Here is a 57,671-nt window from a genome sequence, read left to right as displayed (position 1 = left end):
ATTACGTAGCTTTGATAACGAAAGTTCATGAATCATGCTGATGATGTAATTTTTTATCACGACATAAACAAATTAAATAGTTGTGATGGAACATCACGTCATTGGGATACAATAAAAAACCAAATGAAAATAGAAACAGAAACATTATTGAAGCCAAATGGATATAATTTGAATGGTTTTACGATTGAAGAAATAGGGGACGACCATATCAGTACAGGAGTAGAGACACCAATGAAAGATGATGCGTTTGAAATATCTGATATAGAAAAAAAAGAGCGTATTGCGCAATTATTTGCAGAAATTATGGATGTAATGGGCTTAGATTTAACTGATGATTCATTGAAAGGAACGCCTAAACGTGTTGCAAAAATGTATATTGATGAAATTTTTTCTGGATTAAATCCCAAAAATAAACCTAAAGTAGCATTATTTGATAATAAGTATCAGTATAATCAAATGCTTGTAGAAAAAAATATTACTTTCTATTCTAATTGCGAACATCATTTTGTTCCTATAATTGGCAAAGCCCACGTGGCATATATTTCCTCTGGTAAGGTAATTGGTTTATCTAAACTTAATAGAATTGTACAGTATTTCGCAAAACGTCCTCAAGTACAGGAAAGATTAACAAATCAGATAGCTTTAGAGCTTAAAAAGATTTTAGGAACAGAAGACATAGCTGTTATCATAGACGCAAAACACCTTTGTGTTTCTTCGCGAGGAATTAAAGATGACACGTCTGCAACGGTGACTTCATATTACGGGGGAGTTTTTAATACACCTGATAAAATCACAGAACTGCAAAATTATATAAATAGTTAGTCTGTAAATTTACTACAAAACATTTTTCATATTTTATGCACTATACTAAACAAGAGATTGAGGAAATGGATCGTGTAAAACGACTCAAAATGATAAATGCCGTTTCTGGTATCAAACCAGCTAATCTTATAGGAACTATAGATGATCAAGGTAAAACAAACGTAGCCATTTTTAGTTCGGTAGTGCATCTAGGAAGTGATCCGGCACTTTTGGGATTTATTATGAGACCAGTGGGTGATGTTCCTAGGCACACTTATGAAAACATCAAGGAAAATAGGCAGTACACTATCAATCACATACATCGTTTTTTTGTTAAAAATGCACATTATACTTCTACCAAACTAGATAGAAATGATTCAGAGTTTAAGCATTGCGGTCTTACAGAGGAATATATTTCTGACTTTCGCGCCCCCTTTGTAAAAGAGAGTAGTTTAAAACTAGGGTTAGAATTTGTAGAAGAAATACATATTAGACGTAACGGAACTATTTTAATAATAGGAGAAATTAACCATCTGATATTGCCAAATCATATAGTTAAAGAAAATTTAGAATTGGATCTAAGTATAAATGAAACGGTGGGTATCTCTGGATTAAATTCATATTACGCTCTAGAGAAAATAGCAGAATACCCATATGCAAGAGCGCACGAAATGCCTGACTTTTCGTCAAAATGAGTTTTGTTATTCTAAGATTACTGTTTGATTTTGGATTAGTAATTTTGATATGGTTGGTGCAACTCATTATGTACCCGGGCTTCAGTTATTATCAGAAAGAGAACCTAATGAACTGGCATCAATCCTATACAAAACGTATTGCGGTGGTTGTTATGCCTCTAATGGTAGGACAGTTGGTACTAAGTATCATTCGATTTTATGAGGTCTTTAATGTAAATCATGGTATTGACGCAATATTAGTAGTGGCGGTTTGGATATCAACATTCCTGCAGTTTGTTCCGATCCATAATCGTATATCCAAAGGAGAAATTGCTAGTAAGCTTTTAATTAAACTCGTACGCCTAAATTGGTTGAGAACATCACTCTGGACAATAATCTTTCTATGGAATTTATATCTGATTGTGATATAAAAAGGATAATATCCATTTGGTAAGTCTATAACGTTTATATCTTGTTAAAATAGGATCTTTAGAATAATTTTGTTTAATTATTTTGTAAATTTATTAAACATTTTAAAATGAAAAAATCAAATCTTCCTGTAAAAGTTTGTGTGGTATGTAATAGACCGTTTTCTTGGAGAAAAAAATGGGAAAAGGTATGGGATGAAGTAAAATATTGTAGTAATAGATGTAGGAATAATAGACAGAAGGTAAATAGCTAAAATAAGTAAAATTAATTGTAAAAAAATATGCAGAGTACAGCATTAGTATGGTTTAGAAATGATTTACGAATGACAGATAATCATTCACTACATCAAGCTACATTCAAAAATGATAGAGTGATCGCTGTATTCTTTTTTGACCCAAGATTGTTTGAAAAGGATAGATTTGGATTTAAAAAAACTGAGAGGTTTAGGGCAAAATTTTTAATAGAAAGCATTACCGAATTAAAAGAGAATCTTCAAAAACTTAATATCTCACTCCTGGTTTACCACGATAAACCTGAAGGGGTGCTGCCTAAACTGATAGATAATTATAAAATTAATAATATATATCTTCAAAAAGAATGGACTGAAGAAGAGTTTTCTGTTTTAGAAAAAACAAAAGAAGCAACCAGTAAGTTGAATCTAAATTGGTTCGAAATGTATGACCAGTTTATGTTTCATCCAGATGATATACCCTTTAATTTTGAAGAAATTCCACAAGTATTTACGAATTTCAGGAAGAAGTGTGAAAAATTAGCAGCGGTACGACCAGAGGTTAATGCTAAGAAAATGTTTTCAGAAAACTTAATCACCAATTCAACCCAAGTTCCGACGCTTTCTGATCTTTATTTCGAGAGTTTTGAGATGGACTCAAGGACGGCCTTTCCTTTTAGGGGAGGAGAAAACCAAGCATTGCAAAGAGTCAACGATTATTTTTGGAATACAAAAAGACTATCTTATTACAAAAAAACCAGAAACGGTTTAGTTGGAGAAAATTATAGTTCCAAATTCTCTGCCTGGTTAGCGAATGGATGTATTTCTCCTCGTACAATTTATCATAAATTGAAAGCGTATGAAAAACAGATTGAAAAAAATCAAAGTACCTATTGGTTATTTTTTGAGTTGATATGGAGAGACTTTTTTAAATATGTTTCTTTGAAGCACGGTAGTAATCTGTTTAAGCTAAGAGGAATTCTAAAAAAGGATTATGCTTGGTCCTATGACGATGAAAAAATCAAAGATTGGACTATGGGAGAAACCAATGAGCCTTTTGTAAATGCCAATATGATAGAACTCAAAAATACGGGTTGGATGAGTAATCGGGGAAGACAAAATGTAGCTTCCTATTTTTCAAAAGAGTTAGAGCTGGATTGGAGGATTGGGGCAGCCTATTTTGAGTCACTGTTGATTGACTACGATGTTCATAGTAATTACGGAAACTGGCAATATGTGGCAGGAGTAGGAAATGACCCCAGAGACAGAAAATTTAATATAAGAATGCAGGCAGAACGATATGACCCAAATCAAAAGTTTCAAAACCTTTGGCTGCAACCAACATTATTTTAAGGTATGATATTACGATTAATACTTGGTGATCAACTAAATCATAAGCATTCTTGGTACGAGAATAATCAAGAAGATATTCTATACTTTTTGGCAGAAATGCGCCAGGAAACTGATTATACCACACATCATATACAAAAAGTTGTAGGTTTTTTTCAGAGTATGAGAAACTTTGCTTCGTGGCTTGATAAAAAAGAAAGTAAAGTTTTATACTATACTTTGGATCATAAGGATAATCAACAGGATTTGGTCGCAAATCTTGAAAAATTAATCGAAGAGCATAAAATAACAAAATTTGAATACCAATTTCCTGACGAATATAGACTGGATAAGCAATTAAAAGATTTTTGTAAACAATTATCCATAGATTCAGAATCTTTTGATACCGAACATTTTCTTACCTCGAGAACCGATCTAGCAGAATTCTATGAAGGTAAAAAGCAAATGACTATGGAATATTTTTATCGCCATATGCGAAAAAAATATGACATTATGATGGTCAATGACTCTGATCCTGAAGGAGGGAAGTGGAACTATGATAAAAGCAACCGCAATAAATGGAAAGGAGAACACGAGATACCACACGAGCGCGGTTTTCGAAAGGATGTATCCGACATCGTAAATATGATCAAAGAACACGGAGTTAAAACCATTGGAAATATTGAAGCAACCAATTTCAGCTGGCCAACCTCTAGAGAAGACAGTCTTTCAGTTCTTAATTACTTCTGCAAAAATTTATTGGTGTACTTTGGAGATTATCAGGATGCTATGCATACCGACGAAAATTTCCTCTTTCACAGTCGACTTTCTTTTGCTATGAATAGTAAGATGCTTCATCCTATGGAGGTCATAGAATCTGTAATTAATTACTGGCGAGAACATAAGGAAAATATTGATATTTCTCAGGTAGAAGGTTTTGTGCGTCAGATTCTGGGCTGGAGAGAATATATGCGAGGTATTTATTGGAAAGAAATGCCAGGATATCGCAGAAGTAACAAATTGGATAATCAAAATTCACTACCGGATTTTTACTGGACTGCAGACACCAAAATGAATTGCTTACACCATTCTATTAAACAAAGTCTTGACGATTCTTATGCACATCATATCCAGCGATTGATGATCACAGGTAATTATGCCCTACTAACGATGACACATCCTGATGAGGTGTGTGATTGGTATCTGGGGGTTTATATCGATGCTATCGAATGGGTGGAGATTACTAATACCAGAGGGATGAGTCAATTTGCAGATGGAGGTATTGTGGCTACGAAACCTTACGTTTCCAGCGGAAGCTATATTAATAAAATGAGCAACTACTGTAAGAATTGTCATTATAAAGTTTCTAAAAAAACCGAAGAAGATGCCTGTCCTTTTAATTCCTTATACTGGAATTTTCTAGACGAAAAACAAGAATATTTTAAGGATAATCAACGCATGAGTATGATGATGAGTATGTTGAATAAAAAAGATAGAGACGATTTGGAAGCTCTAAAAAAAAGAGCAAATGATATTATAAAGAACCCCCATGAATATTAGTAAAGAACATATCAATATTGTTTGGTTTAAACGTGATTTAAGGTTACAAGATAATGAGGCTATTCATAATGCTATATCCACAAATACTCCTACGTTGTTGTTGTATGTTTTTGAAAACTCTTTGCAAAAAGATAAACATTATAGTGAGCGCCATTGGAATTTTATAAAACAGTCACTATTCGATCTTAATACGCAATTGATACCCTACAATACAAGAGTTTTGTGTGTGTCTTCAGAAGTTATTCATACTATTGGGACATTACAACAATTTTGGAAAATCGATCAGGTATTCTCGCATCGAGAAACTGGTATTAGAATTACCTACGAGCGAGATAAGGCGTTCTCCAGATTTTGTAAAAACAACTTGATACAGTGGGTTGAAAATGATAATAATGGTATACATAGAGGTCTTAAAAACAGAGAGAGCTGGAGAGAAGATTGTGAGCATTATATGAATCAACCTCAATTTGAATTTAAACCAAAATCAGATAGTTTTATATCAATTGAGAAAATAGCTGAGTTAGAGAAAGTGTTTAAAATCGTTGACCTTTATACAGTACCCAACAAAAACTTTCAACAAGGAGGGACAACCAAGGGATATGAATATTTATCCTCATTCTTTAACGGACGCTATGTAAACTATAGTTTTCATATCTCCAAGCCCGAACTTTCTCGTAAAGGATGTAGTAGATTATCTCCATATTTAGCTTGGGGAAATCTTTCTATTAGACAAGTTTGGCAGTACGCTATAAAACGGAGAGAATCATCAGATAACAAAAAACAAATTGATGCATTTACTTCCCGTTTACAGTGGCAGGTTCATTTTGTTCAAAAGTTTGAGATGGAGGATATCATGGAGTTTGAAAGCATTAACAGTGGTTATAGAAAACTCAAGAAGCAAATTTCTGAAGCATATAAAATTGCTTGGAAAGAAGGTAAAACAGGTTATCCGTTGGTAGATGCTTGCATGAGATGTTTAAAAGAGACCGGATATATCAATTTTAGAATGAGGGCTCTTGTAGTTTCGTTTTTTACTCATAATCTTTGGCAACCTTGGCAGGAAGCCAGCGCGCATTTATCTAGCATGTTTTTAGATTTTGAACCCGGAATTCATTTTCCGCAGTTGCAGATGCAAGCAGGAGAGACAGGAATCAATACCTTAAGGATATACAATCCAGTTAAAAATAGTATAGAACATGATCCTGAGGGAATTTTTATTAAAAAATGGGTGCCAGAATTAAGAAACGTTCCGATTGCGTATATCCATGAACCTCATAAAATGCCTCCATTAGAACAACAGTTTAACAACTTCGAAATAGGAAAAGACTATCCTTTCCCTATTGTAGATATGAATACTACCAGAAAAAAAGCAAGTGATACGTTGTGGCAAATGAAAGAAGATGCTCTTGTTAAAAAAGAGAGTTATAGAATTTTGAAAAAGCATACGCTTCCAAACAGAAAAATATAAATTGAAATGCAAAAGGAATTAACAATAAGGGATATAGATAGAATAATAGAAATGGCGTGGGAAGATCGTACGCCCTTTGATGCGATTTTAATGCAATTTGGCCTTAAAGAACAGGAAGTTATTAGCCTGATGCGTAAGGAAATGAAACCGTCAAGTTTTAGAATGTGGCGTAAAAGAGTGCAGGGTCGTAAAACAAAACATCTTAAAAAACGTATTTTTGAAGAAGGAAGATTTAAATGTTCCAGGCAAAAGCAGATAACGCATAACAAAATTTCAAAAAGATAAAAGATGAGTGGAAAAAAACCCGATCAGGTAGTTTATAATGAAGAAGAAGAACGTTATGATGCAGCGTTAAAACCTTATGCAACTGATGTAGGTGCGCCCAAGATAACAATTCCGGATACGGTGGCTTGGAAAAACACAAACGTGCACAAAGTTAATAAGCAAGTAAAAGCCAAATATGACGAACTCAAAGCGCAATATGATGTTTTGATGGAGCAATTTGAATATAATAATCTGGTGTATAACGCTAAATTTACTTTTGAACCTATTGTGGGAGAAACTTATCATTTATACCGTGATGCTAAGCAAGAACCATTTTTATCGATCATAGCTCCAATAGAATGTAGTTTTGATCATTTAGGAACATTTCGATTAAATGCAGATAAAATGTGGGAACAACTCTAGGCTTTATTGGAATAATACAGTGAATCAATTATTCATTTGTCTCACTTCTTTGGTAATTCAAAAAAATATAATAAATGTAGCCCCTGAAAATTACGTCTTTAGTAATAAGCACGTTTTTTTATTTTATTCCTAAACTTTAAACGATGTTTGAGTTTTTACATAAAAAAACGCTCCAACCATCGGTTGAAGCGTTTTACTTGCGGAGAAAGAGGGATTCGAACCCCCGGAGGTGTGACCCTCAACAGTTTTCAAGACTGCCGCATTCGACCACTCTGCCATTTCTCCAGTGTTTAGTCTCATCAGATATTTCCTGAATGCGGGTGCAAATATAACAACCTTTTTTAATTCTAAGAAAGTTTTTGGAAATATTTTATGTAAAATTTTTAAGAAAACATTCGCAAAATGATCTCCTCCTAAATCTGTATATTGCATGTGTTATAAAAAGAAATCAATGAGAAACATTTTAATTGCAATAGGTGTATCTATTCTGTATTCTTGTGGTAGTTCCCAAAATTCATCCAATACCGGAAGTTCTGGTTCTTCAAAGGCAAAAGAAGATAAATTAGATGTCGCTTACTACGCCGAGACCATAACATCCAAGGAGCTTAAAAATTACTTATATACTTTTGCAGGAGACGATTTTGAAGGGAGAGATACAGGAGAACCCGGGCAAAAAAAAGCTGCAGAGTTTTTAAAAGAACAATATCAAAAAATGAATATTCCTTCCCCAATGGGAGGAGATAACTACTACCAAGAAATACCCGAAAGTTATTTTAGAGGAGGAATTAAATCTTCAGAAAATGTACTGGCCTACATAAAAGGTAGCGAAAAACCGGATGAGGTTGTTGTTTTATCTGCGCATTATGATCACGTTGGTGTAGATAGTAAAGGCAATATTTATAACGGTGCAGATGATGATGGATCAGGAACAGTAAGTCTTTTGGAAATAGCAGAGGCTTTTGCAATGGCAGCCAAGAATGGTCAAGGACCTAAAAGATCTGTATTGTTTTTGCACGTAACCGGTGAAGAAAAGGGGTTGTATGGGTCTAAGTATTATACTGAAAATCCTGTTTTTTCTTTAGAGAATACGATAACCAATTTAAACATAGATATGATTGGTCGAATAGATCAAGATCATCAAACGGAAGACAAGAATAATTATGTGTATTTAATAGGCAGTGATAGATTAAGTACCGAATTACATAATCTAAGTGAGGAAGTAAATGAGAAATACACACAATTACATTTGGATTATACTTATAATGCAAAGGATGACCCTAATCGCTTTTATTATCGAAGTGATCACTATAATTTTGCGAAGAACAACATTCCTATTATTTTTTATTTTAATGGGGTACACGAGGATTATCACGAACCAACAGACACACCTGATAAGATTGAGTATGATCTGATGACAAAAAGAGCCAAGTTAATTTTTTATACCGCCTGGGAAGTAGCAAACAGAGAAAAAAGATTAGTTGTAGATGGTATAGGAAAAGAATAAGACCATTCTAAAAAATAGTTAAACGAAAAAGACTCTGTAACTACAGAGTCTTTTTTTTGTAAAGGGTGGAAGATCGGTCTCGAACCGACGACCTCCTGAACCACAATCAGGCGCTCTAACCAACTGAGCTACAACCACCATTTAATTTCGGCTGCAAAAATAAGCTATTTCTTCTATTTACAAAAGAAAAAATTAAATTAAATTAAATCAAAAATTGAATCCACCGCAGGATAACGCTCTACAGTATATCCTTCTGCGTATTCGACACCTATAATTCTTCCTAGATCTGCTGCTCGATACCGAACACTTTCTATAAAATTCTTACTGGATATTGGTGTTGATGGAGCCTTACTGTTACTGTCGTAAAACTGTGATTTATAAGCCATTACGCTTTCCATTTTTTTATCCATATATCCGCTAATGTCCACAACAAAATCAGGTTTCAGGATTTCCCATTGAATATAATGGTATACTTTTTTAGGTCTCCATGCCTCTTGTGTATTACTGTCAACCGAAGTTTCTATTTTTCGAAGACCAGATAAGAAGCAGGCATCGCTCGCTAACTTACTTCCTTTTCCGTGATCTATATGTCGATCTTTAACCGCATTACAAAGTACTATTTCTGGTTTAAATTTTCTTATGACCTTAATGATTTCAAGCTGGTGCGACTCATCATTAATAAAGAAACCATCTTTAAATCCAAGATTTTCTCTTATAGATATCCCCAGAATATCAGCTGCATCTCTTGCTTCCTGATCTCTTAATTCAGGAGTGCCTCTAGTTCCTAATTCTCCACGGGTTAAATCAAGGATTCCTACTTTTTTACCATGGTTAACTTCTTTTGCTAAGGTTCCGGAGCAACTTAATTCTACATCATCAGGATGAGCTCCGATTGCCAGTATATCTAATTTCAGATTAGTGTTCAAGTTCTAATATTTTAATTTTTTGTAATGCTTGTTCAATATCCTCGATTAAATCTTCACTTTCTTCAATACCAACACTAAATCTAAGTAGTCCATCTCCAATTCCTTGGTGTTTTCTTTCTTCTTCTGTGAGTAAGGCGTGAGAGGTAAGTGTTGGAGACAAAATAGTACTCTCGACACCCGCTAAACTCATAGAACTTTTTATTAGTCTAAGTTCCTTTTGAAATTTACTGGCGTCCAAACCTTCCTTCAATTCAAATGACAACATACCTCCAAATCCTTTCATTTGCTTCTTAGCTAATTCATAATCGGGATGTGATTTTAGTCCTGGATAATAAACAGCTTTGATATCAGTATGTTTATCCAGCCATTTTGCCATTTTTTTAGCATTTTTATTTTGCTGTTTCACTCTTAATCCTAACGTTTTAATGCTTCGTTCTAACATCCAAACAGTGAAATCGCTTAAGCTACCTCCCAGATTTTTTGCTAATTGAAATATTTGTTCTATATATACTTCTGAAGATACTACAGCACCTGCCAAAATATCACTATGGCCTCCTAGATATTTTGTGGCAGAATGTATCACAATGTCTATACCTAATTCTATAGGGTTTTGATTTACGGGAGAAGCAAAGGTGTTATCAATCATCGTAATAATCCCTTTCGCTTTTGCTAAATCTGAAATGGCTTTTATATCCGTAATTGTCAATAAAGGATTAGAAGGAGTCTCGATATAAATTACTTTAGTGTTTTCTTTGATTTTATCTTCAAATCCGCGAGCATCTTGAGAATCTACAAACGAATATTCTATACCGTATTTGCTGAACTCTTCGTTGACCAAATTAGCAGTTCCGCCATAAAGTGTTCGCTGTAGTACAATGTGATCTCCCTTTCTTAGAAAAGCTAGAAGAGCAGTGCTTATAGCAGCCATTCCACTTCCAAAAATTAGAGAAGCTTCGCCTTTTTCCAGCCGCGCTATTTTTTTGCATAATGCTTCTTGGTTAGGAGTATTAAAGTAACGGGGATATCTCTTAATGTCTACATCTTCAAACGCATATGATGTGGATAAGTAAATGGGTGATATGGCTCCTTTAAATTGGGTGTCTTCAATTTCCCCAATATGAGTACAAATGGTGTTAAAACCGATCTTTTTTGAGTTCATGTTCGTGTATTAAGCTAGAATTTGTGCTCTAAAATAATATATTCACGATTAAATAAGATGCGCTTTAACAGAATAATTGTGAGACCAGAATGGACTCTGGGTATTAATTTATGTATTTTACTTTAGAAATATTCTTCATAATCGTTTGAAAAAACTGCTGCGTATCGTATGGTTTGATAATTACATCGTTCATTCCTACAGATAATGCTTGATCTCTAATTTCTCCTTCCTCAACTGCAGTTAATGCAATAATGGGTATATGAGTATTAAAAGTTCTAATAACAGTAGTTGCATCAAGGCCATTCATTTCTGGCATATTGATATCCATAAGAATTAAATCAAAATCTTCGCTTTTTACCATGTCTATAGCATCCATTCCATTACTGGCCAAATTACAAGTGTATCCTTTTTTCTTTAGAATATTCTGGGTAACAATTTGATTGATTTTATTGTCATCCACTATAAGAATGTTAAAATTAGTGGTACCGATACTAATGTTTTCTCCGGTTTTAGAAGAAATATCTTGTTCTTTGATAGCTTTTTCATAGCTCAGGTCAAAAGTGAATTCTGAACCAATGCTTTCTTCGCTATTAATATAAATCTCACTTTTGTGCAGATGAATAAGTTTTTTTACAATAGCTAATCCAAGTCCGGTACCTTCATACTCTTGATTCTGATTTTTTACCTGAGCAAAATTGTCAAAAATTGTCTCCTGCTTACTTTTCGGAATACCAATGCCATCATCTTTTACAATAAAACGTAATTTGTAATGATGATCTTGATAATCAAGGCATTTTACTTTGATCCAAATATTTCCATTATTAGTGAATTTTAGGGCATTACCAATTAGATTAATTAGTATTTGTGATAACCTTACAGAATCACCAAGTAAAGTTGTTTTGACAGCTGGATCTATGTCAATATGTACGGTATTGTTATTGTTTTTTTGTTTGGAATGCAGTGAATTTACTATACCTTCTATAAGTGATCTTAGGTCAAATGAAACCTTTTCTAGTTTCACTTCATTCGTTTCAATTTTACTAAGTTGTAATACGTCATTGATCAGTGCAAGTAAATAATCTCCTGAGAATTTTAAAGATTCTAGGTATTCATTTTTCTTTTTCTCTTCAGGATTTTCCATAAGAAGAGAAGTAAGACCTATTACTCCATATAACGGTGTCCTTAATTCGTGACTAACCGTAGATATAAATTGAGATTTTAGTGTAGAAACCTGTTCTGTAGTTTCTTTGGCATTCACTAATTCTTTGTTTTTCTCAATAAGATCATTATTTAATTTCTTCTTTTGTAGATTATTTTTATACGAACTGATTAAGAACGCTAATGAGATTAATATCAAAACAACACCAAGAATGATGCTAATCTGCCATTTGATTTCTTTAGAATAGTTTTCATCATCTTTTTTATTGGCTTGTTCTACTTGATCCTGCATTTGATCCACCTTAAATTCTATAATCGCTCGTTGTAGATCAATTTCTTTCTTTAGATCTTCCGACATAGAGAGGTTTTCATAGTGTTTTTCTAAGAATGGAGCAGCTTGTTCAAACTCTTTTTGAGCTTTAAAAATTTTATATTTGGTATTATAAGAGGTCGCTAGTTCCGAATGATATCTGGAAACAAGACTTTTTTTATTATCCGGGTTATCAATTTCTGCCTGGGCGACTGAAATTGCATTTTCTACGTGTTCATCGGCTCTTTCATATCTTCTTACGCTTAAAAAATATTTTCCAAGTAGATTGCTTAATCTGGTTTTTTGGGGACTTGCTATATTCATATCCTCACCAATTAACGCTCTTACCTTGGTCAGATATTCATCGCTGGTTTTATAGTCATTATTATTAATGTAGTATTCGGCAAGATTTAATAAAGGGTTGACCATGTGCAAGGTGTCCTTTATCTCCCTAGCTATTTCATGTCCCTTCTTATAATGATCAATACCTTTATACTTAGTGGAATCGCTACGAATGTATAGATTACCCAAATTGTTGTAAAGTTTGGCTTTTAAATAAATTGTTTTAGAGCTTGAGGCGTAGGTTTTTGCTGTAGTGTAATTGGTTATTGCTTCACTCTCCTGTCCGTTTAATTCATGAACTCTGGCAATGATATCGTGAATTTTTGCCAGATTTTTTTCATCGTCGTTATATTTTGCAGTTTTATAAGCAATCTGAGCCTTTTCTAAGGCCTCTTCATATTTGTATTCTTCCAGAAGAATTTCGGCTTGCTCAATATGTGATTGAATACTACTTCCATCTAACGGAGTCTGAGCCATTGTGTTTAATGCAATAAATACAATTAGCAATGTAACTATTTGATTAAGAAAGTTTCTCAACATTAATTTTTAGTCATTGGTTAAAGCGAAAATACAAAAATACCTCGTACAAAGTGTAAATCATCGTGTAAAAAGGACTATTAATCCGTAATTTATGTAAGGTTTTTTCTTTTTTTGTAAGATTTTTTGATAAAACGTGAAGGAAATTAAGTCCATTAGGAAAAACTATGAACGCATAGAAAATTAAAATTACTGCTATTCCGGAGTTCAATTATGAGATGTATATTTGCCACTTGAAAAATTATTAATCACAGAAAAAAACAAAAAATGGCATTTGTAGGTAAAAAATTTCCAAATCTTGATGTTGATGCGATGAATGATATGGGCGATACTTTTAAGCTCAACGTATTAGAAGAGGCTAGAAATAACAATAAAAAAGTTTTACTTTTTTGGTATCCAAAAGATTTCACTTTTGTATGTCCAACAGAATTACACGCTTTTCAAGAAGCTTTAGCAGAGTTTGAAAAAAGAAATACAATCGTAATTGGTGCTTCTTGTGATACTCCTGAAGTTCATTTTGCGTGGTTAAACACCTCAAAAGACAACGGTGGTATTGAAGGAGTTACTTATCCAATACTAGCGGATTCAAATCGTAATCTTTCCAGTACATTAGGGATATTGGATATCACCAACGAGACATATAATGAAGAAACAGGCATAGTAACCGTAGAAGGAGATAATGTAACTTATAGAGCTACTTATTTAATCGATGAAGAAGGAACTGTTTTTCACGAAGGTATAAACCATATGCCAGTGGGAAGAAATGTTGCTGAGTTTTTGAGATTAATTGATGCGTATGCACATGTTCAAAAAAACGGAGAAGTATGTCCAGCTAACTGGGAAGAAGGAAAAGATGCAATGTCTGCTAACAGAGACGGAGTAGCTTCTTACTTAGCCTCTCACTAAAAAAATTTAAAATCATCCTTTTATAAGCTTCTCAGGATGTCTAATCGTGAGAAGCTTATTTTTAACTATTTAAATTGTAAACAATGGTTCAAGAGTTACATACGGATAACTTAGCTGATGTGGTAAACGAAAACACTACAGTAATAGTTCAGTATTCTGCAACCTGGTGCGGTAATTGCAGAATTATGAAGCCAAAATTTAAAAAACTGGCATCAGAAAATGATAATACTGTTTTTATAATAGTAGACGCTGAAAAATATCCCGAATCAAGAAAAATGGCAACAGTAGATAACCTTCCTACTTTTGCAACCTTTAAAAATGGAACTTTTGTAAATCAGGTTCAAACAAATAAATTTGACGTTTTAAAAGAATTAGTCGATGAAGTTACCAATAATTAAACACCTTACATCTTTCGTTGAAGAAAATGACGAAGACTTTCTGGTAGAAACCATTGAAACGTTGGAAGCGTTAACCGAAGTTCCTTCATTAAAAGATGAAGAGTTAGATGTCATAGGAGAGTTAATCTCCAATATGTACGGTGCGATAGAGGTTCATAAAATGATCAAAACTGGTACTCCTAAAAAAGAAGCTCTAAATAGTTTTATGCAAAGAGTTATGGGATCTATCGATACATAAACGATGTTAAAATAGAATTAAAAAAATGCCGTTTTCATTATAATGAAAACAGCATTTTTTTAATAAAGCTTTTAGTTTTTAATGAATTTTATGATTCCCTTTTGATCTTTAAAGCTTGCAAAGTAAACGCCCCTTGATAACTTAGAAATATCAATTTTAGTAGTATTGTCTAAGATGTTTATACTGATCATTCTTTGTCCGACTAGGTTATAAATATGTAAAATTTCTTCTTTTGCAAATTTACCTTCTAAGGTGACCGTATTTGATGCAGGAATAGGATGTAAGATGGCACCTGAAGTAATCACGAAATCATCTACACTTAAAACAGCATCTACTGTAAGTTGAAATGTACAATCAGCGGTAGTTCCATCGGTCGCTGTTAATGTGATGGTGTGAACACCTTCCGATACTGTTGTGCCCGGAGATGGATTTTGCGAAATAGTTGCGTTACATCCTGTACTTACTGCATTCGCCATTCCTGTGTAATCTGGAACTGTATAGGTAGATGATCCGAGATCTGTACCGGTTGTTTGATCTTCGGGACAATTTATAGTCAATGGAATAGCTGGTAAGTTATATCCGGTTGCTGTAAACTCAGTAGTAAATACATCTATATCTGCACAACTATATCCCATATCGATGGCGGCTTGTCTTACTGCAATTGCTGCATTTTCCTGATTAGTAGAACTGTTGGTCATTCCCAGTCCTTCTAGAAAGGCTTTATCTGTCTTTTCACGTCCTATGATATCAAAAATCCGCATCAAGCTTGTAGACCAAATTTGTCCATTCGCGTGGGCAAACCCTGAAATAAGATCATTGGGATACTGGGCATTATAATCTGTTGTTCTGCCACCCCAAAATGTATTATGACCATCCCATCCGAATACAAAATGATAAGAAGCGTCAGAGGATTGCCATTGCCCTAAACTGCGTTTGTAGGATTGCGCCCAATAATCGCCACATCCTTCACTTAAAGCTTCTACCTGAGATAGAGAACCGTTAGTGATCCAGTCATGTAATCCGTGACCTAATTCATGAAGAATAACATCTGCATCTTCCCCATCGTCGACACCACCTTCTCCAAAATTTAACTGACCTCCGCCATAAGACGACTGATCTGCACCGTTCCATGCACTTGGATCAAACTCTACAACACCTCCGTTAAATGTAGAGACCAATGAAATACCTAAAGTTTCATTAATATACCTAAGACTTTTATCAAGATGATAGTAACAATTAACCGCTTCAAAAGCATCATCATTTCTGTTGAAATTGAAATCAGGAGAATTCTGAGTGAATAAACCTTTAGTTGGAGCTTCAATATCTTTTATCTCAGCATACGGACCTTTTAAAGTATAGATTCCTCCTGTAAAATCTAAATCTTTTAATATCACAGAAGATCTGGCAGCATCTAATTGAGGATTAGTTGCGTCATTGTTATCTGCATAAGAACCTCCATATGTTTGCCCAGTAGCTGATAACGGGTCAGGATCAAAGATCATACCCGTTCCATCTACCAAGAAAGAAACTGCAGTATTCTCTTTAGAGGAATTGTTTTTTGATTCTCGAATTGGATTTTTCGATTTATTACGATTAATTTTTGGTTTTAGATTAGGGTTTCTTTTTATAGAGACATCTTCAGCTTTGAGTACTTCTCCGGTTTGCGCATCAATAATGACTTCCCAATATCCAACTGGCAAAGTGGCACTAATTTTATTTACGTATACTAGTCGAGTGTCCCCCTGTTTATTGTAAACATATAATTTAGATTCTTCTCTAGAAAAATTTCCTTGTGCATTGATATGTGTTTTTGCCATATCCAATGCCGAGGTTTTAAATACTGATGGTGTAGTATTGATCTTTGCCACTTTAGAATCATAATTATTTGCCACATGAGTTACTTTGTTCTTTTTAGAAACGTGCACTGTAATTTCTGTGTCATACACAGGAACTCCGCTTATGGTTTGCTGATAGCGCAAAGTATGACCTGATAAACTACTTCTAGAGGCTCGTAACAAAAAGTTTTCCTCGGTAGTAACTTTTAGTTGACTCTGGTTGTTTTTTATCCATTCTCGTGCGATCTGATCGGGAGTTTTTTGTGCACATACATTTATGCATAGACCCAAAAAAAATACTTTGGTTAATAGTTGTAAGTTTCTCATAATTTAATAAAGTAAGTTTTAATTAAAACATTTGAGATTAGAAAAGCCCTAAAAATTTTTTTATTTCTTTTGATATGTGTAAAATTGAGGAAGAAAATACAAAGGTATTTTTATCATTTACTAAAACTTACTATTATGGCTACAATAACACTAGGCGGAAACTCAATACACACAAGCGGAGAATTACCAAAGGTCGGAGAGAAAGCACCGGATTTTGAATTAGTAAATACTGATTTATCGGTTTCAAAACTATCAGATTATAAAGGCTCTAGAGTTGTTCTTAATATTTTTCCTTCGATAGATACGGGAGTCTGTGCGGCATCTGTTAGACAGTTCAATAAAGAAGCTAGCGATTTAGAAAATACCAAAGTACTTTGTATATCCAGAGATTTACCATTTGCTCAAGCTAGGTTTTGTGGAGCAGAAGGTTTAGAAAACGTGGTGAACCATTCAGATTTTAGAGATGGAAAGTTCGGAAAAGATTATGGTTTGGAAATTATAGATGGCCCGATGAAAGGGCTCCATTCGCGGGCGGTAGTTGTAGTTGATGAAGAAGGTGCTATCATTCATACAGAACAAGTACCGGAAATCGCGCAAGAACCTAACTATGCTGATGCTATAAAGACGTTGGTTTAATTGTATGAGTAAAATCTCAAAGTTTATTATTGGAAGATTACGAGGTTGTGGGTTTGCGCTCAAGGGTGCATTATTATTACTTAAAACCGAACCCAGTATACAGGTTCAGGCTGTCATAGCAATCATTATGACAGCCTTGGGTTTTTATTTAAATATCACAGCAACAGAATGGATTTTACAAACTTTTGCGATTGGTCTGGTCATGAGTATAGAAGGGCTGAATACAACGATAGAAGCAATTGCTGATTTTATTCACCCAGATTTTCATAATAAAATTGGTTTTATCAAAGATATAGCAGCCGGAGCCGTTTTTATTGCCGCTATAACTGCGGTTGTTATTGGTTGTATTATATATCTGCCTTATCTATTTTAGAAAATTTTTTTGGCATTTCTACGTTCCATTATAGATATTCGTATTTTTGCGATAACACACCCAAAAAATGGTAAAAAAAAAGGTAACAACAAAAAGGAAAACTGCTAAAAAACCAAAAACTCCTTTAAAAGAAAGATGGAAGTTATCAAGACAACAAAAAGTTGTTTTAGGTAGTTTTTTGTTTTTTTTAGGGATTGCATTATTCTTTGCATTTGTATCTTTTTTCTTTAATTGGAAAATTGATCAAAGTGAAATTTCCGAGTTTCCTAATCGAACAGCTTCTGCTAAGAATTGGTTGAGCATATCCGGAGCAAAGGTTAGTGATTTCTTTATATTTAGAGGTTTTGGCATATCTGCATTGATTCTTCCGGTTTTGATTTCCTTAACAGGGGTATATTTGTTTTTTGACTTAAATAGAAGAAAACTTGCAGGATTCTGGTTTTGGGGAACCCTAGTAATGTTATGGATCTCAGTAATTTTTGGATTTGTACAAAAAGGAAGCGGATTGCTTGCCGGAGTTATTGGATATGAGGTGAATGACTTTATGCAGGATTATATTGGATTTATTGGTACTGTTTTAGTACTGGCATTTTTTGCTATAGTGTATATAGTGGTCCGTTTAAGATATACGCCTGAAAAAATTTCAGCTTCTCTAAAAAAGACACAAACAGAGATTACAAAAGATTATCAGGCAGCAAAAAAGATAAATGGAACAAAGAGTGTTGTAAGCCAAAAAGACGAAGTAATAGATAAAGAAACTTTATCTTCTGGTGATACCATGGATCTTTCAGTTAATCCAGTCACAGAGAAGGTTATTGATAAGACTTCGCTTACTAACTCCAAAGAAACACCTAAAACTTCAAGAACTACCGTAAATGAATTTTATGGAAATCCTGAGAATCAATCCGGTGAGATCCCTGAAAAATTGATTATAAAATCCGAAGATAATCCGGAGGATATCGCAATGGAAGTAGAAACGGTGGTAGAGGAAGAGGAAGTGGAGAATCTAAGTGCTAAATTGGTAAAAGATTTTGGTGAGTTTGATCCGAAGTTAGAATTAGGTAATTATAAGTTTCCAACTATTGACTTATTGAAAGATTACTCGGTTCAAAATGGAGGAATCACCATTGATCAGGGAGAACTAGAAGAGAACAAGAATCGGATTGTGGAAACACTTAAAAATTATAAGATAGAGATTGCCCAGATTAAGGCAACCGTAGGACCCACAGTTACCTTGTATGAAATCGTTCCTGAAGCGGGGATCCGTATTTCTAAAATTAAAAATCTCGAAGATGATATTGCATTATCATTAGCCGCGTTGGGTATTAGAATTATTGCACCTATTCCTGGTAAAGGTACTATTGGTATCGAAGTGCCTAATAAGAAATCAACGATTGTTTCTATGCGCTCAGCAATTGCCTCTTCAAAGTTTCAGGGTGCCGAAATGGAATTGCCTTTATCTTTAGGTAAAACTATTTCGAATGAAACTTTTGTAGTTGATTTAGCTAAAATGCCTCACCTGTTGATGGCAGGAGCAACGGGACAAGGTAAATCTGTAGGACTTAATGCAATACTTACATCATTATTGTATAAAAAACATCCCGCTGAAGTAAAGTTCGTTTTAGTAGATCCCAAGAAAGTAGAATTGACGCTGTTCAATAAAATAGAACGTCATTATTTGGCCAAACTGCCAGATACCGAAGAGGCTATTATTACCGATAATAATAAAGTAATTAATACCCTCAATTCTCTATGTATAGAGATGGATACCCGATATGACTTGTTGAAAAATGCAATGGTCCGTAATATCAAAGAATATAATGCAAAATTTAGGGCTAGAAAGCTTAATCCGGAGAATGGTCACAAATTTCTACCATACATAGTACTTGTTGTAGATGAGTTTGCGGATCTGATTATGACTGCGGGTAAAGAAGTAGAGACGCCTATTGCCAGGTTAGCGCAGTTAGCTCGGGCAATTGGGATACATTTAATCATTGCAACTCAGCGACCTTCTGTAAATGTGATCACCGGAATGATTAAGGCCAATTTCCCGGCCAGAATTGCATTTAGGGTGACTTCTAAAATAGATTCTCGTACAATTCTTGATACTGGTGGTGCCGATCAGTTAATTGGTAGGGGAGATATGTTATATACACAAGGAAACGATTTAGTAAGGATACAGTGTGCTTTTGTAGATACTCCTGAAGTAGAGAGGATTACGGATTATATCGGAAGCCAAAAAGCCTATCCTGATGCTTATATGTTACCAGAGTATTCTGGAGAAGAAAGTGGCACAAGTCTTGATATAGATATAAATGATAGAGATAAGCTTTTTAATGAGGCAGCAGAAGTTATTGTCACAGCGCAACAAGGTTCTGCGTCTTTATTACAAAGAAAATTAAAATTAGGTTATAATCGAGCCGGAAGATTGATTGATCAATTAGAAGCAGCCGGTATTGTAGGACCTTTTGAAGGAAGTAAAGCTCGACAAGTTTTAGTGACAGATTTGGTAGCCTTGAAACAGTTATTAGATGCCGAATAGAGATTTACGAAAAATAAATTTAATATTTAGAAATATATAGATGATAAAGAGATTATTATTTTTAGTGGTTGCATTAATTATTACCAAAACTCAAGCACAAGATGCAAAACCACTTTTGGATGAAGTGTCAGCAAAGGTGAGAAGTTATGATAATATCGTAATCGGGTTCAAATACGCCCTGAATAACCCTGCAGAAAATGTGTCTCAGGAAACTAGGGGGGATGTAACCTTATTAGGAGATAAATATGTATTGAACCTGATGGGAACTGAGCAAATGTATGATGGAAAAAAATTACACATTATTATACCAGAAGATGAAGAAATTAATATTTCATCTCAAAGCCCGGAGGATGAGGCGAGTGTTACCCCATCCAAAATGCTTACATTTTATGAAGATGGATATACATCTAAAATGGATATTGTACAAAATGTGCAAGGAAGAAAAATTCAGTTTGTAAAATTAACTCCTATTGATTCTAATAGTGATTTAAAAGAGATTTTATTAGGAATTGATAAACAAACAAAGCATATTTATAAGCTGATTCTAATGCAAAATAACGGAACCAACATTACCATTACAGTCAATAGTTTTAAAACAAATCAACCGCTTTCTAATACGTTGTTTGTTTTTGACGAATCAAAGTACAGTAATTATTACATTAATCGTTTAGATTAGTCATAATATTGAAGCATTAAATTATAGTTTATACACATCCCGAAGATTTCGGGATTTATTTTAGTAGCAAATAGGTGAAAATACTTGACAGATATATTCTAACGACTTTTTTAAAGACGTTTTTTCCACTTTTCATTATCATCATGTTTATTCTGTTATTGCAGACCATTTGGCTGTTTATATCAGAGTTAGCAGGAAAAGATTTGGATTTTTCAGTAATAATAAAGTTTCTAACTTATGCTACGCCTAGGTTAATACCGATGGTATTGCCACTCACAATTTTACTTACCTCGATAATGATCTTTGGTAATTTTGCAGAAAATTATGAGTTTGCAGCAATGAAATCCTCAGGGATATCATTACAACGGGCTATGAGAACATTATCAGTTTTCATGTTTTTTTTAGGGATTGGGGCGTTTTTCTTTTCAAATACTGTGATTCCGAATTCAGAACGAAAGTTTGTGAACCTTAGAAAAAATATTGTAAAGGTCAAACCTGCGATGGTCATTACTCCCAATCAGTTTAATGATTTGGGAGATATCAATATACGCGTCTCTGAAAAATATGGCGATAATGATCAATTTATCAAAGATGTAATTATCCATAAAAAGGAAGCCAGGGCAGGAAATTTTACTGTAATTAAAGCTACCGATGGAGAATTACAGGGCAGTATAGATTCTGATCTGATCACACTGGTACTCAACGATGGAAATTATTACACAGAGGTTCAGCAAAAATCTCCTAAACAAAGAAAAAAATTACCTTTTGCCAAAACGTATTTTAAGCAATATGTGCTTAATATCGATTTATCATCATTAGATAACGTAGATATGGATGCACAGCAGTATAGCAAAGGGTTTAATATGCTTAACGTTAATGGGCTAAGAAATGAAATAGATACCTTATCAATACAGGTAAACGATGAGGTAAGGGCCGCAGAGGATGACGTAAACAGAAGAAACGGTTTTAGCGAATTAAACCGAAATTTAAAAATTGACACGCTCAAAAAAGCAACTACTGATACTTTAGACCTAATTAATGATCGTTTTAGTGTAAAGCAAAAATCACAGATATACAATTTAGCCTTTTCTAATGTAGATGGCGTTATCAGAAGAATACAAAGTGCTAAAAGAAACCTGGAAGTTAAAAAAAGGGCGCTTAATAAATACGAAATGTCATTGCATGACAAATATGCCTTGGGTATTGCCTGTGTACTATTATTTTTTGTCGGTGCTCCATTAGGTGCTATCATCAGAAAAGGAGGTTTAGGATTACCAATTGTTATCGGAGTGGTATTATTTCTTACTTATCATTTTATAGGAATTTTTGCTAAAAATGGGGCAGAAGAGGGAGGAATTCCTCCGTTTGTAGGGTCTTGGTTATCTACCTTTATTATATTTCCGTTAAGCATCTTTCTAACCTATAGAGCAACCAGGGATCGAGGATTTGTAAGTTTTGATATCTTGGTGCAACCGATACGAGACTTTTTTGAGAAGAAATCCAATAAGATTAAAAAACGAGAAGATCAATACGCTTCTAAGGAAGACCAAAAGTTGGATATCGTTCTTGATGAGAATACCATTATTGCCGCAGAAAAACATAAAGATAACTTTCAGGAATATTCATCTCTGACAATTACACTTTTTATAATATTAGTCTTAGTTAATGTAGTGATAGCTTTAGTGTCAAGAGATTCGGTAGATAATAAAGTGATGTTATTGCTTTTTAATGGTATAGGAATTATTGCATACTTGATATTCTCTCTAAAATCTTATTTTAATCTTAAGAATTTTTACAAGCACTTAATAGGAATTATTGATAGACCGTCTTTACTATTGTTTCACGTATTGGGTATTCTGCTATATCCATTAGTATATTTTTCATATAAGAAAAGAGTAAAGAGAGATTTGAATAAAATCAGATAATTCTGGATACTTTTCCATTTACGCATTATATAAATTACCTTTGTTGTTAAAATAAGAATTGCATTGCTATGTCACAGGTTACGGAGACTAAAAATAAAATCAAGTTAAATACCATACAAGAAGCTATCGAGGATATTCGCCAGGGAAAAGTGATTATCGTAGTGGATGATGAGGATAGAGAAAATGAGGGAGATTTTTTGGCAGCAGCCGAAAAGGTAACTCCGGAGATGATTAATTTTATGGCAACTCATGGCCGTGGATTGATTTGTACTCCGATAACCGAACAACGTTGCGAAGACCTGAAATTAAACATGATGGTCGACAACAATACGGATCCAATGGAAACTGCTTTTACGATTTCTGTGGATCTAAAAGGTAACGGAGTCACCACAGGTATCTCTGCAAGTGATCGTGCAAAAACCGTACTATCTTTAATTGATCCTGAAACAAAACCGAACGAGTTGGCGCGACCAGGACATATTTTTCCGTTAAAAGCAAAAGAAGGTGGTGTGTTAAGACGTACCGGACATACTGAAGCGGCTATTGATTTTGCAAGATTAGCAGGATTACAACCGGCGGGTGTGATCGTCGAAATTATGAATGAAGATGGTACGATGGCCAGACTTCCTCAATTGGTAGAAGTTGCTAAAAAGAATGATCTTAAATTGGTTTCCATAGAAGATCTGGTAGCGTATCGTATGCAACATGATTCTTTAATCGAAAAGAAAGAAGATTTTGACATTGTCACCCGATTTGGGAAATATAGATTAAGAGCATATAAACAGACCACAAATAATCAAATCCATATTGCCTTAACCAAAGGAAGTTGGGCAGATAATGAACCTGTGTTAACTCGAATCAATTCGACCTTGTTTAATAATGATATATTAGGAACCCTAACAAACAATGCTGATGAACGATTAGATGCGATGTTTACCTGTATCAATAACGAAGGAAAAGGTGCCATTGTGTTTATTAATCAAGAAAGCCAGTCTTTTAATTTATTAAATAGACTAAAAGCTTTGAATGAAGCTCAAAACGGTAAGGATATTGCAAAAGCTCCAAAAATAGCAATGGATACCAAAGATTTTGGAATTGGTGCACAGATCCTACATGATCTTAATATTCACAAACTAAGATTAGTATCAAATACCGTACAACAAAAGAGAGTAGGGATGATAGGATATGGATTAGAAATCGTGGAGTATGTTAATTATTAGTGTTTTCTACAAAACACTTTGTAGTGCTATAATCATTTTTGCAGCTCTTTCTTTTACTTCAGCTTCCGACCAACCTACTTTGATTAGACAGGATATAGTTCGCCCCATCCAGGCGTCACTGGTATCAAAAGATCTATTGTTTTTTTGTAAACCGGCTTGTTGTTCTGCAGAAAGTCTATTTAAAGATTTTGGTGCTAATAAATGTTCCCACTTTCTGTAATAGTGCCAGTTGTTGTCAAACCAATAAAAACAGGCATCAATTCCGTGTTCACTCAGTGCTTTGTGACCTTTTCTTGCTAATTCCTCGGTAGGTAGGAAAATATTTAAAAAGGCATAGCTTTCAACTCCGTTTTCGGGAACTCTTCTAAATGTTATTTGCGAGATAGCAGATAACGCATTCCTTAGTATTGAATAATTGTTTTCTTGTAGTGCTAAGGTATGATCTAATTTTCTTAATTGAGCAATACCAACTGCAGCATTTAATTCTGAAAGTCGGTAATTATATCCTAGAAAAGGATGTGTTTCTGCTCCTCTATCATTCCCGATATGATCATGTCCGTGATCTTGATATTTATGCGCGTTCTCTGCAAATATTTTAGAATTTGTAATCAATCCACCACCTTCTCCGCAGGTCACTGTTTTTACGTAATCAAATGAGAAACAACCTAGGTCTCCGTAACTGCCCAGAGGTTTTCCTTCATAAGTTCCGCCGATAGCCTGACAAGCATCTTCAAGCAAAAGTAAATTATGTTCATCACAAATGGACTTTAGTGCTTTTAAATCTGCCATAGAACCACACATATGTACTGGCATCACCACTTTAGTTTTAGGTGTAATCGCTTCTTTGACCGCTTTTGGATCCAACGTTAAGGTATCATCAATATCACATAAGATAGGAGTGGCCCCAACCGATAATATGGCTTCAAAACTAGCTACAAATGTAAAAGTTGGCATAATTACTTCATCTCCATAACCTACACCTGCAGATGCTAGTGCCACTGTTAGTGCAGCCGTACCACTGGATACGACCTGAGCGTATGATGTTTGCATTCTGGTGGCTAAATCCTTTTCAAGCTCCAGAGCTTTGTGGTGTCCATTACGGTTCCCATCGAAACCATATCGCATTAAAACTCCATTATCTAGTACATCTTGAACTTCTTTCTTTTCTTCAGTTCCAAATAGCTCGAATCCTGGCATAGGTGCAGTGTTAAATTAAAAAAACTCTTTACGGCAAAAATACCGAAAAGAGTTTTGATTATAAACAGCGAACTGTATCTTTTATCTAGTAGTTATCTACAATCATGGTTACAAAATTAAAATACCTGCTGGGATCTCTTAATGACGAACTGTATGAACCTTGATTGCCTAGGACTTTACCGGTATGGTCTAAAGCAATAATGTTTGGAAAACCACCTTGTTTATTATATTTTCCAAGTAATTTTTTGTTAGCTTTTAGTTGTTCATCAGAAATGATGTCCATTCTTCTTGGGATGTCCACCATTAGTAATACTAGGTTTTGGGATTGTTTTTTAAATTTTTCTGTCGAAAAAAAAATCTTCTTTCAGCATCATACAAGGAGCACACCAATCACTACCTGTAAAATACATTAAAATAGGCTTTTTGGTATCTTTAGAAACTTGTTTAGCAGCTTCAAAATCGGTTAACCACTGTAACTCATTTTCTTGTCCGAATAGGATTGTAGTTATTATAAGGGATAAAAACAGAATTACTTTTTTCATTGGATTATGTTTTGGGTATAGCAAAAATATAACATTTTTATCATACCAAATATCCTGCCAAGTTATTGGTTATAAGTTGATTATTGTTTCTTTAATAGGTCTCCTTACTTTTTTGAAATCCGCAAACATATCATCATTAGCGCGATAGCCAACAGGCAAGACTAAAACAGAAGTAAGTTCCATCTCCTTAAGGCCTAGAATTTCATCATATTTTTCAGGTATAAAACCTTCCATTGGACAAGCATCGATTTTTTCAATGGCACAAACGGTTAGTAAGTTTCCCATGGCAAGATAAGCCTGTTTTGCAGCCCAGTTAGTCACTTCTTCTTTGGGCTTATTTTTAAAGGAATCTACTAATTGTTCCCTAAAAGGTCTCAGGATTTCTTCATCTGTATTTCTAATGGTTTTTACATGATTAAAATACTTAGTGATATATGCTTCTCCAACAGTGTTTTCAATACAAAAAACCAACACGTGTGAAGCATCTGCTACCTGTTGCTGGTTCCAGGAATGCTCTGTTAGCTTTTTTTGTACTTCTTTGTTATGTAGAACCACCAGTTTTAATGGTTGTAATCCATATGAAGTTGCGGTAAGATTAAAAGCTTCGGTTAGTATGTTTATTTTTTCCTGAGGTAGTGAGCGGGTATTATCAAATTTTTTTGTAGCGTACCGCCATTGCAGGCTATCAATAATTTTCATTTCAGTTTTTTAAAAATATATCACAAAGATACAGGTATAAGATTTACCTTTAATCAAGAAATTAATAAGAAAAAACTATATCACCTTATATGAATACTATAGACGAATTGATCCAAAAGTCTGAAACCAGAATTTTTAAAGCTGTTTTTCCTAATACAACCAATCATTATGAAACATTATTTGGCGGAACCGCTTTACAACTAATGGATGAAGTTTCTTTTATATGTGCCACCCGATTTAGCAGGAAGAAAGTAGTGACAATTTCTACCGGTAAAATAGATTTTTCAACACCAATCCCAGAAGGTACGATCATAGAATTAGTAGCCAAAATTTATGAGGTAGGTAGAACTAGTTGTATGGTAAAAGTTGATATTTATAAAGAGGAAATGTATAGCTATGATCGTGAGATAGCTGTTTCAGGCTTGTTCAAGTTTGTAGCTATTGATAATAATAAGAAACCTATCCCAATTATTGATAATCAGTAATAAAAAAAATGCTTTCGCTATAAGAGAGCACTTTTATATATTTGGTATTAAACATTTTGTTATTTATCTCCCAATTGTTTGATTTTAATTTTGAAAGCCGCAAAGATTAAGGTCATAAAGAAACTCATCCAATTGAAAAATGCATAGAATGCATAATCTATAACCGGAACTCCCAGTACACCACTTTGGTAAGCACCACAAGTATTGTATGGTATTAATACAGAAGTCACTGTCCCAGTATCTTCCAGGGTTCTACTTAAGTTTTCAGGAGCAAGTCCTTTATCCTTAAATGCTTTGGCATACATCCTACCCGGAACCACAATCGCTAAATATTGATCCGATGCTGTGGCATTTAATATTACACAGCTAAAAGCCGTACTCGCAAAAAGACCAAATACCGAATCAAATAAGCTAAGTAAGGCTTTACTGATTCTGGCAAGTGCACCAATAGCATCCATAACACCACCAAACACCATTGCACATACAATTAACCAAATAGTACCCAACATTCCGGACATTCCCCCAGCCGTAAACAGATCATTCAATTCTTTGCTAGAGGTTTCTACAGCGGTGTCTACGGTCATAGCTTTCATTACACCTTTGTAAGCTGAGTTAAAGTCAAGTGTTTCACTACCAGCAATATTCATCACAATATCCGGTTGTGCAATAATTGCAGCTATGGCACCAAGTAATGTTCCAGCTAAAAGCGCGATTAACGGAGGGGTTTTTTTTATAATAAGGCCGATTACAATTACAGGCACTATAAAGAGCCAAGGTGAAATGTTGAAAGCACCTTTTATAGCAGCTAGTTGTTCGCTAATTTCCGGAGTACCAGAAGTATCTAATGTAAAACCAATAATTATGAAAATTATGAGCGTTATAATAATAGTTGGCACCGTAGTGTAAGTCATATATTTTATATGAGAGAACAAATCTCCACCCGCCATAGCAGGAGCCAAATTTGTAGTATCAGACAAAGGAGACATTTTATCGCCGAAATAAGCTCCGGAAATTACCGCACCAGCAGTCATACCTAAAGAAATACCCAACGTATCTCCAATACCAATTAATGCAATACCAACGGTTGCAGAGGTTGTCCAGGAACTACCTGTTGCAATTGAGATAATGGCACAAATGATTACACAAGCCGCTAAAAAGATCGTAGGATTAAGAATTTGTAATCCATAATAAATCATTGTGGGTATAATACCACTAATTAACCACGTTCCTGCCAAGGATCCTACCATTAATAATATAAGTAATGCTCCGGTGGTAGATTTTACATTTCGAGCTACCTCTTCCATCATTTGTTTGTAGGATACTTTATTAAAAAAACCCACCATTGCCGCAACTGCAGCACCAAGTAGAAGTATAAATTGGTTACTTCCGCTTAAGGCATCATCTCCAAACGCAAAGTAAACATTGTAAAACAACATTCCCACAAGTGCAATGATAGGAATAAGAGCTTCCCAAATGTTTAGTTCTTTGTTTTCAATAATTTCTTCATTTTGGGGGTTAGTAGGAGTGATGTTTTGACTTTCCATAGATAGTATTCGAAATTTTAAGGATGTAATGTTACGATATTAATAAAATCTATGCAACGTATTATCCTCGTTTAATTATGAAATCGAGAAGTAAAATTTAATTCTAAAAAGTTAAAAATACATTTTATCGATAAAATTTGCTTTTAATCGATATTTTTATGTATATTTGCAAAGTGCTTTTTGTAAAAAGGTATTGTCAAAATATCTTTGAACCATTGAAAATAGATATCAAGAAATTAAATATATAGTGAAAGAGAAGAATTGGAATTGATTGTTTACGTTTTTACCCCGACAAATTTAATTTCCCCCAAAGTTAAATTTGACAAAGTACGAAGCCTCAGAAATGAGGCTTTTTTTATGTTCTCAAGTAAATGAATCTTAAAAAGAATTAAAAATATATGAAACTATGTTTTTAGTCGATTAAAAACGTATTTAATCGATTATTTGTGAATTATCGAATATTAATTTTGTAAGATAAAGTGTTGGATGCTATACTTTTGAAGTGTGAAAGATAAGAGTTACTAATTGAAATAGTTTTAATGTTTCGCCCCAAATAATTAGAATACTCGAAAATTTAGAGAACTAAACTTTTTTTGCCCAAATTACCTACTTATAAGCCTCATACCCCAAGAGGCTTTTTTTATTCACTTTCTTGCTATCTCATAAGATTTCTGGAAATAAGGCATAGATGCACCAAAAAAACATCAAAAAGGAATTAAACCTTTCTAACTTTTTAAATAGGATTTAAGTATATAAAATGTTTTTAATCGATTAAATATGTATTTTATCGATATTTAATGATTTTTAATATAATAATTTTAATACTTTTCTTAATCATCGATGTACTTTTGAAGTGTTGTTAATGATTGATATAATTTGAATTAGTTTTTATGGTATCCCCCAATACCAGCAGTAATTACCCCAAAATTGTAAATCGAATATTCCCCAAATTTGATTTCTTAAATTAAAAGCCTCTTGCCCAGAGGCTTTTTTTATTTGTTAAAAAACAGGCTTTTTCATTTTTTATGTTGAAATTAGTACAAAATCAATATGATGCAGCCTACATTTACTCGTGGATTAGAGTTATTATTTCTATTTGTTTTACTTCCCGTTAGTTTTTTATATCCTTATCCATTACCGATAAAAGTTGTATTAACCATTGCTGGTTTTGTTTATATTTTACTTCATTTAAAGAGATCAGGACTTTTAAAATTGAATTTTCCCGATAAATCCATCTGGAAACCCTTTTGGAGAGAAACGGTGATAAAGTTGGCTATCGTTATAATTGTGACAAGTTTATATGTTTTTTGGGTAGCACCGGATGAATTATTTTCTGTTGTTATTAAGAAGCCCTATTTATGGGTTATTATTTTATTTGTTTATACATTTTTGTCCGTGTGGCCTCAAGAAATTATCTATAGAACATTTTTTTATAATAGGTATGAAAGTTTGATTGATAATAAATGGCTGTTTATTTTTATAAATGCGGTTCTTTTTTCACTAGCACATTTGTTTCTAAGAAGTTTCTTGGTGCAATTGCTCACATTTTTAGGAGGTTTATTATTTGCATTTACCTATCAGAAAACAAAATCTACAACTTTAGTCTCTATTGAGCACGCAATTTATGGTAATTGGTTATTTACGGTAGGAATGGGAGAGATGCTTGCGTTTCCTGGTGCAGATTAACGATTTAGAACTTCTACTAGTATTTTTACTGCTTTTGCTCTATGGCTCACAGTATTCTTTTCTTTGAGTGGTAATTCTGCGAAAGTCTTCTTAAATCCCTCAGGTAAAAAGATAGGATCATATCCAAAACCTTGATCACCTTTTTTTTCTTTGGTAATCATTCCCTTACAAATACCTGTAAATGTTTCTAAATTCCCATTTATGATAAGTGCAATTACCGTTTTGAATTGTGCTTTCCTGTTTTCTTTACCTTTTAGGTTGTCCAGAAGTTTATTCATGTTGGCGTTAGCATCTTTTGCTTGTCCGGCATATCGCGCAGAGTATACACCGGGAGCCCCATCAAGAGCCTCCACCTCTAATCCGGTATCATCTGCAAAACAATCATAGCCAAATTTTTTTTTGATGTACTCAGCTTTTTGTATTGCATTTCCCTCTATTGTAGGAGACGTTTCGGGTATATCCTCGGTACAACCTATGTCTGCTAAACTTAGTAATTGAATATATGAAGGTATTAGGACCTGTACTTCTTTTAGCTTGTTAAGATTGTTGGTGGCAAATACTAATTTCATTTCGGGTATAAATTTTTAACTTTACTTAGTACTTTAGGCTTTAGCATCATAATTTTCAATCCATTTTCCTTGTACTTTAAGCACTTGTTCGATCACATCTCTTACACAACCTTTACCTCCTTTTTTAAAGGAAACATATTTTGAGACTTCTTTTATTTCAGCAACGGCATCTTGAGGACAAGTGGGCAATCCTACCATTTTCATCACCGGTAAATCTGGAATATCATCTCCCATATATAAAACATTCTCTATTTTAATGCCATTCTTATCCATGTATTCGTTTAACTGATCTACTTTATGATGTGCGCCCAGATAAACATCTTTAATTTCTAATCCTTCCAATCTTTTCCTGACTCCTTCATTTTTTCCTCCTGATATAATACATACGTTAAACCCTTGCTGCACTGCAGTTTTTAATGCATATCCATCTTTAATATTCATAGTTCTCAATAATTCTCCGTCGGTATTAATGATTACCGTTCCATTGGTTAGAACACCATCAACGTCAAAGATAAACGTAGTAATATGTTGTAAATATTCTTTATAGCTCTTTTCCATATTTAGATTTTATTGCTTTGGTAAGCGTTTTGTATAGTTGTATTTGTAAATCGTTTGTTAGAATTCCTAAGTGTCTTTCTATAGTTAGAGAATCATTACGAACAGCAGGTCCCGTCTGGGCTTTATCCGGTGCTATCTCCTGTATTTTTTTTGCTGTTTCTTGTATTAGTGGATGTAAAATTTCGAAAGGAACATTATTTTCAGTACATATTTCACTGCCTACAGAAAACATATAGTTGGTAAAATTGTTGACGAATACTGCTGCCACGTGTAATAAATTTCTTTGATCAGAAGAGATGTCGTATACTTTTTGAGACAACATAGAGGCAAGTTTTTTTAAGAAAACTACATCTGTCTTTCTTTCCGCTTCAATGCAAAAAGGGATTTTATTGAAATCTACTTTTTTAGTAGCACTAAATGTTTGTAAAGGATAAAAAACTCCCGGATGATTCCTATTGTCTATAGATTTCATAGGAACACTCCCTGAAGTATGAACAACTAATCTATCCATAAAAGGTAACGCACTAGAGACTTTTTCTACGGCATCATCACTGATTGCCAGAATGTATAAATCTGCCTCCTTTAATTTTGTTAGGTCGGTTGTGATTGTGTCAGATTTCTGGTCTTTATGTAGTTTGATACCTTTTCGGTTATAACATTGGATAACCTCGACCGATTTTTGGTTTAAAAAAGCGGTATACAAGTGTTGCGCAACATTTCCGGCACCAAGAAGAACTATAGAATTCATTTGGCTAAAATAAGGAAGATACTTTAAAAATTAGACAAGTTTTATAGTTCTGTTAAAACCAATAAATAGGATTCCGAGAATGTCTAATTATCCTCTTAAAAACACTAAATTTGCCGAGCTAAAAAAATTACGATGCAAAAGAAGTTGGCGAGTATTTTATTTTCTACCCGATTAATGGCAATTCTTTTTATAGTGTTTGCTGTCGCTATGGCAGTTGGTACATTTTTGGAAGATGATTATGGTACAACCGCAGCCAGAATTTGGGTATATAACACCTGGTGGTTTGAAGCAATTATGGTCTTTTTTATGATTAATTTCTGTGGGAACATCGTACGTTATAGATTATATAAAAAAGAAAAATGGGCGACATTATTGTTACACCTTTCCTTTATTTTGATACTCTTAGGTGCTTTTATTACTCGATATATTAGTTATGAAGGAGTCATGCCAATTCGGGAAGGAGAAACCACTTCTGAATTTCTTTCAGAGCACACATATCTAACAGTTTTTTTAGATGGAGAAATTAATGGTGAACCTCGAAGAAGACCTATTTCAAAAAAATTAGAGTTAACAGAAGCTACCGATAATAATTTTAGAATTGAAACCGACTATAATCAACAACCCGTTATTATTCAGTATAAAGATTATATCACTGGAGCAGAAATGGGGCTGGTAGAAACTGAAGATGGAGAAAATTATCTAAAAATAGTAGAAGCTGGAGATGGTAATAGGCACGATCACTATTTAAAAGAAGGAGAAGTATCCAATATTCATAATATTTTGGTAGCTTTTAATATACCTACCAAAGGTGCTATCAATATCACATATAAAGATGATGAGTATTATATAGAATCTCCTTTTGATGGTTCTTATATGCGAATGGCTGATCAAAAACAAGGTTTAGTTATTAAGGATAGTGTACAACCATTGATGTTGAGATCACTTTATCAAACAGCAGGGATGCAATTTGTAATTCCGGAGCCGGTAATTACAGGAACTTATGATGTTGTTCCGATAGAAGTAAAAGAGAAAGGGCAGCAGGATGCACTTATTTTTGATGTCACTACAAATGAGGAGACCAAAGAGATTAAATTATTAGGAGGGAAAGGGTATGCTAATGATATGCAAAAGCTATCTATGGGTGGTTTGGATATGTATTTCAGTTATGGATCTAAGCGATTAGAACTTCCTTTTGCGCTAAAACTGAATGATTTTATTGCCGAAAAACAGCCGGGAACAGAAAAAGTGTATAAATCTTTTATGAGTAAGGTAGATATCATAGAGGAAAATGCGGAGCCGAGACCTTATGATATCTATATGAACCACGTATTAGACCATAAGGGATATCGTTTTTTTCAAGCGTCTTTTGATCCTGATGAAAAAGGGACTGTACTTTCAGTGAATCACGATTACTGGGGAACAATGATTACTTATGTTGGGTATATACTACTTTATTTAGGTTTAATGCTTATTTTATTTACCAGAGGATCAAGATTTAAAGACCTGGAACAAATGCTGAATAAAATAAAGTCGAAGAAGAAAGAATTAACGCTTTTACTAGTATTGTTAAGTACTACATTTTCTTTCGCCCAACAGGAAAGAGACCACGTAAATCATTTACAAGCATTGCCTAGTAAGGCGAAACTGGATTCTGTGATAAAAGCAAATGCCGTAAGTAAAGAACACGCGGCAAAGTTTGGTAGTATTGTCATTCAGGATGAACGCGGAAGGATGAAACCGGTCAACACATTTTCTTCAGAGTTACTGCGTAAATTAAGTAAAAAAGATACTTATGAAGGGTTAACCGCTGATCAGGTTTTTGTGTCAATGGTAGAGAACCCTTTCATATGGTATAGTGTACCTATTATTGAAATCAAAAGGGAAAACGATAGTATACGTAAGATATTAGGTGTTTCTAAATCTGAAAGAAGAGTTTCTTTAATCGATCTGGTAGAGCAAGATGGTTCTTATAAGCTAGATCCTTACTTAGAAAAAGCCAGTAGCACAAGTACTCCTAGCAGTTTTGAAAAAGATTTTTTAAAAACTCATGAAAAATTTTATCTCCTAAACCAGGCGTTGGGGGGTGGAATTCTGAGAATTTTTCCGGTTCCCGGAGACAAAGGTAATAAATGGGTTTCTGCGCCACAGCTTAATGAACATAAGTTTACCGGTATGGATTCTGTGTACACCAGACAAATCATTCCTATTTATATACAATCCTTACAAGAAGCCAGAAAAACAGGAGATTATAGTAAACCTAATCAATATATAGAAAGTATTAAGGCGTTTCAGACTAAGTTTGGAAGTGAAGTTATGCCTGCTGATGATAAAATTCAAGCTGAAATCGCTTTAAACAAATATGATATATTTAGAACATTGTATAGATATTATGGTGTTACTAGCGTATTATTTATTTTGATTATCATTTTAGGAATTTTTTATCATAAAAATAAGGTGGTTAAGCTGTTGGTTAAAATCTTTATGGGCATTACAGTATTGATTTTTATGGTACATACATCCGGATTAATTATCAGATGGTATGTGTCTGGTCATGCACCTTGGAGCGATGCTTACGAATCTATGATTTATGTTGCCTGGGCTACCGTAGCATTAGGATTGGCTTTTGGTAAAAAAAGTAACCTTACTGTTGCCGCAACAGCATTTGTAGCTGCCATTATTTTATTTTTTGCACATGAAAATTGGACAGATCCTGCTATTGCAAACCTACAACCTGTGTTGGATTCTTATTGGGTATTAATTCATGTATCCATCATTGTAGCAAGTTACGGTCCTTTCTTTGTTGGAGCGATTTTAGGAATAATTTCCTTATTGTTGATGATCCTAACTACCAAGTCTAATAAAGAACGAATGGCTCTCAATATAAAAGAGATTACCATTATTAATGAAATGGCATTAACCATAGGTTTAGTGATGCTTACTATTGGTAACTTTTTAGGAGGAATGTGGGCTAACGAAAGTTGGGGTCGTTATTGGGGTTGGGATCCAAAAGAGACCTGGGCACTCATCAGTATTATGATATACGCCTTTGTGATACACATGCGATTAGTTCCTAAATTACGGGGGAGATGGTTCTTTAACTTGATGTCCGTATTAGCAGTTGGATCAATTTTAATGACCTATTTTGGAGTGAATTTTTATCTAAAAGGACTACATTCCTATGCCAGTGGTGATCAGGTAGTTACTCCCTCTGCAGTGTATTATAGTTTCGTTGCTTGGGCAATATTAGGAGCTTTTTCATATTGGCGATACTCCGTGCATTATAAAAAATAATTGTTATAAACACTTGTTTTTCAGTTTTTTGCTTAAAAAAAAGACTATACAAAAACTATACAGGATTAATTTTTTAGTATAATTCTTAATAGTATTGAATAATATCTGATATTTTTATGACTTTTAACAAATCATTAAAATTTAGATATGGGTATTATTTCTTTTGTAGGATTTACACTTTTAGTTGCAATCATATCATATATTGCTACCAGAAAAACGGATGAAACATCTTCTGATGGTTACTTTTTAGGAGGTCGTAGTCTTACTGCCGTAGTAATTGCAGGTTCGTTATTACTTACCAATTTATCTACAGAACAAATTGTAGGACTTAATGGTTCTTCGTATTCAGAAGGGATTTTAGTAATGGCTTGGGAGACATTAGCCGCTATAGCTATGGTTGTTACGGCAATTTTTTTACTACCAAGATATCTTAAAGGAGGAATCACAACTGTACCTCAATTCTTAGAAAGACGCTATGATACTACTACAAAAGCATTTACATCTGTATTGTTTTTGTCTGGTTATGTTGTGGTATTTTTACCTGTTGTTTTGTATACAGGTTCTCTTGCAATAACAACTATGTTCGATGTTCCTGAATTGTTAGGTGTTTCAAAAGGGACTTCTATTTGGATATGTGTGTTTGGGATCGGTGTTATAGGATCTATATATGCAATCTTTGGCGGATTAAAAGCGGTAGCGGTATCAGATACAATTAATGCAATAGGTTTATTGATAGGTGGTATTATGATTCCGGTTTTTGGTTTACTAGAAATTGGTGATGGAAGTATTTCTGAAGGAATAAACATTTTAATGACTTCAAACCCTGAAAAATTTAATGCTGTTGGTTCTAACGAATCTTCTATTCCTTTTGCAACCATTTTTACCGGAATGATGTTGGTTCAATTATTTTATTGGGGAACAAATCAAGCTATTATTCAAAGAGCTTTAGGAGCAAAAAATTTAAAGGAAGGACAGAAAGGGCTTTTATTAGGATCATTCATTAAAATATTAGGACCCATTATAGTGGTATTACCTGGGATTATAGCTTTCCATATTTTTAAAGGAGAGTTGACTACCGCGGATGAAGCATATCCTAAATTAGTGAGTAGAGTTTTGCCACTATCTTTAGTGGGCTTTTTTGCAGCTGTATTGTTTGGTGCGATTCTCAGTTCATTTAATAGTGCTTTAAATAGTTCAGTAACCTTATTCGGAATTGATATTTATAAAGAATATTTTAATAAGGAAGCAAGTGAAAAACAAGTAGTAAAAGCAGGTAAGGGTTTTGGGGTAATTTTGGCAGTTTTGGCAATGTTGGTTGCACCACTTTTAGCCCAAGCCGAAAGTATCTTTACGTATTTACAAAAAATTAATGGATGTTATAGTATCCCAATTTTGACCATTATAGTGGTAGGATATCTTACAAAACGTGTTCCGGCAATTGCAGCAAAAGTAGGTATGATTTCTGGAGTATTATTGTACGTAGTTTACATATTACTGGATGAGTTTGTTTTTGTTAATAAAGAGCTACCTCATTTCCTCCATGTAATGGCCATTCTTTTTGTGCTCAACATCATTATCATGTTAATTATAGGTAAACTGTATCCAAGAGAACAAGCATACGAGCAGCAATATACCAAAGAAGTGGATATTACACCTTGGAAATATACTAAGATAGTAGGTGCTATTATATGTTTAATTGTGATATCTACCTACATCTATTTTAACTAAAATAAAAGAAACAAACGCATAATTTTTGAAAGACCTCGTATGCAAGGTGATTGATACCATATATGAACTTTTAAAAGAATTGTAGAAAGATCCGTTAAGTTTTAATAAACCAACGGGTCTTTTTGTATATCCCAAACTGTCATTTTAATACCAAATAAGAGAAATAAACCTGGATCTTTAAAAGTTGACGATACCTTTTCTAAAAAATTTGATCATATTTCTACTTTAGGGTTAGTTGTAACATATGATATTTTGAAAAACAAAAGGTTTTTTTTGATAAAAATAAAGCTAATGGATTATTCTAAGCTAGGGTTGTTTTTGATACTTGTATAGGAAATGTAAATAAAATCTAAAAGACTTTCTTATATCAGAGATAACGTATTAGCTCAACATTACCTATACACTCGTATATTATTTTTTTGATATTGTTGAATTTGTAAATCACTTTTTTAATTATAAAAACTGGTGTAAAGAGGTTTGTTTGTTGATTATTTGTAATTTTTAATATTCTTTTATTAAGAATGTATTAATCATGTATGTTTTTTGTTGTGGTCGGTATTCAGAATTTTGCTGAATGTATTAAGTAAATTAGCAAAGAAACTAAGGGTTTTAATCGAAAGCCTGAAAACCTATTTAAACTACTTAAAACCTATTCTTCATACACACAACCAACTTAATGTATTTATAATACTGCATATTCGATTCTTAGAAAAATAGCTAAATCTAAGAATACAAGGAACGTGCTTTATGCTAAATCATTTCACATTACGTTTGGTATAATGCAGTTGAATTGAAAATAACATAATCACGCAAACCATACTCACAATGAAAACAAACCTATTCTTAAAAACCTACGTTACTTTTATTGTATTTACCTTTTTTAGTACAATACTCTACTCGCAATGCTCAGAACTTATTTTTAACGATGAATTTGAAGGTTCTTCTGTTGATCTTACTAAGTGGAGTTTTGATAATGGCGATGGATGCCCAATACTTTGCGGTTGGGGTAATGCCGAGGAGCAATGGTATCAGCCGGAGAACACGACTGTTCAAAATGGGAATTTAATAATTACAACTAGAAATGAAGCCGCTGGTGGTAAACAATTTACTTCTTCAAAGTTAATTACCTCCGGAAAATTTAACGCTAAATACGGACGATACGAAGCTAGTATAAAATTACCTTCTGCTGGAGGAATCTGGCCCGCGTTCTGGATGCTACCTGAAAACGGTAACTGGCCTTTTACCGGTGAAATTGATATTATGGAATCCCAACACAAAAACCCTGAAAGTATTGGTGGTACAGTACATTATTCTAATGGAGGTTGGCAGTATAATGGTAGAGAGTTCAATGCAGGTATAGATCTTTCTGCTGGATTTCATGAATATGCTGTAGAGTGGGAGCCAACAGAGATTAGGTGGTACATAGATGATCAATTATATCATACAGTTACGCCCGCCAATACCGTAGACCCTTGGCCATTTAGCGAAGGAGACTGGTATTTGATACTAAATGTTGCGGTAGGAGGACCAGGAACACCATATACTGGTAATATCCAACCAACACCGGCTGATTACCCAACACAAATGGAAGTTGATTACGTAAGAGTGTATAGCGGTACTTTTAATACACAACTTACCGGAGATAATAAGGTATATGAAGGAGAAACTAATAAAATATACGCTATAACCTCAATACCTGGTGCTTCTTACACCTGGTCAGTTCCCGCTGGGGCTTCCATTATTTCTGGACAAGGAACAAATTCAATTGTAGTAAACTGGGGAGTTTCCGGAGGAGATATTTCTGTTTCTGTCAATGTTCCTAACTGCGGTCTCAGTGATTACAAAATGAATGTATCTATAGAACCACCCAGAACGGTAGGGTTTGTTTATGAAGATTTTGAATCCAATAGAAATATAACATATGGATCAACTACTTCTGGAATCCTTTCACAGTCCGTAGTCAATCCTATACCCAATTCGACCAATAATTCTTCATTTGTGGGTAGATACCAAAGAGATTCCGGATCTCAATATGATGTATTGTTTATGGAGTCAGAGGATATAGGCAATGCATTAGAATTTGTATCTGGCAAAAAAACGATTTGGATGGAAGTTTATAGTGATGCACCGATTGGGACAGAATTGATATTACAATTAGAAAATGGAGCATTGTCTTCTGGAACCTGGCCAGCCGGAAGGCATAGTAGGTATAGTGCAAAAACAACTACACAAAATCAGTGGGAAACAGTAGAGTTTGAAATACTCGACAGACCGGATGTTTCAGTCGGAGCTCTGGAAGTAAATCAATTTGCATTATTGATTGATGCGAATAGCAATACCGAACATATGATGTATTTTGATAATATAAGAAGTATGGTTGAAGCAGAAATAGCAATTTTAGAAGAAATTGTGATTGCCAATTATGATGGAATTAATCAATTAAATCCTATTTTCGAAAATGGAACCTACACTGCCAATGTTTCTAATCCATCTCCTAATGAAGTAAATAATAGTGTAAATGGAGCTCGATATGTGCGAGATGCTTCTTCTCAGTACGATGTGGTAAGTTTTTCTACAATAGCTATAGATGATAGCGGACCATTTAAAGAAGAAGATCAGATTTTCTTTATGGATGTTTATACTGCTGCTGCAATAGGAACAGAAATTATAATAAGTTTAGAAAACGAGATTTCTTCGGCAGATGATTTTCCTTTCGGAAGAAATAGTCAATATACAGGGGTTGTTTCAGAACAAAATACGTGGCACACTATCGCTTTTACTCATACATCCTCTCCAGATGCTGGAACATCGAATCTTGCGGTTGATGAGATTTCAATACTTTTCGATCCAAACTCCAGTTCATCAGATACGTATTATTTTGATAACTTTAAGTATGGAGTAACCACTTTGCCTACCAATTATATTTTTTCTGAAATGATTCAGGATTATAATGGTAATAACAATCTCACATTTAATTCTCAAACCACAGGATCTTATACCGAGAATGTTTCTAATCCTGGAGGCAATACAGTAAATTCATCTTCACAATCAGGAAGATATGTTCGAAATACGGCAGAATTATATGATGTACTTTTTTTTGATACAAATTTTATCAATGATGCCAGCGCTTATGTGTCAGATGATAAAAGATTTGCCATGGACGTTTACACCAGTGCTCCAATTGGGACTGTAGTAAGTTGGCAGTTAGAAGCAGGTAGTATATCGACACCAACCAATTATCCATCAGGAAGACATAGCGTATATCAGGCTACAGTAAAAGAACAGAATGAATGGCATACTCTGGAATTTGTCCTTACAGGAACCCCTGATTTAATAGTAAATGACGCAGAAATAGATACAGTTGTATTGCTATTTGATCCTAATAGCAATAATAGTGATATATTCTATATGGATAATTTAAGGTCTCTAAGAAAGGAAGATACGGTAATAACTCCTATTTTATCATTGATAGTAATTTCTCCTGAAAACTTGGTAATTAATCAGGGAGAAACAGTCCAGTTTAGTGCGCAAGGATTTGACCAAAACGGGGAGGTTTTTCCAACTAGCTTTGATTGGAACAGTACTGGAGGTTTTGTTGATGGTAGTGGTTTATACACTGGATCCAATATTGGAACTTTCACTATCACGGCAACCAGCGGTTCAGTTTTTGGTTCAGTATCTGTCATAGTCAATCAAAATTCAAATCCTTTAGAAGTAATTCCAGGGAAAATAGAAGCAGAAGACTATAAATCAGGAGGAGAAGGTGTTGGTTTTTATGATCTTACACCCGGAAACACCGGAGGTGCTTATAGAATGGATGATGTAGATATACAGAATACAGGAGATACTGCAGGAGGCACATACAATGTTGGTTGGATTGGAGCGAACGAATGGCTAGCGTATGACATAAATGCAACAGCGTCTGAAGCTATATATAATATCGATTTTCGTGTGGCTTCTCCCAATGGAAACGGTAAATTTCATCTGGAACTTGATGGAGTTAACATTACCGAAGTACTATCCGTTCCAAATACAGGAAGTTGGCAGACGTATAATACAGTATCTGTAGCTGGAATTTCAATACCTGAAGGGAATCACGAATTACGAATTGTTTTTGATGCCGGCGGTCTAAATCTTAATTTCATAGAATTTAAGGTGTCAGAGGAGCCTGTGGTAAATAATTGCAATGGATTAGCATCTACTAATCAGTATAGTTATGAAATTTCGTCGGATACTATAGACCCAACAATTACATTTTTACCAGAAGCTGCGGGAGTTGGAGACAATGTTTGTATTCTGTATTACGGAACATCCACAACGGGTCCATACCCCGGATATTTTGTTACTCCTAATGTTCCATTCAAAATTAGGGCAAATACTGGTGATCGTATATATTTTTATTATACCTATAGTTTACCAACGGGTGGTGAAAATAATACAGCCAATTCTAAAAATGATTTTATTGTAGGTTCCTGTAATGATAGCAGAGCATTAGATCCGGATAAAGATAGATCTGAAATTCTTGTATATCCAAACCCACTAAGTGATCAAACAAGAATTGTATTGCCTTCTGCACATGAGTTTTATGGATATCGAGTGCTAGATATTTCTGGAAAAATAATTGAAGAAGAACTAATCGACCGAGAAGCGCAAAGTATTAAATTGAACTTAATGCAAAAAGAAGCCGGAACCTATTTTTTAATACTATCCGGGGATTCTTCCAAACGAAGTTTTAGACTAGTAAAAGAATAAGTTTTTTCCAAATACATTATAAAAAAGTGGTTTAAAGTCTTAAACCACTTTTTTATAGATAAAATTATTATCCACAGGCGTAAAATTCTTACAGACAACTATGATTCGATAACATAAATACGCTAAACAGGGATGTTCGATATTGATTTTTCGATAAACTGTACTAAGTGGAAAATTAGTCAGTTTTTTATTACAATTTAACATTTATTTATATAATTTAACATTTTGTAGGGATAATTTGTTTTTCAACGTTTTTCGTTTTTTTTTCTTCTTTACCACTATTGAAATCAAGATATTTGTATGGGGAAATAGGGGTAAATTTAAAAAGCTATAATGCTTTTAATGTATTGGTAATTAGTTGTTAATTACAGTATTCTCTAGTTATTCCAAGTTTTTATTAAAAATTTTTTGCTCATTTCTTTTTAAAGTATTGAGCATTTTCTGATTAAAATAATATCATAAATCATTAACAACTAAACAACCATATGATGAACATTACTTTCAAATTTTACAAGCCAAAAAGGCGTGGTATGAATAACATATTACTTGCCTTATTATGTTTTGTGTCTTTTACGGCACAAGCAGAAAATGAAATTTACTCTTTTGAAGACACAGAAGAGAGCTACACGAGTATACCGGTGGGAGCTACCATTGCGCTGATAGCCAATAACGGTAGATATGTATCTTCAGAAAATGGAAAAAAACCGATTATAGCTAATAGAACAAGAATCGGTTCTTGGGAAAAATTCCTCGTTGTAGATGCAGGAAATGGTAAAATTGCTTTGAAAGGAAATAATGGAAAATATATTTCTTCAGAAAATGGTGAGAAACCAATGCACTGTAACGTTAGACATTTAGGTGCCTGGCAGAAATTTAAGGTAGTGGATTTCGGAAATGGTAAAATAGCTTTAAAAGGTAGCAATAGAAGATATGTCTCTTCAGAAGATGGGAAAAAACCAATGATCTGTAATAGAAGAGAAGCCAGATCCTGGGAAAAATTTAAAGTAAAAATTCTAAATTATAACAACTGTGAACTTAATGCAGGAACAATCGAGAAAACTCAGACAAATTGTGGAGGCTTCACTCCGGAAGAGTTTGTAGGAACTGAGGTAACTAGTGGTGATCAAAGAAATGTAAAATACCGATGGCAGATTAAAGAAAATAGAGGAGGACAATGGCAAAATATTGATGGAGCTAACTCAAAGAATTATCAGCCACCTTATAGAGAATCTGGCTCAGTTTGGTATCGAAGAGCGGTAAAAATTGAAGGATGTCACGATTATTATTATTCTAATATTGTAGATATTCATGTAAAATTGCTTCCCCAAGCAGATGTAAATGTAACCAGTGCTAATTGCGGTCAGCAAGATGGAATGATTACTTTTACCTTTGATGATATTAACACTAGATCGCACATAGAATTTTCATTAGACGGAGGAACTACCTATACTACAGTTCCAGATCATTCGTCGGTTTTTAGTTTTAACAATTTAGCGTCAGGGTCATACGATATTTGGGTTCGTTGGGGGAACGATGATTGCCCTGTTGATCTTGGAGTTGTTACCATAGAAGACTATTCTGTTAATGTTGACGCCGGAGATGATGTAGAAATTTGTGAAGGAGAAGAAGTAACTTTAACCGCATCTGTAGAAGGAAGTCAAAATTGTAACGAATGTGTTGGATACAGTATATTAAATACAGATTATTGTAGAAATAATGAAAATTATGTGATGTGGTTATCTGATGGTCAGAGCCCAAGATGGTTTTCTAATGTCAATTTACAATGGGAAGAATTTGCAGATGGTTCTGCAAAACTTTCGGGTACTGTTTACGATCACACCTTGGAACAAAAAACTTACGAAGTAGACGCTTTGTTTACAGGGAAAACTCTAAATACACCTGCTAATAGTCCAAAGGAGCACGTTTGTAATGATGAAGACAGTGCGAGATGGACATATTATACCGGACTCACCGGTACTGTTAAGAGTACTGATGGTTCTTGGTCAGTTAATTTGTCAAGAAGAGGACCTGCATTTCAAATGGGTAATGGAGCCAATCAAACAGAAACAGAAGCAGGAAAATTTGGAGCTTGTGGATGGTTTGATACTACGGATCAAAAATATAATGTAGGGGATTTCAATATTAATTTTGGGGATTGTATCGCTACCGATGCTGATAGTTTAACATATTTATGGTCAACTGGAGAAACAACAGAAAGTATTACAGTTTCTGAATCTGGTTCTTACTCAGTCACTGTTAAAAACTGTAACGATTGTGAAGCAACTGATAGCGTAGAGGTAACATATGTTAATGAGTTGGAAGACGGAGGAAAAATTGAAGAAACACAAGTAAACTGCGAAGCATTTGATCCTGAGCAATTTACAGGGAATGACCTTGAAGAAGAAACAGGTCTAACAATAGTGTATCAATGGCAAGTTAAAACAGAACAAGGACAATCTTGGGAAAATATCGATGGCGCTAATGGCATAAATTATACTGCCCCACGCATAGAATCAGGTTCTTTATGGTACAGAAGAGGGGCAAAGAGCGAAGATTGTGGGGAATATGTATATTCTAACAGTGTTGATTTACACGTAAAAGTAGCTTCTATTGCCGAGGTAATTGTTACAAATGCTGATTGTACAGATCCTACAGGAGATATTGAACTAACTTTTGATGATAATGAAGATCGCACACATATTGAGTTTTCTATTGATGGAGGAGTTACATATACTGAAGTTCCCGATAATTCAGGTTCTTATAGCTTTAATAATCTGGCCGTTGGAGATTATAATTTATGGGTTAGATGGGGCAATGAAGACTGCCCTGTAGACCTTGGGACTTTTACTATCGAAGAAGTTGAAGTAATTACTGTGGACGCAGGAGCTGATGAATTCATTTGTTTGGGTGAAGAAATTACACTTAAAGCTAATGTGACGGGAGAAGGAGAATGCGAGGATTGCGTTGAGTACGGTATTAAAGACACAGATTACTGTAGAGGAAGACATCATCAATTTGTAGTTTATATTAATGATCAAGGCACGAGATTATGGATGAGAAATGTTGATTTGGTTTGGAGAGAAAATGCAGATGGAACATCAACCTTAAAAGGAGAAGTTTTCGAATATAACTCTACAAATACATCTTTTATAGTAGACGCTACTTTTACAGGATTTACAAATGTACCGCCGGTAGGTAGTCCAAAAGCTAGCTCTTGTCAAACAGAAGACTCTACTGGTTGGATATATTACACAGAGTTAACTGGTTCAGTAACTCAAATAAACGGATCGTTAAGCTATGATATTTCTAGAAGAGGTGAGGCTTTCCAATTAGGAAATGGAGCTAATGTATTTGAATATACGCCAGCTGTCTATGGTGGTTCAGGATGGTTTAATATAGAAGGTGATCCAACATCTTTTGGTGATTTTAATATTAATATTGGAGAATGTATTTCTACAACATCTAATGGAGTTGAGTATTTATGGTCAACCGGAGAAACAACATCAAGTATTACCGTATCACCATTAGAAAACACTACATATTCTGTTTCTGTTTCCAACTGTGCAGATTGTACAACAACAGATGAGGTAAACGTTTTCGTTAATGAAGCAAATGTTGATTTAGGACCTGACTTAAATATGTGCGATGAAGAAGTAATAGAATTAAACGCTGGAATTGCAGATTCGTATATGTGGTCTACTGGTGAAACTACTCAGTATATTACCGTGGCACCAACTCAGGACACTACCTATTCTGTAGTGGTTAATCAAAATGGATGTGAAGCATCAGACGAAATTATCATTTCAGTTACCAATATTTCAGTGGATGCAGGAGATGATGTTTCCATAGATCAAGGAACTACAGCAGTGTCTCTATCTGCTACAGTATCGGCAAGCGTTGAATCGTATCTCTGGTCTACCGGAGCAGCTACAGCTTCTATAACGGTATCACCAGATGAAACTACTACGTATACAGTCGCTGTTTCTAAAAATGGATGTATTGCAAAAGATAGCGTTACTGTCTATGTAACAACAGATCCTTGTCTTAGCGAGAGTTTTACAGCTACTGCATTTCCTGTTCCAGTAAATAGTACAGGACAGATGAATGTAGACATTGCAGTAAACAGGCCCCAGTCTGTTACTTGCGAAATTTATACAATGGAAGGAACATTAGTTAGTCCAGCTGTAACACAAAATTTGGATGAAGGATGTAATACGATTACCATTGATATGTCACAAACCAATGTTGTACCAATGGCAAACTATATTTTAATACTCAAAGGTGATTCTTCTGAGAATATGCAGACGATCCAATTTTCGACTACAAACTAGTGAAATAGAGAGTAAAAGAGTTTTTTAAAGAAAACCTGTAGAGCCTTATTCTACAGGTTTTTTTAATGAGGTACCTGTAAATAGATGATGTCTTGATGACGAATTGGTCTTGCCAGAATCATTTCTGAAATCTGATACTAGTATAACAGACTGGTTGAGTAATTGACAGTCTTTTTCGTATTATTTAAAAAGACAATTCTCTGAGATAATTTGATATTTGCAAGAATTGAAGATATTTTTTCCCAGTTATTAATTGACTTTCATAAGAACATCAAAAAAACTGGCTTAGGTTTTATTTTTAAAGGGAGTAGTACATTTTCCCGTACATTACCTAAATCAATTGTAATAAAAAACGGCTGAGGTTTTAAAACTTCAGCCGTATACTTACTTTATTACCTGTAAAGACTACTTCGCCTTTTTAATAATATATTTTGCCATTTCTTTAGCTAGCTTCGCATATCCTTCAGAAATTCTGTAACCAGAGTTATAGTCATTTCCAAACGCTCCTCCGCCTGGAACCTTTATGTAATTAGTAGAAAATAATATATTATCAGGATTTGCTGTTTCGTATACCGTAATAGTGGCGTTAAGTTTTGCAGGCTGTCTAGAAACGCCAACGTTATATCCTGGATAAATCCAAGTCGTCTTAACTTTCATCGTATGAGTAGCAGTGCTTAGATCTTTTCCTACTTTTACAGCTCCATCATCAAAACGTTTATTGAACGACTCAATAAATTTTGGTTCATATCGATCCTCTCTATCAGCAAACCAGGATTTTTTAAATTTTTCTCCTCTTCCTTCTCCTGGATGTTTTGCTTCTCTTTTGTCCATTTTGTCCTTCAGAAATTCTTCTTCTGTATCGAATTTATGAACCTTCAGATTTTCATAATCAAATACTAGATTGTATTCAGTAATTCCTTTAAGGTTTTTGATACTCCCTTCTTGATCTTTTCTTTTTTGAGCAAAAGCAACAGTTGTTGCCATAACAACAACAAATAATAATAGTTTTTTCATAATTAGGTTTTTTTAATGCTTGCAAAGATATTTATTTTTTAATTATCCGTTTACCAAGCTTTAGAATTAATAGTACTAGACGGGATGGATCAACTAGTGTGCCAAGTTTATTATGTTTAAAAGCAGTAATGACTATCTTACTATAAAGAACTAATCCTGTTGATTTTGAATTATTTTCTCTTCATAAGAAATCAAAGTATGCATTTATTAATTCGGGATATAAAAGAAAAGTTTGTTTATTGTAGGTTTAATGACTGAAATTTCTAAGATACTTACTTTGAATTAATGATCGGTATTGCTAAATTGACAACATATTTCTTTTCTTAATTGGGATTTAACAAAGTAATATTATTCGCATTCATTGTTTTTTTCTGTGCATATAGTAAAGCACAGGAACTTCCACCTATTCAGAATTATTTACCTCAGGATTATCGGGCAGAGAATCAAAATTGGGCTGTTTCTCAATCTCCTGAAAAATTAATTTACGTGGCAAATAATAAAGGATTGTTAGAATTTAATGGTTCTGCCTGGAACTTTTATAATTCTCCAAACGAGTCTGTTATACGGTCGGTAAAGGTAGTAGGGGATAGAGTGTACACTGGATGTTATAAAGAGTTTGGCTATTGGCAAAAGGATGTATTAGGAGTGATGCGTTATACTTCTATTTCTCAGCAAATAGATGTAAAATTAATAGAAGATGAAGAGTTTTGGAATATAATTGATATCAATGACCAAATCGTTTTTCAATCTTTAAATCGGATACATATCTACAGCAATAAAGATGGATCTGTAAATACGATTGATCCTAGAGGTACAATAACAAAGATTTTCCAAGTTGATAGAAGTATTTATTTTCAGGTACTGAATAAAGGTTTATTTAGAATTGAATTTGGCAAAAATGTACTGATAACGGCGGACGAAATTATTAAGAGTAGCGAGATTGTAAATCTTTTTAGTACAGATAAAGACTTGCTGATTTTAACAAGAGCTAATGGCTTTTATAGTTTGCAAAACAAAAAATTAATTAAATGGATTATACCAGAAGAAAAGTTATTATCTGAAGTTAGTATTTATAATGCAATTCGATTAAGAGATAATAGTTTCGTATTAGGAACAATCTCGCATGGATTGATACATTTAAATAGTCAAGGAGGTTTATTATACCAAATAGACCAGAGTAAAGGATTGTTGAATAACACTGTGTTATCACTTTATGAAGATGATGATGATAACATCTGGTTGGGTCTTGACAATGGTATCAGTTATATCAATCTAAACTCCCCTTTTAAGATCTTTAATGATAATATGGGAGTTTTGGGTAGTGTTTATACTTCAGCTATTCATAATGAAAATTTATATCTCGGAACGAATCAAGGACTTTTTTACAAAAAAAAACAAAGTAATGAGGATTTTAAATTTATCCAAGGAACACAAGGACAGGTTTGGTTTTTAGAAAATATAAACGAAACACTGTTTTGTGGACATCATTCTGGGACTTTCAGCGTAGATAATGATCGGGTAAAGAAAATATCTAATGTAGCAGGAACTTGGAAAATTAATAAACTAAAAGATAGACCAAATCTTCTTCTACAGGGAAATTATGATGGACTTTATGTTTTAAAAAATGTAAATGGTAATTGGCAATTGAGGAACAAAATCAAAGGCTTTAATAATTCATCTCGTTATTTCGAAATAATGGATAATGAGGTATTTGTAAATCATGAATACAATGGTGTTTTTAAGGTTACAATCGATTCCGAATTTTTAGAAACGAAAGATGTGATTATTGATACCACCATAAAGGGTTCTAATTCTGGACTAATTAAGTATGATGACGAATTACTCTTTGCTTATAAAAAAGGAATCTTAAAATACGACAGGCTCAAGAACAAGTTTATTAAAGATAGCCTGTTAAGTACACTATTTGAAGATGATGAGTATGTTTCGGGTAAAATGATTTTTGACAAGAAGAATCATTATTTATGGGTTTTCACAAATTCGGATATAAATTTTGTTTCCCAGGAGATGCTGACGAATACTTCAAAAATCAATAAAATACCTTTGTCTAAAGAGGAACGGAATAGTATTTCGGGATACGAAAATGTTATGAATTTTGGTAGGAAGAGTACTTATTTATTTGGTACGAACTCTGGATATATAACTGTTGATATTGGAAACTTATATACCAAAGATTTTCAGGTTCATGTTGATTATATTACTAACGGAAGTAATAGAAGAAATAAGGAAGCAGTAAAATTTGTGAATAGTAATTTGGAAGGTACTTTTAAGAGTGCCGAGAATAATTTAAATATATCTTTTTATGCTCCGGAGTTTAATAAATTCTTGAAACCAAAATATCAGTTTCAATTGTTGGGTATTTATGATGATTGGAGCGATTGGTCTGAAAGTCCGACTGCGGTTTTTGAGAATCTTCCATTTGGAGATTATACTTTTAATGTAAGGTCCAGGATAGGGAATGAAGTTTCGGCCAATACGGCAAGTTATTTCTTTGAGATTCAAAAGCCCTGGTATTTCACGCACACAATGTTGGCAATTTACGTACTGGCGACAATTTTATTTTCCATTTTTATGCATGTCATGTACAAACGATATTACAAGAAAAAGCAACAGGAATTAATAGAAATAAATAAAAAAGAACTGGAGTTGACAAGGGTTCAAAATGAAAGAGAGATCATTGGGATTAAAAATGATCAATTACGACAAGAATTTAAGGTTAAAAATAAGGAATTAGCTGCTTCAACTATAGAGCTGGCAAAAAAGAATGAATTACTTAACCAAATTAAAAATCAGCTTGCAAAAATTTCAGATATCGCTCTAGTTAAACCAGTAATAGATATTATAGATAGAAACCTGGATCATAATGACAATTGGGAGATGTTTAAAGAAGCATTTGATAATGTTGATAGGAAATTCTTGAAAAAACTAAAAAAAACACATCCTAATTTATCTCCAAATGATTTAAAACTTTGTGCATATTTGCGTCTTAATTTATCTTCCAAAGAAATAGCTCCATTATTTAATATCTCTGCTCGAAGCGTTGAAATAAAACGCTATAGACTTCGTAAAAAATTAAATCTGCAACACGAAGAGAACTTGGTAAATTATATTCTAGAATTATAATTACCAATATATAAAGTTTTCAGCACCTCAACATTACCTATACATCGGTACAGTATATTCTATTTTTAACGGTTGTTTAATAGTTTTTGTAAACCTTTATACCACAGGTTGTAAGGTGGTAATACTTCAATAAAAAAGCTATTTTTTTGCGATGTATGTTTTTTGTTGTGGTATTTTTTAAGAATATCGCATTTTTTTAAAATAAATTTACTAAGTCAACAAATAATTGATAAGTCGCATTTCAGTACTCACTAAAAATAAGAACTATCATGTGAAGGGTTTTTTGGGGCACATACAGCAAAAGGAAATTCTTTTTTTACAATCATTCTAAAAAATAATAAGTCTAATGAGAACTAATTTTCTACAATTAATAATTCTCTTATTTACCATAGTTGGTTACTCACAAACAAACCAGGTATCAATAGTAAAAAATGATCAAGGGATAAAGCTCGTAGTTAACGGAAAGGATTTTATGATAAATGGAGTGAATTGGGACTATGTTCCTATTGGCTCTACGATTACTGACCCTGGAATATGGTCCAAATCCGACGATATTATAAAATCGGCCATAGATGGAGAAATGTCCTTATTGAAAAATATGGGAGTTAATGCTATTAGGACATACAATTTGAAACCTAAGTGGATTAGATATATATATGAAAATTACGGTATTTACACCATGCTTAATATTACTTTCGGAGCTTATGGGCTTACGATCAATGGTGCTTGGGTACCCCAAACAGATTATGCCGACCCGGATACTAGAGAGGTCTTAATGAAAGAAGCCAGAGACATGGCAAATACCTACAAAGGAACTCCCGGATTGTTAATATATATGTTAGGTAATGAGAATAACTATCATTTGTTTTGGTCTGGTGCCGAAACAGAAGATATACCTATTGCAGATAAAGGAGATACCGGTAGATTGGCGGCACGATTTTTATATAGAGCATTTAATGAAGCAACTAAAGAAGTAAAAAACATTGATCCCAATATTCCTGTAGCTATTTGCAACGGTGATTTAGGTTTTTTAGATATAGTGAAAGAAGAATGTACAGATATTGATATCTATGGAACTAATATGTATCGTGGTATTTCTTTTGGAGATGCGTTTCAAAAAGTTAAAGACGACTTAGAATTACCTATTCTCTTCTCAGAGTTTGGGGCGGATGCGTTTAATGCCAGAGATAATCAAGAAGATCAATATTCACAAGCTTATTATAATTTAGGAAACTGGGAAGAAATTTATAAAAATGCTGCCGGATTAGGAAAAGCCGGTAACTCAATAGGTGGTTTTACTTTTCAGTTTAGTGACGGTTGGTGGAAGTATAAACAAACTGAAAATCTCGATGTTCACGATAATGCTGCATCTTGGTCTAATGGCGGGTATAATCGCGATCAAGCGAAAGAAGGAGATAATAACATGAACGAAGAATGGTTTGGTATTTGTGCAAAAGGACCAACAAACGAAAGAGGATTGTACGAGCTATATCCACGCGCCGCTTACTATGCGTTGAAAGAAGCGCACCGATTAAATCCATATAATCAAGAAATGACATTAGATTTTGTGGATAATTATTTTGACAACATTCAAATAGTGGATGCCGTATTACAAGCAAGAGGAGACAAAGCTGCATTAGAATCTAAAAAGGGTAGTAAAATAAGAATAAGTCAGTTAAGAGCAGAGTTTACAACATTTAATACCGGAGGTAAATTAATTACAACTCCAGAAAATGAAGATCCAAATGCCAATGTGTTTCCAAATCAATTAGGTTTTGATCATATGCAATCCTATTATGTAGGAGTAGAAGGAAGACCCTCGCCAAGTATGCGTGCCAATATTAACTTTAATATTCTTGGTAACGTTGCTGAAAACCCTATCAATGAATTATTTTACGAAAGTGTAGGTAGACCCGTTGTTGTTCAAGGAGTAGAAGGAGGAAATGACTTAGATGTTGAAATAGCTGATTTTAATAGACTTCGAGTGTATAATGCAGAATATGAATGGAATACTAAAGTAGTCGATATAAAAGGATTTTATAGAACCGGACATTATCATTGGGGCTACGAAGGCGATTTCTTTGGCTTGTATCCAGAGGCTAACTATGGCCCGAACTTAGATATTTATAATGGTGAAATTCTGGGTATGGAGCTCAATGGTAAAGGTAGCCTGAATGGATTAAAAGCAGCATTTGGTCCGCAATTATGGTGGGGCGCTAACCCCACGGCATTATTGAAATATAGTACCAACGTAAAAAAATTCGATATCACAGGTATTTATCATAGAGATTTCGAGACAGATATTACGTTAGATGATAGTGGTCGTCGTATTCTGGATGCAAATCAAGTAAGGAGTGGTGTTATACCACCTTGGCCAACTGAAAGAGCTACCCTTGTCGTTGAGAGAGATTTTGGTGCCCTAGGGGTTACACTTGGAGGAATTTGGGCAGGTAGTCCATTAAATGATATTACCTATCAGGATGTAAGAGGCGAACCCGGAAATTATGTAGTATATCAGGATAAAATAAATAGTGAAGATAATTGGGGAGCTAAAGCAAAAATAACTTATTCTAAAGGGAAATTTAATTGGTATGCCCAAGCTGCTACAACTGGTTTGGTCGCAAACGGAGGAGCTGATCAAACACAAACTTTTGCCGGTTGGAAGCTTAGAGACAATGGGAGCGGAAACCAAAACAGTTTCCTAACAGGTTTTACATATTCTATAGGAGATTGGCAAATTGCACCTAATTTTTTATGGCAAGAGCCACTTGTAGATGCGATACCAAACGATGTCGATGGAACAGGAAGATTAAGAAACATACTTGTCGATCCTTTCGTGGTAAGAGCCAACAGAAAAACGACAGCAGGAGAGTTATTATTCACCTATGACCCAACCCCAGGATCTTGGTTCTATCAATGGGATAACGATAGATCAGAAGATGCTAAACTTGCATTTAATTTAGGTTTCGTGTATTGGCACCTTCCTACCACAATGGATGCGCATATTGGATTTTTAGCCGATCGTACCATATTTGCATTTCCTAATTCTGCACCGGCTAGAGATCTATGGGAAGCACGTTCGCGTATTGTATCAAAGTTACATCCTGATTTAGGGTTAATCGCAAACTTATTTGTAGGGAACGGTCAGGCAAATGGAAGCGATGCCAGAGAAATTGATAGAATAGGAGGTGATATTCGTATGGTCTATAAAAAATGGATGTTCCAACATACTTTTCAAATAAATGATTGGGGCCCATATGATTATCATCGAGATTTCAACTTAACATATCCAGTACAATTAATGGTTGACTTGTCTACATCTATCGGCAAACCGGATTGGTTTGTTCTGCCAAGCACCAGAATCGGAATTCGTGGTACCTGGCGCTCATTAAACGAATTTTCTCCTCGTTATGCACCTACCGCAGTACCACCAAATACATTTCCACCAGAACCAGTAGGAAGCCCGGTTGGATTTGATGATGGTAATGAGTGGGAGATACGAACGTATATACATATTAACATAGGAAAATAATACAGTGAAATAAGCCACAATAATCCAGTTGAAATTTATTCATAGAATTATTGGCAATTTCATCTGACCTTGAAAAAATAATGAAACAAACAGATAAAAATGAATAACAGAACACATATTTATTTGAAAACTATTGGCTTTTTAACATTGGTTTCTATGCTACTATTTAGTTGTGAAAGAAACCTTTCTGATGAAGCAGTTTTTGCAAGCTTTCCAAATACTGCCGACATTTTCACGGATAGCCCGGTAAGTCTTACCGACGATTTTTTTAAATCTTTTGATCCCGCTCTAGGAGCCAATCCAGAAGCTTTTGGTACCGATGATGACGTAGCTTTTGTTGGAAACTCTTCTATAAGAATTGATGTGCCCGCTGCAAATGATCCTAATGGAAATTTTGTAGGAGGGATATTTCTGGACAGAGGGGAGGGAAGGGATTTAACAGGTTTTACTGCCTTAACTTTCTGGGCTAAAGGATCTATAACAGCAAGTATTGGTCTGTTAGGCTTTGGAACAGATTTTGAAGAAAATAAATACGCAGTCGAACGACAAAACATACAGTTATCTACAGATTGGCGAAAATACATTATCCCAATTCCAGACCCCTCAAAATTAGTACAAGAGCGAGGAATGTTCATTTTTTCTGCTGGAGGCTTTGATATAATCGATTCAGTGCCAAACGGAAATGAGATTGGCTTTACCTTTTGGATGGATGAATTGAGATTTGAGAACTTAGGTACAATAGCGCAACTAAGGCCATCTATGTTTTCAGGAGAAGATCTAATGGAGCAAGGTTTTGTAGGGTCAAATAGATTAATTACTGATTTAGCCGCAACGTTTAATGCTCCAACCGGAGAAGATATAACTGTAGGTGCGGCACCACGCTATTTTGATTTTTCGTCCTCTAATACTGATGTCGCTTTTGTTAACCAACTGGGTGTTATCGAGATTGTTGGAGAAGGAACAACCACCATAACAGGTCAACTTAATGGTGTTTTAGCTCAGGGTTCATTGAGTTTAGAAGTGATAGGTACTTTTGTTAGTGCTGATACACCTCCTACGAGAGACCCATCAGATGTTATCTCGATATTTAGTGATGCATACACTAATGTCAATAACCTGAATTTTGCCGTGTTTAATGATGAAAACGTGCAGATCCAAACACAAAATTTCAATAGTGATCAGATTGTTACCTATGAGAATTTAACTTTTGTAGGGCTTGGTTGGGAAGGAACAAACGATGTGTCTGCTATGACACACTTACATCTGGATGTTCAGCTCCGTAGCTCTACAAATCCAGCACTTACCGTTGAACTAATTGATTTTGGAGCAGATAATTCTGTAGGGGGAGGTGATGATACAGGAGGAGGCTTCTCTGTACCTGGATCTAATCTAGTTGAAGGGAATTGGGTTGGTATTGATATACCTATAAATGCATTTACTCAGGCAACAGGTGGTGGGTTTTCTGGTTCTCCTAATTTAAATAACATCGCGAATGTTGTTTTGGTTTCCAACGGCAGTTCTTTTATAGTTGATAATATTTATTTCTACAGAGAGTAAAAACAATTGAAAAATGAATAAGAATTTAAATAAGATAATTACAACTCTTTTTATACCCTGCCTTTTTATAATGGGTTGTGGGACAGATGATACTCAAACGGTAGCCATATTTAACAATTTGGTAGCAGAAGACAATTTTGATTTGGATGGTCAAATTGACAATTCATTTTGGAATTTTGATATCGGAGATGGCTCAGAACAAGGTATTCCTGGTTGGGGAAATAATGAGCTACAATTCTACACTGACCGAAGTGAAAATGTGACTGTAGAGAACGGGTTTTTATTGATCACGGCTCGAGAAGAAGATTTTAACGGGGCTCGATACACTTCGGCAAGATTACAAACTAAAGGAAAAATACAACAGCGTTATGGTCGTTTTGAAGCGCGCATTCGGTTACCATTCGGTCAGGGAATGTGGCCTGCCTTTTGGTTATTAGGTGACGATAGTGATGGTAGTGTATGGCCACAGATTGGTGAGATTGATATTATGGAGAATACCGGTAATGAACCTACCCAAATATTTGGAACAGTCCATGGTCCTGGATACTCCGGCGCAAATTCTATCTCAAAAAAATATACATTAGAAAACGATAGGGTGGATACCGGATTTCATATTTATGGTATTGAATGGGGACCGGATTACATTAATTATTACATAGATGACGTACTATATTATCAAATCACTCCTGAAATAGTGCAAGAAGAAACTGATGGGGCTGGTGAATGGGTGTTTAATGATAGATCGTTTTATATCATTTTAAATCTGGCTGTTGGAGGAAACCTCCCGGGTCCACCAAATGAAGAAACCGTTTTCCCTCAAACTATGGTGGTGGATTACGTAAGGGTATACGAACCAACAAATACTAACTAAGATAAATCAATGCAAAATCATAAAACAGTCACCGCTAGTATTTTGATAAGATCTGAAACGATTATCCGGCGAGTTGCTTGTAATTTCTAAAACAATAATATCTATGAAATGAGCCATAAAATTCAAAGAGTAACATTTACTAAAGTGTTTAATGGCGAATTACATTTGACTACAAAAACAATAAAATTTGAACAAATGAAACAGTTGATCACAAATACAAAGATAATTTGGCTTTTAATAGTAGCTGTTACTTTTTTTGGGTGCGAGGACGATGATGCCAACTTGCCACAGGTAACTGCAAGTTTTGCACAAACCATTAATGGGGATACTGGCGTTGTATCTTTTATCAATCTTTCGGAAAATGCTGATAGCTATACTTGGGATTTTGGAGACGGAACAACTTCTACCGAAATTAATCCAACTAAAATTTATCCAACAGGAAATTATACGGTCATCTTAACAGCAAAAAATGTTGCCGGGGCAGAAGGGACTTTTCAGGATGAGATATTCATAAACATTCCACTTCCGGTTACATTTCCAATTAACTTTGACGATGCTAATGTAAATTATGATGTAACCACATTTAATGGAGTTTCATTTACTATTGTAGACAATCCAGATCCTACCGCAGCAAATCCGAATACTTCTAAGGTAGGGCAAATCACTAATAGTGGAGCTCCCTTTGAAGGCTTTTTCTTTGATTTAGGTGATCCAGTGGACCTAACAGTACTCAAGTCTGTAAAGGTGGTTTTCTGGTCAAATGTTCCGATAGATATCTTGCTGAAACTAGAAGAGGGGACGGGTGCAGATGTAGAGACTGTTACAAGTCACGGCGGAACCGGTTGGGAAGAAATATACTTTACATTTGATTCATCATCGGCGTATTCGAGATTTACAATGTTCGTCGATGGACCAGGATCTACAGCAGGAACATTTTACATAGATGATATTTCTCAAATTAACTCCGACGATATTCCATGCCAAGAAACATTATTAGAAGTTCCGATAGATTTTGACTGCGAAGCGATTGATTATACAACCAAGATTGTAGGTAATGTGTCATTTACCGTAGTAGAGAATCCAGAATTATCTGGTATAAATAGTGAACCTACTAAGGTTGGACAAATCAACAACGTCGGCGCAAATTGGGAGAATGCTTTCTTTAATCTGGATACTCCTATAGATTTTTCTATGGATAAAGGGGTAAGAATGAAGTTGTTTTCGAATCAAGCGCTTC

Annotated in this window: 43 protein-coding genes and 2 tRNA genes (1 of these 45 only partly in view); 30 read left to right on the top strand and 15 right to left on the bottom strand. The window is 34.3% G+C overall.

The window, feature by feature from the left end; translation table 11 throughout:
• Nucleotides 1–123 precede the first annotated feature (123 nt).
• The 9 genes from folE to ACE94K_RS18160 all read left to right on the top strand — a co-directional run bounded on the left by folE (nucleotide 124) and on the right by ACE94K_RS18160 (nucleotide 7,177).
• Nucleotides 124–822, top strand: a complete 699-nt coding sequence (gene folE / locus ACE94K_RS18200; RefSeq protein ID WP_378184318.1) for a GTP cyclohydrolase I FolE — start codon at nucleotides 124–126, stop codon at nucleotides 820–822.
• 35 nt (nucleotides 823–857) lie between these two features.
• On the top strand, nucleotides 858–1,496 hold the full coding sequence (locus ACE94K_RS18195; protein WP_378175699.1) for a flavin reductase family protein: 639 nt from the start codon (nucleotides 858–860) through the stop codon (nucleotides 1,494–1,496).
• Nucleotides 1,493–1,906, top strand: a complete 414-nt coding sequence (locus ACE94K_RS18190; protein WP_378175696.1) for a hypothetical protein — start codon at nucleotides 1,493–1,495, stop codon at nucleotides 1,904–1,906. Before ACE94K_RS18195 ends, ACE94K_RS18190 begins: the two co-directional genes overlap by 4 nt.
• Nucleotides 1,907–2,013: 107 nt before the next feature.
• Entirely contained in the window at nucleotides 2,014–2,157 is a 144-nt protein-coding gene (locus ACE94K_RS18185) for a DUF2256 domain-containing protein (RefSeq protein ID WP_378175693.1), read from the top strand.
• 27 nt (nucleotides 2,158–2,184) lie between these two features.
• A complete protein-coding gene (locus ACE94K_RS18180) occupies nucleotides 2,185–3,486 on the top strand; it encodes a DASH family cryptochrome (RefSeq protein ID WP_378175690.1) in 1,302 nt (433 codons plus the stop codon).
• 3 nt (nucleotides 3,487–3,489) lie between these two features.
• On the top strand, nucleotides 3,490–5,022 hold the full coding sequence (locus ACE94K_RS18175; RefSeq protein WP_378175687.1) for a cryptochrome/photolyase family protein: 1,533 nt from the start codon (nucleotides 3,490–3,492) through the stop codon (nucleotides 5,020–5,022).
• A complete protein-coding gene (locus tag ACE94K_RS18170) occupies nucleotides 5,012–6,490 on the top strand; it encodes a deoxyribodipyrimidine photo-lyase/cryptochrome family protein (protein WP_378175684.1) in 1,479 nt (492 codons plus the stop codon). The genes ACE94K_RS18175 and ACE94K_RS18170 overlap by 11 nt, the downstream gene beginning before the upstream one ends.
• Nucleotides 6,491–6,496: 6 nt before the next feature.
• Entirely contained in the window at nucleotides 6,497–6,775 is a 279-nt protein-coding gene (locus ACE94K_RS18165) for a TIGR03643 family protein (RefSeq protein ID WP_378175681.1), read from the top strand.
• Nucleotides 6,776–6,778: 3 nt separating this feature from the next.
• Nucleotides 6,779–7,177 (top strand): DUF2452 domain-containing protein, encoded by a 399-nt coding sequence (locus tag ACE94K_RS18160; RefSeq protein ID WP_378175678.1) that lies wholly within the window; start codon nucleotides 6,779–6,781, stop codon nucleotides 7,175–7,177.
• Between the two features lie 200 nt (nucleotides 7,178–7,377).
• Here ACE94K_RS18160 and ACE94K_RS18155 read toward each other — a convergent pair.
• Nucleotides 7,378–7,462: transfer RNA gene (locus ACE94K_RS18155), tRNA-Ser, on the bottom strand.
• A gap of 166 nt (nucleotides 7,463–7,628) precedes the next feature.
• Between ACE94K_RS18155 and ACE94K_RS18150 the strand changes: the two genes are divergently transcribed.
• The gene (locus tag ACE94K_RS18150) at nucleotides 7,629–8,681 is read left to right on the top strand and encodes a M28 family metallopeptidase (protein WP_378175675.1); all 1,053 of its coding nucleotides are present in this window, start codon (nucleotides 7,629–7,631) and stop codon (nucleotides 8,679–8,681) included.
• A gap of 63 nt (nucleotides 8,682–8,744) precedes the next feature.
• Here ACE94K_RS18150 and ACE94K_RS18145 read toward each other — a convergent pair.
• The 4 genes from ACE94K_RS18145 to ACE94K_RS18130 all read right to left on the bottom strand — a co-directional run bounded on the left by ACE94K_RS18145 (nucleotide 8,745) and on the right by ACE94K_RS18130 (nucleotide 13,116).
• Nucleotides 8,745–8,820 (bottom strand) — tRNA-His (locus ACE94K_RS18145).
• A 58-nt stretch (nucleotides 8,821–8,878) separates the two neighbouring features.
• Nucleotides 8,879–9,595 carry a bacillithiol biosynthesis deacetylase BshB1 gene (bshB1, locus tag ACE94K_RS18140; protein WP_378184316.1) on the bottom strand — a complete coding sequence of 239 codons (717 nt, stop codon included), beginning with the start codon at nucleotides 9,593–9,595 and terminating at the stop codon, nucleotides 8,879–8,881.
• Between the two features lies 1 nt (nucleotide 9,596).
• Nucleotides 9,597–10,766: a trans-sulfuration enzyme family protein gene (locus ACE94K_RS18135; protein WP_378175672.1), complete on the bottom strand. Its 1,170-nt coding sequence runs from the start codon at nucleotides 10,764–10,766 to the stop codon at nucleotides 9,597–9,599.
• A 103-nt stretch (nucleotides 10,767–10,869) separates the two neighbouring features.
• Complete coding sequence (locus ACE94K_RS18130) at nucleotides 10,870–13,116, bottom strand: response regulator (RefSeq protein ID WP_378175670.1); 2,247 nt, start codon at nucleotides 13,114–13,116, stop codon at nucleotides 10,870–10,872.
• Between the two features lie 264 nt (nucleotides 13,117–13,380).
• Between ACE94K_RS18130 and ACE94K_RS18125 the strand changes: the two genes are divergently transcribed.
• The 3 genes from ACE94K_RS18125 to ACE94K_RS18115 all read left to right on the top strand — a co-directional run bounded on the left by ACE94K_RS18125 (nucleotide 13,381) and on the right by ACE94K_RS18115 (nucleotide 14,655).
• On the top strand, nucleotides 13,381–14,019 hold the full coding sequence (locus ACE94K_RS18125; RefSeq protein ID WP_378175667.1) for a peroxiredoxin: 639 nt from the start codon (nucleotides 13,381–13,383) through the stop codon (nucleotides 14,017–14,019).
• Between the two features lie 83 nt (nucleotides 14,020–14,102).
• A complete protein-coding gene (locus tag ACE94K_RS18120) occupies nucleotides 14,103–14,417 on the top strand; it encodes a thioredoxin family protein (RefSeq protein ID WP_378175664.1) in 315 nt (104 codons plus the stop codon).
• A complete protein-coding gene (locus ACE94K_RS18115; RefSeq protein WP_378175661.1) occupies nucleotides 14,398–14,655 on the top strand; it encodes a DUF6952 family protein in 258 nt (85 codons plus the stop codon). Before ACE94K_RS18120 ends, ACE94K_RS18115 begins: the two co-directional genes overlap by 20 nt.
• A 71-nt stretch (nucleotides 14,656–14,726) precedes the next feature.
• Here ACE94K_RS18115 and ACE94K_RS18110 read toward each other — a convergent pair whose 3' ends face one another.
• The gene (locus ACE94K_RS18110) at nucleotides 14,727–16,817 is read right to left on the bottom strand and encodes a T9SS type A sorting domain-containing protein (RefSeq protein WP_378175659.1); all 2,091 of its coding nucleotides are present in this window, start codon (nucleotides 16,815–16,817) and stop codon (nucleotides 14,727–14,729) included.
• A 135-nt stretch (nucleotides 16,818–16,952) separates the two neighbouring features.
• Between ACE94K_RS18110 and tpx the strand changes: the two genes are divergently transcribed.
• The 6 genes from tpx to ribB all read left to right on the top strand — a co-directional run bounded on the left by tpx (nucleotide 16,953) and on the right by ribB (nucleotide 24,189).
• Entirely contained in the window at nucleotides 16,953–17,453 is a 501-nt protein-coding gene (tpx, locus tag ACE94K_RS18105; protein ID WP_378175656.1) for a thiol peroxidase, read from the top strand.
• Between the two features lie 4 nt (nucleotides 17,454–17,457).
• Nucleotides 17,458–17,826: a diacylglycerol kinase gene (locus tag ACE94K_RS18100; protein ID WP_378175653.1), complete on the top strand. Its 369-nt coding sequence runs from the start codon at nucleotides 17,458–17,460 to the stop codon at nucleotides 17,824–17,826.
• Between the two features lie 67 nt (nucleotides 17,827–17,893).
• On the top strand, nucleotides 17,894–20,368 hold the full coding sequence (locus tag ACE94K_RS18095) for a DNA translocase FtsK 4TM domain-containing protein (protein ID WP_378175650.1): 2,475 nt from the start codon (nucleotides 17,894–17,896) through the stop codon (nucleotides 20,366–20,368).
• A gap of 43 nt (nucleotides 20,369–20,411) precedes the next feature.
• Nucleotides 20,412–21,044 carry an outer membrane lipoprotein carrier protein LolA gene (locus ACE94K_RS18090; RefSeq protein ID WP_378184314.1) on the top strand — a complete coding sequence of 211 codons (633 nt, stop codon included), beginning with the start codon at nucleotides 20,412–20,414 and terminating at the stop codon, nucleotides 21,042–21,044.
• Between the two features lie 74 nt (nucleotides 21,045–21,118).
• Nucleotides 21,119–22,969 carry an LptF/LptG family permease gene (locus tag ACE94K_RS18085; protein ID WP_378175647.1) on the top strand — a complete coding sequence of 617 codons (1,851 nt, stop codon included), beginning with the start codon at nucleotides 21,119–21,121 and terminating at the stop codon, nucleotides 22,967–22,969.
• 68 nt (nucleotides 22,970–23,037) lie between these two features.
• Entirely contained in the window at nucleotides 23,038–24,189 is a 1,152-nt protein-coding gene (gene ribB / locus ACE94K_RS18080; protein WP_378175644.1) for a 3,4-dihydroxy-2-butanone-4-phosphate synthase, read from the top strand.
• A 6-nt stretch (nucleotides 24,190–24,195) separates the two neighbouring features.
• Here ribB and ACE94K_RS18075 read toward each other — a convergent pair whose 3' ends face one another.
• From ACE94K_RS18075 to ACE94K_RS18060, 4 genes are all read right to left on the bottom strand, one after another.
• The gene (locus tag ACE94K_RS18075; protein WP_378175641.1) at nucleotides 24,196–25,386 is read right to left on the bottom strand and encodes a DegT/DnrJ/EryC1/StrS family aminotransferase; all 1,191 of its coding nucleotides are present in this window, start codon (nucleotides 25,384–25,386) and stop codon (nucleotides 24,196–24,198) included.
• Between the two features lie 85 nt (nucleotides 25,387–25,471).
• Nucleotides 25,472–25,690, bottom strand: a complete 219-nt coding sequence (locus ACE94K_RS18070) for a hypothetical protein (RefSeq protein WP_378175637.1) — start codon at nucleotides 25,688–25,690, stop codon at nucleotides 25,472–25,474.
• A 28-nt stretch (nucleotides 25,691–25,718) separates the two neighbouring features.
• Complete coding sequence (locus ACE94K_RS18065) at nucleotides 25,719–25,928, bottom strand: thioredoxin family protein (protein WP_378175634.1); 210 nt, start codon at nucleotides 25,926–25,928, stop codon at nucleotides 25,719–25,721.
• Between the two features lie 69 nt (nucleotides 25,929–25,997).
• The gene (locus ACE94K_RS18060) at nucleotides 25,998–26,627 is read right to left on the bottom strand and encodes an NAD(P)H-dependent oxidoreductase (RefSeq protein ID WP_378175631.1); all 630 of its coding nucleotides are present in this window, start codon (nucleotides 26,625–26,627) and stop codon (nucleotides 25,998–26,000) included.
• 89 nt (nucleotides 26,628–26,716) lie between these two features.
• On the opposite strand from ACE94K_RS18060, the gene ACE94K_RS18055 reads away from it, so the two are divergent.
• Nucleotides 26,717–27,112 carry an acyl-CoA thioesterase gene (locus ACE94K_RS18055; protein ID WP_378175629.1) on the top strand — a complete coding sequence of 132 codons (396 nt, stop codon included), beginning with the start codon at nucleotides 26,717–26,719 and terminating at the stop codon, nucleotides 27,110–27,112.
• Between the two features lie 59 nt (nucleotides 27,113–27,171).
• On the opposite strand, the gene nhaC is transcribed toward ACE94K_RS18055, so the two are convergent.
• Nucleotides 27,172–28,656, bottom strand: coding sequence for a Na+/H+ antiporter NhaC (gene nhaC / locus ACE94K_RS18050; RefSeq protein WP_378175626.1), 1,485 nt, complete (start codon nucleotides 28,654–28,656; stop codon nucleotides 27,172–27,174).
• Between the two features lie 1,050 nt (nucleotides 28,657–29,706).
• Here nhaC and ACE94K_RS18045 point away from each other — a divergent pair.
• Nucleotides 29,707–30,342 carry a type II CAAX prenyl endopeptidase Rce1 family protein gene (locus ACE94K_RS18045; protein ID WP_378175623.1) on the top strand — a complete coding sequence of 212 codons (636 nt, stop codon included), beginning with the start codon at nucleotides 29,707–29,709 and terminating at the stop codon, nucleotides 30,340–30,342.
• Here the strand turns inward: ACE94K_RS18045 and ACE94K_RS18040 are convergent.
• Genes ACE94K_RS18040 through ACE94K_RS18030 form a run of 3 tightly spaced genes read right to left on the bottom strand, consistent with a single transcriptional unit; the run spans nucleotide 30,339 to nucleotide 32,217 of the window.
• The gene (locus ACE94K_RS18040) at nucleotides 30,339–30,911 is read right to left on the bottom strand and encodes a non-canonical purine NTP diphosphatase (protein WP_378175620.1); all 573 of its coding nucleotides are present in this window, start codon (nucleotides 30,909–30,911) and stop codon (nucleotides 30,339–30,341) included. The genes ACE94K_RS18045 and ACE94K_RS18040 overlap by 4 nt on opposite strands.
• Nucleotides 30,912–30,944: 33 nt before the next feature.
• Nucleotides 30,945–31,469: a KdsC family phosphatase gene (locus ACE94K_RS18035; protein ID WP_378175617.1), complete on the bottom strand. Its 525-nt coding sequence runs from the start codon at nucleotides 31,467–31,469 to the stop codon at nucleotides 30,945–30,947.
• Nucleotides 31,453–32,217: a Rossmann-like and DUF2520 domain-containing protein gene (locus ACE94K_RS18030; RefSeq protein ID WP_378175614.1), complete on the bottom strand. Its 765-nt coding sequence runs from the start codon at nucleotides 32,215–32,217 to the stop codon at nucleotides 31,453–31,455. The genes ACE94K_RS18035 and ACE94K_RS18030 overlap by 17 nt, the downstream gene beginning before the upstream one ends.
• Nucleotides 32,218–32,349: 132 nt before the next feature.
• On the opposite strand from ACE94K_RS18030, the gene ccsA reads away from it, so the two are divergent.
• The 4 genes from ccsA to ACE94K_RS18010 all read left to right on the top strand — a co-directional run bounded on the left by ccsA (nucleotide 32,350) and on the right by ACE94K_RS18010 (nucleotide 46,319).
• Nucleotides 32,350–35,508: a cytochrome c biogenesis protein CcsA gene (ccsA, locus tag ACE94K_RS18025; RefSeq protein WP_378175611.1), complete on the top strand. Its 3,159-nt coding sequence runs from the start codon at nucleotides 32,350–32,352 to the stop codon at nucleotides 35,506–35,508.
• Between the two features lie 147 nt (nucleotides 35,509–35,655).
• A complete protein-coding gene (locus ACE94K_RS18020) occupies nucleotides 35,656–37,236 on the top strand; it encodes a solute:sodium symporter family transporter (RefSeq protein WP_378175608.1) in 1,581 nt (526 codons plus the stop codon).
• An 825-nt stretch (nucleotides 37,237–38,061) separates the two neighbouring features.
• Nucleotides 38,062–41,988 carry a family 16 glycosylhydrolase gene (locus ACE94K_RS18015; RefSeq protein ID WP_378175605.1) on the top strand — a complete coding sequence of 1,309 codons (3,927 nt, stop codon included), beginning with the start codon at nucleotides 38,062–38,064 and terminating at the stop codon, nucleotides 41,986–41,988.
• A gap of 530 nt (nucleotides 41,989–42,518) precedes the next feature.
• Nucleotides 42,519–46,319 carry a hypothetical protein gene (locus tag ACE94K_RS18010; RefSeq protein ID WP_378175602.1) on the top strand — a complete coding sequence of 1,267 codons (3,801 nt, stop codon included), beginning with the start codon at nucleotides 42,519–42,521 and terminating at the stop codon, nucleotides 46,317–46,319.
• Between the two features lie 405 nt (nucleotides 46,320–46,724).
• On the opposite strand, the gene ACE94K_RS18005 is transcribed toward ACE94K_RS18010, so the two are convergent.
• Nucleotides 46,725–47,333, bottom strand: a complete 609-nt coding sequence (locus ACE94K_RS18005; RefSeq protein WP_378175599.1) for a hypothetical protein — start codon at nucleotides 47,331–47,333, stop codon at nucleotides 46,725–46,727.
• A 327-nt stretch (nucleotides 47,334–47,660) separates the two neighbouring features.
• On the opposite strand from ACE94K_RS18005, the gene ACE94K_RS18000 reads away from it, so the two are divergent.
• The 5 genes from ACE94K_RS18000 to ACE94K_RS17980 all read left to right on the top strand — a co-directional run.
• The gene (locus ACE94K_RS18000; protein ID WP_378175597.1) at nucleotides 47,661–50,474 is read left to right on the top strand and encodes a triple tyrosine motif-containing protein; all 2,814 of its coding nucleotides are present in this window, start codon (nucleotides 47,661–47,663) and stop codon (nucleotides 50,472–50,474) included.
• A gap of 346 nt (nucleotides 50,475–50,820) precedes the next feature.
• The gene (locus ACE94K_RS17995) at nucleotides 50,821–54,006 is read left to right on the top strand and encodes a glycoside hydrolase family 2 TIM barrel-domain containing protein (RefSeq protein ID WP_378175595.1); all 3,186 of its coding nucleotides are present in this window, start codon (nucleotides 50,821–50,823) and stop codon (nucleotides 54,004–54,006) included.
• Nucleotides 54,007–54,105: 99 nt separating this feature from the next.
• On the top strand, nucleotides 54,106–55,563 hold the full coding sequence (locus tag ACE94K_RS17990) for a glycosyl hydrolase family 16 (protein ID WP_378175592.1): 1,458 nt from the start codon (nucleotides 54,106–54,108) through the stop codon (nucleotides 55,561–55,563).
• A 13-nt stretch (nucleotides 55,564–55,576) separates the two neighbouring features.
• On the top strand, nucleotides 55,577–56,434 hold the full coding sequence (locus tag ACE94K_RS17985; protein ID WP_378175589.1) for a family 16 glycosylhydrolase: 858 nt from the start codon (nucleotides 55,577–55,579) through the stop codon (nucleotides 56,432–56,434).
• Between the two features lie 195 nt (nucleotides 56,435–56,629).
• Nucleotides 56,630–57,671, top strand: the 5' portion of a protein-coding gene (locus ACE94K_RS17980) for a PKD domain-containing protein (protein WP_378175587.1). It continues 1,232 nt past the right edge of the window; 1,042 of the gene's 2,274 nt are visible here — the first part of the coding sequence; the start codon lies at nucleotides 56,630–56,632; its stop codon lies off the right edge, out of view.

The organism is Aquimarina besae (assembly GCF_042434905.1).
GTDB lineage: Bacteria > Bacteroidota > Bacteroidia > Flavobacteriales > Flavobacteriaceae > Aquimarina.
The sequence above is the reverse complement of the archived record's forward strand: the minus strand, read 5'-3'. Positions and strand labels throughout refer to the sequence as shown.

Excerpts from the sequence above, each read along its gene's own strand:
- nhaC (WP_378175626.1), bottom strand. The coding sequence starts at position 28,656 with ATGGAAAGTCAAAACATCACTCCTACTAACCCCCAAAATGAAGAAATT.
- ACE94K_RS18070 (WP_378175637.1), bottom strand. The coding sequence starts at position 25,690 with ATGGTGGACATCCCAAGAAGAATGGACATCATTTCTGATGAACAACTA.
- ACE94K_RS18150 (WP_378175675.1), top strand. The coding sequence starts at position 7,629 with ATGAGAAACATTTTAATTGCAATAGGTGTATCTATTCTGTATTCTTGT.
- ACE94K_RS18075 (WP_378175641.1), bottom strand. The coding sequence starts at position 25,386 with ATGCCAGGATTCGAGCTATTTGGAACTGAAGAAAAGAAAGAAGTTCAA.
- ACE94K_RS18120 (WP_378175664.1), top strand. The coding sequence starts at position 14,103 with ATGGTTCAAGAGTTACATACGGATAACTTAGCTGATGTGGTAAACGAA.
- ACE94K_RS18115 (WP_378175661.1), top strand. The coding sequence starts at position 14,398 with ATGAAGTTACCAATAATTAAACACCTTACATCTTTCGTTGAAGAAAAT.
- ACE94K_RS18010 (WP_378175602.1), top strand. The coding sequence starts at position 42,519 with ATGAATAACATATTACTTGCCTTATTATGTTTTGTGTCTTTTACGGCA.
- ACE94K_RS18020 (WP_378175608.1), top strand. The coding sequence starts at position 35,656 with ATGGGTATTATTTCTTTTGTAGGATTTACACTTTTAGTTGCAATCATA.
- ACE94K_RS18180 (WP_378175690.1), top strand. The coding sequence starts at position 2,185 with ATGCAGAGTACAGCATTAGTATGGTTTAGAAATGATTTACGAATGACA.
- ACE94K_RS18005 (WP_378175599.1), bottom strand. The coding sequence starts at position 47,333 with ATGAAAAAACTATTATTATTTGTTGTTGTTATGGCAACAACTGTTGCT.
- ACE94K_RS18135 (WP_378175672.1), bottom strand. The coding sequence starts at position 10,766 with ATGAACTCAAAAAAGATCGGTTTTAACACCATTTGTACTCATATTGGG.
- ACE94K_RS18190 (WP_378175696.1), top strand. The coding sequence starts at position 1,493 with ATGAGTTTTGTTATTCTAAGATTACTGTTTGATTTTGGATTAGTAATT.
- ACE94K_RS18110 (WP_378175659.1), bottom strand. The coding sequence starts at position 16,817 with ATGAGAAACTTACAACTATTAACCAAAGTATTTTTTTTGGGTCTATGC.
- ACE94K_RS18045 (WP_378175623.1), top strand. The coding sequence starts at position 29,707 with ATGATGCAGCCTACATTTACTCGTGGATTAGAGTTATTATTTCTATTT.
- ACE94K_RS18170 (WP_378175684.1), top strand. The coding sequence starts at position 5,012 with ATGAATATTAGTAAAGAACATATCAATATTGTTTGGTTTAAACGTGAT.
- ACE94K_RS18060 (WP_378175631.1), bottom strand. The coding sequence starts at position 26,627 with ATGAAAATTATTGATAGCCTGCAATGGCGGTACGCTACAAAAAAATTT.
- ACE94K_RS18015 (WP_378175605.1), top strand. The coding sequence starts at position 38,062 with ATGAAAACAAACCTATTCTTAAAAACCTACGTTACTTTTATTGTATTT.
- folE (WP_378184318.1), top strand. The coding sequence starts at position 124 with ATGAAAATAGAAACAGAAACATTATTGAAGCCAAATGGATATAATTTG.
- ACE94K_RS18055 (WP_378175629.1), top strand. The coding sequence starts at position 26,717 with ATGAATACTATAGACGAATTGATCCAAAAGTCTGAAACCAGAATTTTT.
- ACE94K_RS18100 (WP_378175653.1), top strand. The coding sequence starts at position 17,458 with ATGAGTAAAATCTCAAAGTTTATTATTGGAAGATTACGAGGTTGTGGG.
- tpx (WP_378175656.1), top strand. The coding sequence starts at position 16,953 with ATGGCTACAATAACACTAGGCGGAAACTCAATACACACAAGCGGAGAA.
- ACE94K_RS18065 (WP_378175634.1), bottom strand. The coding sequence starts at position 25,928 with ATGAAAAAAGTAATTCTGTTTTTATCCCTTATAATAACTACAATCCTA.
- ccsA (WP_378175611.1), top strand. The coding sequence starts at position 32,350 with ATGCAAAAGAAGTTGGCGAGTATTTTATTTTCTACCCGATTAATGGCA.
- ACE94K_RS18185 (WP_378175693.1), top strand. The coding sequence starts at position 2,014 with ATGAAAAAATCAAATCTTCCTGTAAAAGTTTGTGTGGTATGTAATAGA.
- ACE94K_RS18040 (WP_378175620.1), bottom strand. The coding sequence starts at position 30,911 with ATGAAATTAGTATTTGCCACCAACAATCTTAACAAGCTAAAAGAAGTA.
- ACE94K_RS18035 (WP_378175617.1), bottom strand. The coding sequence starts at position 31,469 with ATGGAAAAGAGCTATAAAGAATATTTACAACATATTACTACGTTTATC.
- ACE94K_RS18195 (WP_378175699.1), top strand. The coding sequence starts at position 858 with ATGCACTATACTAAACAAGAGATTGAGGAAATGGATCGTGTAAAACGA.
- ACE94K_RS18160 (WP_378175678.1), top strand. The coding sequence starts at position 6,779 with ATGAGTGGAAAAAAACCCGATCAGGTAGTTTATAATGAAGAAGAAGAA.
- ACE94K_RS18125 (WP_378175667.1), top strand. The coding sequence starts at position 13,381 with ATGGCATTTGTAGGTAAAAAATTTCCAAATCTTGATGTTGATGCGATG.
- ACE94K_RS17985 (WP_378175589.1), top strand. The coding sequence starts at position 55,577 with ATGAATAAGAATTTAAATAAGATAATTACAACTCTTTTTATACCCTGC.
- ribB (WP_378175644.1), top strand. The coding sequence starts at position 23,038 with ATGTCACAGGTTACGGAGACTAAAAATAAAATCAAGTTAAATACCATA.
- ACE94K_RS18095 (WP_378175650.1), top strand. The coding sequence starts at position 17,894 with ATGGTAAAAAAAAAGGTAACAACAAAAAGGAAAACTGCTAAAAAACCA.
- ACE94K_RS17995 (WP_378175595.1), top strand. The coding sequence starts at position 50,821 with ATGAGAACTAATTTTCTACAATTAATAATTCTCTTATTTACCATAGTT.
- ACE94K_RS18165 (WP_378175681.1), top strand. The coding sequence starts at position 6,497 with ATGCAAAAGGAATTAACAATAAGGGATATAGATAGAATAATAGAAATG.
- ACE94K_RS18030 (WP_378175614.1), bottom strand. The coding sequence starts at position 32,217 with ATGAATTCTATAGTTCTTCTTGGTGCCGGAAATGTTGCGCAACACTTG.
- ACE94K_RS18130 (WP_378175670.1), bottom strand. The coding sequence starts at position 13,116 with ATGTTGAGAAACTTTCTTAATCAAATAGTTACATTGCTAATTGTATTT.
- ACE94K_RS17990 (WP_378175592.1), top strand. The coding sequence starts at position 54,106 with ATGAATAACAGAACACATATTTATTTGAAAACTATTGGCTTTTTAACA.
- ACE94K_RS18175 (WP_378175687.1), top strand. The coding sequence starts at position 3,490 with ATGATATTACGATTAATACTTGGTGATCAACTAAATCATAAGCATTCT.